The sequence below is a fragment of the Stenotrophomonas sp. GW821-FHT09E08 genome (assembly GCF_059416125.1).
This window is the reverse complement of the sequence record NZ_JBWKOO010000002.1, coordinates 297,585-353,758: the sequence shown is the minus strand read 5'-3', so window position 1 is coordinate 353,758 and position 56,174 is coordinate 297,585. Positions and strand designations below refer to the sequence as shown.

Genomic DNA, 56,174 nt, shown 5'->3' with positions numbered 1-56,174 from the left:
TTTCAAGCCGGGGCACAAGCAACGGCAACAGCGCCGTTCATGGCTCTGGGTTGTACTGGGGACTGGCGGGGGACTGTGGGTTTGCGGGGACGCCGTAAACCCGTCCTTGGGGGCTTGGCCGCGGCATCCATGCCGCGGACACCCCGCAAACCCACAGTCCCCCGCCTTCGACAGTTTCCCGGTGACGGAATGCAAAGGCAGAGCAGATGCGGTTGGTGTAACGGAGAAAGTGGAAGGGGTCGGATCCGTTTTCCTGCGGAAAACGGATCCGACCCCGCAGCGAGTGCGCGCAGCGCGCGACCCGCTTTTGATGTTTGATTTTCTTCTTGCCTGCGGCCCGCGCGATGTATGGCGGGCTGGGAGGGTGGGGCGTGCAGGACCGTTGGCGCCATGGATGGCGCCATCGAGCCCCCATGGATGGGTTTACGGCGTGTCCTGCACGCCCCACCCACCCGGCCCATCACCCACATCCATCAGTGCGCGCGCGCCGCAGAGGGGGCAGCGCCCGATGGAATGGAATACCTCAGTACCGCTTGATCCCCGGCACGGTGCAGCCTTCAATCTGCGCATGCGCGGACACCGCGTTTTCCTTCTCACCGCGCGCCAGACGCGATTGCTCGATCGTCGCCCAGTGGCGGCGGCACAGCGGCCCCGTCTTCGAGCCCAGATCAACAGCCTTGCGCGCGAACGTCTCCGCCTGTGCCCACTGGCCCTGCAGCAGCGCCAGTTCGGCTCGTTCCTGCAGCACCGCCGGATCGGCGGCCACGATTTCCAGCGCATGATCCAAGCTGCTGGCGGCACCGGCCAGGTCGTTGGCCTGGCGTTGCGCCTGCGCGGTCACCCGCAGGTCTTCCACCTGCGAATCACGCAGCGGCTGCACCGACAGTTCCTTGTCGTCCGGGCCTGCGGCGGCGTCGACTGCGGCCAGGCGCTGCGCCGGCGTCGTGGTATCCACCGGCTTGGCCGCCGGTGGCGGGCTGCTCACGCAGGCGGCCAGGGCCAGGCTGAGGCCGGTCAGGGCCAGGGGCTGCAGCAGGGATCGGATGTTCATCGGCATCATCGGCTCGGAGGAGGTGTGGCTGCGGCGGATGCCGCGGCAGGTTCAGCAGGCGGCTCGGGCTTTCGGTCCAGGCCGAACCAGCTGCGCCAGCCGCCGCCCTCACCTTCGGCCCCACCCTGCCCATCCGGCGACACCGCCGGCGCACACGGCGCATAGGCCGGTGCATAACCCACCACGAACGGGAAGCGACGCGCGCCCGGGCATCCATCGTCGGTGGTGTTCATGCCGGTGGCGGCCACCGACTGCCAATCCAGGCCCTTGTTGCTGACCTTCAGCGGTGCGCTTGGCAGGCGCTGGAAGATGCCCGACCAAACCCGCATCGCGCCGGTGGCACCGTACAGGCCGGCCTGTTCGTTCTGGTCGTTGCCCATCCAGATCACCGCCAGGTGGTCGCCGGTGTAACCGGCATACCAGCTGTCGCGGCCATCATTGGTGGTACCGGTCTTGCCCGCCGGCTGCAGGCGGCCCAGGCCATCGGCATTCAGTCGCTGCGCGGTACCGCTGGCAACCACCTGCTGCAGACCAATGCTGATCAGGTTGGCGGCAATGGAATCACCTTCCTGCGCTGGCGCTGGGGTCTTGTCATAGCGCTTGAGCAGCTTGCCCTGCGGATCGAGCACACCACGCACCGCATGCAACGGCTGGATCTCGCCACCCGAAGCCAGGAACTGGTACAGCTGCGCCATCGCGTAGGGGCTCTGGTCGGTCGAACCGAGGATCACCGCCGGGTTCGCCTCGGCCTTGATGCCGGCCAGCACGTGAATCAGCTGGGTCACGCGCTCGGGGCCGACCTGCATGCCAACGCGCACCGTGGCCTGGTTGTACGAATGGGCCAGCGCATCGATCAGGCGCACAGTGCCATGGCTGCGGTTGTCCGCGTTGCCGGGGTTCCAGTTGCGGCCGCGGCCGAGCTGCACGGTCACCGGCGAATCGTCGACCCAGCTGGCCAGCGAGTAGCGGTCCGGCTGTGCCAGCGCCAGCAGGTACACGAACGGCTTGAGCAGCGAGCCGACCGGGCGCTGTGCCTCGATGGCGCGGTTGAAGCCGACTTCGGAGACCTCGCGGCTGCCGATCACCGCCAGCACGTCGCCGTTGTGCACATCGGTCAGCACCATGCCGGCCTGCAGCTCGGGCCGGCGCTTGCTCTCCAGCGACTTGATGGTGCGGGTCACCGCGCCTTCGGCATAGGCCTGGGCGGACGGCGACATGCCGCTCATCACGCTCAGGCCGGCGCCCTGCAGTGCCGATTCCGGATAGTCATGGCCAAGCTGGCGACGGACCAGATCGACGTAGGCCGGGAAGCGGTTGGCAGCGACCAGGCCCGGAGTCTTGGGTACGCCGAGCGGCGCCTTGAGGGCGCGCTGGTACTCGGCATCGTCGATCAGAGTTGCCTCGTGCAGCTTGCCCAGCACGAAGTTGCGGCGATCCAGCGCGCGTTCCGGGTTGCGACGCGGATCGTAGAAGGAGGGGCCCTTGACCAGGCCGATCAGCAACGCGATCTGCTCGGTTTCCAGCGACGACAGGTCGCGGCCGAACCAGAATTCGGCGCCGGAGGACATGCCGTGGATGGCCTGGCTGCCGCGTTGGCCCAGGTACACCTGGTTGAGATAGGCCTCGAAGATGGTGCGCTTGTCGTAGCGCGCTTCCATGATCAGCGCGTACAGCACTTCGTTGAACTTGCGGGTGACCGTCTGTTCCTTGCCGATGCCGAGCAGGCCGCTGCGGGCCAGCTGCTGGGTCAGCGTGGACGCGCCCTGTCGGCTCTGGCCACCGGAGCGGATGGTTACCCACACCGCGCGCGCGATGCCGGACAGGTCGATGCCGTGGTGGCGGTTGAAGTCCTTGTCCTCAACCGCCTGCAGTCCGGTCACCAGCAGGTCCGGCGCTTCGTTCATGCGGATCAGGCGGCGCTCTTCCTGCTTCTGCCCGTACAACGTGGCGATGCGCGCCGGATCCAGGCGGGCGGCCTTCAGTGCCTTGCGCGAATCGGGATCACGCAGCGACGCGATGCTGCCACCGGACAGCGACAGTTCCACCCGCTTGGCAGCGACGTGGCCATCGACATCGTTGTAACCGCGGCTGGAGATGGTGAAACGCCCGCCCTGCACCGCATAGGTCGCCGGCTCCTTGCCCTGCCCGTCATCGCGGTAGGCGGAGGCGGCCAGCTCGGTCTTCAGGGTGGACGCGTCCATCGCCTTGCCCGGCGTGAGCACCAGCGGGCGGGCGTAGACCCGTGTCGGGATCTGCCAGCGCAGTTCGCCGAAGCGCTGGGTCACCTGCTGGTTCAGGTACAGCGTATAGGGAATCAGGAAACCCAATCCCAACGCGACCGCGGCCATGCTCCAGGTGATCAGGCGGCGCCGCCACAGGGGACCGTTGTCCTGCTGGTCGTCGTCGTCGAAATCGTCGATGTCGTCGGAATCGTAGCGTCGGGGCACGGGAATGCGAGAATGTAAGGTCTGGCGAGTCTACCCCAGCCACCGTGGCTGGCGGATTCTCCCGGGTTCCCCTGCTTAAGCTGGAGTTGCAACCGGATGGCGATGTCCCTGGCCGAGATCCGATACCTGATCAACCGCCTGTCGGGCTTGGCCCGGCGCAGCCTGGCCAGCCTGCGCACCCGCGGCTGGAGGGCCACCTGGCAGCGGATCCGGGTCCATGCCCAGCGTGCCGTCCCCGCCCCGCGTACTCCCTTGTACCTGCCACCCGCGGAGGCATTTGCCCCGTTCGCGGTGCCGTACAGCCCGGCGCCGGAGGTGAGCATCATCATCCCGGTCTACAACCACGTCGAGCACACCCTGGCCTGCCTTCGCGCCCTCGCCGCGCATCCACCGGCCGCCGCGTGCGAGATCCTGGTGGTGGACGACGGCAGCAGCGATGCGACCGCGCAATGGATGCCACAGGTGGCCGGCCTGCGCTACGAGGTCCGGGAGCGCAATGGCGGCTTCATCGAGGCCTGCAACGACGGCGTTTCGCGCGCGCGCGGCCGTTACGTCGTACTGCTCAACAACGATACCGTGCCGCAGCCGGGCTGGCTGGATGCACTGCGGGACACCTTCAGCAGTGTGCCCGACGCCGGCCTGGTCGGCAGCCAGCTGCTGTACCCGGACGGTCGCCTGCAGGAGTCCGGCGGGGTGATCTTCGCCGACGGCAGTGGCTGGAGCTATGGCCGCTTCGAGGCAGCCGACGACCCGCGTTTCGCCAGCCTGCGCGACGTGGACTACTGTTCAGGCGCCGCGCTGATGCTGGCGCGCACCGTGTGGCAGCAGCTCGGCGGCTTCGACACGCGCTACAAGCCGGCGTACTACGAAGATACCGACCTGGCCTTCCGCGTACGTGGGCAGGGCCTGCGCGTGCTGGTGCAGCCTGCCAGCCGGGTGATCCACGACGAGGGCACCAGCAATGGCACCGACACCGGCAGCGGGGTCAAGGCCTACCAGGTGCGCAACCAGGCGGTCTTCGCGGCGAAATGGGCGGCCAAGCTGGCAGGCCACCCCGCCGTGGGCACGGTGCCATCGCCGGCGCTGCTGCTGCGCGGTCGCCGCCAGGTACTGATCCTGGACGAGGAAGTACCGCAGCCGGATCGCGATTCCGCGTCACTGCGCCAGGTCAACCTGATCCGCCTGCTGCAGCAGGGCGGCGCCCACGTGGTGTTCGTGCCGACCCGGCGCGAGCACGGCGGCTCGGCCACCGAAGCGCTGCAGCGGATGGGCGTGGAGGTCTGGTACGCCCCCTTCCTGGAAGGCGTGGCCGGCTGGTTGCGCATGCATGGTGCACGTTTCGACGTGGCACTACTGGTCCGCCACCATGTCGCCCATGAATGCCTGCCGCTGCTGAAGCGCTATGCACCCCAGGCGCGCACCGTGTTCGATACGGTGGACCTGCATTACCTGCGCGAGCGCCGCGGCGCCGAAGTGGCCGGAGATGCCGGCTTACTGCGTGCCGCCGAACGCACCCGTGCGAGCGAGCTGGCCGTGATGCAGCAGTGCGATATCACCGTGCTGGTCAGTGCCGCCGAACGCGAGCAGCTGCAGGCCGATGCGCCAGCGGTACGGGTGGAATTGATTTCCAACCTGCACGATGTCGCCGGTGCCGGCAAACCGTTCGAACAGCGCCATGACCTGGTGTTTGTCGGCGGCTTCCGCCATCCGCCGAACCTGGATGCAATGGAGTGGTTCATCGGCGAAGTATTCGCCAGCATCCGCGCCCGCCTGCCCGAGGTACGGCTGCACTGCATCGGTGCCGCAACACCAGAGTCACTGCTGGCACTGGCCGCCCGCCAGCCTGGCGTGCAGATGCATGGCTTCGTCGAGGACATCACGCCCTACATGGACGGTGCACGCATCTCCGTCGCGCCACTGCGCTTCGGTGCCGGCGTGAAGGGCAAGATCAACCTCAGCATGGCCCATGGCCAGCCGGTGGTTGGCACCACGTGCGCGGTGGAGGGCATGCACCTGCGCGCCGGCCAGGATGTGCTGGTCGCTGACGATGCGGCCAGCTTTGCCGATGCAGTGGTCCGCCTCTACCAGGACCCGCGGTTGTGGCAACAGCTGTCCAATGCCGGCCTGGCCAACATTGCCGAGCACTTCTCGCTCGACGCCGCCCGCGCAACCGTACAGCGGGTGTTCTTCGCCTAGTCCACGTGCCCACCGGCACGGCGCAGGCGGTCTTCGAAGGCTGGCAGTTCGGCCAGATCCGGTTGCAGCAGCCGCGCCTGCTCTGCCGCATGCGCGGCAAACGACACATCACCACTGCCCAGCCGCTCGCTGCCGATCGCCAGCCAGCGCTGGGCCAGTCGCAGTCGTGCTGCAGGCAGGCTCGCCGCGGTTGGCGACAGTGTCTGCCAGGCCTGCAGGCAGGCGCCCGCGGCCTGCACGCGGTTCTGTCGCAGGTTGTCATCGAAGCAACGTCGGCTGGCCGGCAGCAGCCGCGCGGCAGCCGCTTTCACCCGGGCATCGCGCGGTGCCAGTGATTGCGCCTCACGCAGCGCATCGAACGCGCTGTGGCCCGGCGGGCTGATCCACTGACCAGCACGCTCGGCGCGTTCAACCCTGCGCAGGTGCTCGCGCAGTTGCCGCTCACGCTGCGCATTGCTGACGCTTGGCTGCTGCATTGCCTGCTGCGCCTGTTGCGCACGCTGCAGGCGCTGCGCCAGTTGCTGCCGCGCCGCCGGCGACGCCCCCAGTTCCTGCGCCAGCATGGCATCACGCTGTGCAGCTTCGAACTGGAAGTCGTCAGCCTGTTTCTGGCTGCGTGCCAGCACAGCCTGCAGCGACTGCTCACGGCCACGTTGAGCGTTGGGATCGTCGGGTGCGACGGCCAGCACGGCCAGGAACCCTTTCCCTGCAGCGTCCAGCTGCTGCCGCTGCAAGGCACGCTGGGCCTGCCGCAAGCGCTGGTCAACCGCCTGTGCCAACGCTTCCTGGCTGGCGGGCAGATCGGCATGGCCGGCATCGAACTGGCGTGCGCGCTGCACGATGCCAGCGGCCGCGGCCAGTTCACCGCGCCCGGCCAGTGTGCGCGCATGCTGCAATAGATCGCTCAGGGCATCCTCGCGCCCTTCCAGCGCCGGCAGGTTATCCGGCTGCACTGCCAGGATGCGTTGGAACAGAGGCAGTGCACTGCTGTCCCCGTCATCCAGGCGGCCGGCGGCAAAGGCATTGCGGGCCTGCGCCAGCAGCGCGCCGATACCTGCTCCGGCGCTGCGACGTGCCTGCAGCTGGCGCGCCACGGCATCGCCATCAGCCTGCGGCACCTGCAGCTCACGGGCCAGCGCCAGCGCCTGCACGCTGCCGTCCAGGTCATTGGCCTGCAGTTTGTCGCGGGCCTGCTGCAGCGCGGCGGCACCCGTACGGGCCAGGCCCTGGCGCGCCTGCGGACGGTCGCCATCCAGTGCCAGCACGGCCTGGTAGCGTTCGCGCGCACCACTGCCGTCGGTCGCGCTCAGTCGACCGGCCGCCAATGCGCGATCACCTTCGGCCAGCAGCTGCTCGATCTGCGGCTCGTCCCAGAACCAGTCGGCCAATGGCTTGCGCAGCAACACCAGCAGCACGAACACCGCCAGCGCGGCGACCAGTGCCCACCGCCAGACCCGGCGTGCATGGCGCGCCTGCAGCCACCACCAACGGCCTTCGCGGCGGACGCGGTCCAGCGCAGGATGTTCAGCGCCATGCGGGCGATGCGGAGGCTCGCGTTCCATGCGTGCAGGGTAGCCGGGGCAGCGTGAAGCCTAGCCGAGGCGACGCGCCTCGCTCACGCCCGGCAGCGCGTCCAGCTTGCCCAGCAGGTTGGACAGCTGGCCGTAGTCGCTGACCTTCAGCCGCAACCGCAGATGGGCACGGCCGCTGTTGCGCACGTTGTCACTGTGGATGTCGAGCACGTAGGCGTCTTCCTGGGCGATCAGGTTGGTGATGTCCTTCAGCAGCCAGCGGCGATCGACCGCATCGACCACCACGTCCACTTCGTAGCCGCCCCCGGCCTGCCCCCACTCCACCGGCAGGATGCGCTGCGGGCTGGTGGCGGCCAGCCGAGCCAGCGCGACACAGTCTGCACGATGCACGGTGACACCACGGCTACGGGTCAGGTAGCCGACAATCGGTTCGCCGGCCACCGGCTGGCAGCAGCGTGCCAGCTGCACCAGCAGGTTGCCCACGCCCTGCACGGTGAACTTGGATTTACCCAGGTTCTCGCGGCGCGCGGTCGGCCGCGGCAGGGTCGGCGCGGGCGCCGGCTGGCTGGCCGCACGCTCTGCTTCCAGCAGCGCACGGCTGACCTGGTTCGGGCCGGTATCACCCAGCGCCACCTGGATGTACAGGTCATCGACGCTGTCAGCATGGAATTTCTTCGCCGCTGCCGCCAGGTCCGAGTGCTGCAGGCCCAGCCGCTTCAATTCGCGCTCCAGCAGCTCGCGACCGGCCTGCACGTTGCGCGCGCGGTCAAGCTTGTGGAACCAGCTGCGCACCTTCTCGCGCGAACGGTTGCTGGCCAGGAAACCCAGGGCCGGCATCAGCCAGTCGCGGCGCGGATCGGCCTCCTTGCCGGTCAGGATTTCGACACGGTCGCCGCTGCGCAGGCGGTAGGTCAGCGGCACGATGCGGCCGTTGACCTTGGCGCCACGGCAACGGTGCCCCACCATCGTGTGCACCTGATAGGCGAAATCGAGCGGCGTGGCGCCCTGCGGCAGGTCCAGTACCTCGTCCTTCGGGCTCAGAGCATAGACACGGTCTTCGGTCAGCTCGGCATCAAGCGCACCGGCCAGCTCATTGCCCTGCCCCTCCTGCGCCTGTTCCAGCAGCTGGCGCATCCAGGTGATCTTGCGGTCGAAGGACTTTTCCGCGCCTTTGCCGCCTTCCTTGTACTTCCAGTGCGCGGCTACGCCCAGCTCGGCCTGCGAGTGCATTTCATGGGTACGGATCTGCACTTCGATGGTGCGGCCCTCCGGCCCGACCACGGCGGTATGCAGCGAACGGTAGTCGTTGGCCTTGGGCCGGGCGATGTAATCGTCGAACTCACTGGGCACCGGCGCCCACAGCGCATGCACCACGCCCAGCGCGGCATAGCAGGCAGCAACATCGTCGACCATCACCCGCACCGCGCGGATGTCATATAGCTGGTCGAATGCCAGACGCTTCTTCTGCATCTTCCGCCAGATGCTGTAGATGTGCTTCGGGCGACCGCTGACCTCGGCCCTGATGCCCTGCGCGACCAGCTCGCGCGACAGCACCTTCTTGACGTTCTCGACGTAGCGCTCGCGCGCGATGCGGGTTTCGTCCACCTCACGGGCGATGCGCCGGTAAGTCTCCGGCTCCAGGTGGCGGAACGCCAGATCCTCCAGCTCCCACTTCAGCTGCCAGATGCCCAACCGGTTGGCCAATGGCGCGTGGATGTCGCGTGTCAGCTGCGCCAGCGCGCGGCGCTGCTCGTCGTCCAGCTTGTCGGCGGCACGCATCCGCGCCAGCTGCCGGGCCAGCAGGATCGGTACAACGCGCAGGTCGCGGATGATCGCCAGCAGCAGCCGGCGCAGGCCTTCGCTGTTGCGCCCGGCCTCGCGGCCGGCGTGCAGCGCCCATACCGGGTCGGCGGCGTCCTGGCCGTCAAGCAGGCCGATCACCGCGGCCTTGTGGCTGCCCAGCGGCAACTGTTCCAGGCTCGCCCGCAGGCCAGGCAGGTCGAACAGCAGGGCCGCGACCACCGCGCCTTCATCGGCAGACAGCATTGCCAATGCGTCGAGGGTGTCACCCAGCACCGACCAGCTGGCGCGCATCTGGTGGTCGCACTCCGGCGCTTCCCAGCGCTCGCGCAGGGCCTGGCGCAGCGGAGCGGGCAGCACCGCTGCCGAGGGACGGTTCAACAAGGCATCCAGGCCGGGGACGGAAGCGCGGTTCACAGCATCGAGCAGGCAAGACAGAGGCCTCTACACTAGCGCCGGTGCCGTTCAGGGACAATCGCTGCGGCTGCATCGCCCGGCATGAGCACATGCCGCTACACTCGCGGGCAAACCCAGGAGAGTCCCGCCATGCCCTCGATCCTCCCGCATTTCCGCCCACGGCTGCTGGTCTGCGCCGCACTGCTGCTGTCCCTGTCGGCGCCTGCACTGGCCCAGCGCGTGGTCGAGGGCGACCTGCAGCAGCAGATGTCGCCGGCCGAGTTCAAGGCTGCCGGTCTGGACAAGCTCAACGCCACCGAGCTGGCTGCGCTCAACCGCTGGTTGCAGGGCAAGGTCGAAGCGGCCACCACCCAGGCGGTCGCCGCGGTGCGCGAGGAAGCGCGCGAAGAGGGCCGCCAGGAGGTAATCAAGAAGAATCGTGGCTTCTTCGATTTCGGCAGCGCCGAGCCGATCGAAAGCAACCTGCAGGGTGAGTTCCGTGGATTCGGCCAGGGCCGCCACTATGTGCTGCAGAACGGACAGGAATGGGAGCAGGTCGATTCCACCCACTACTCCGGCGGACGCAGGGATGCACCCAAAGTCAGCATGCGTCCTGGCGTGATGGGCGTGTGGTACATGAAAGTTGACGGCGTGAACGTACAGCCGAAGGTTCGTCGTACCAAATAAGGCCGTGGCCTTCCTGTAGCGCCAGGCCCACGCTTGGCTGCCTTTCCATGGACCGCCATCGTCCATCGCCAGAAGCAGCCGAGCATCGGCTCGGCTCTACAGGACCGGGTTCACGCCTGGCGCAGTGCGGTCACCCGCTGCGCCAGCTTCTTGGCCGAGATGCCGGTGCGTGCGCCCAGCTCCTGCGCGAACAGCGACACCCGCAGCTCTTCCAGATCCCAGCGCAGCGCCTGCCATTGCGGGCGCTCGCGCAGGCCCTGCTGCTCACCCACCTGCAGCGCCTCCAGGAACGGATGCAGTTCCAGCATGCGTGCCTGGTCACGTGGCGGATCGCGCTTGGCACGCTCGGTGCGCAGGATCATCGCCTTCAGGTAGCGCGGGTACTGCGCCAGCGCGTCGGCCGGCGTATCGCGCAGGAAGCCGGGGTGGATCAGCCCGACCAGCTGCGCCTCCATGTCATCCAGATTGCCACGCGCCCAGCCCATCAGCGGTGCTTCCAGCATCGGCTTCAGTTCCGCTACCAGCGCCAGGATGGCCTCGGCCAGTTTCAGCCGCTGCATGGCTTCGCCGAACAACGCCTTGGCCGCATGCTCGCGACGCTGCTCGAATGCCTGCGCATCGCGGATCTCGCCCAGGCCATCGGCCAACACCGCGTTCAATGCGGCGTCGACCAGATCCCCCCGCAGGCGCTCCTGCGTTTCGATCGAGGCGTACAGCAGGCCGGTCTTGGCCGCTACCGGCAACTGCTTGCGCGCCTGCTTGATTTTCTCGCCGAGACCGATCTCCAGCAGTCGGCGCACGCCAAGCGGATGTGCTTCTTCGGCCTGCTGGCGGTCTGCGAAGATGCGCAGGGCCACGCTGTCGCCCTCGTCCAGCAGCGCCGGGTAGGCAGGAACACCCGCCTCGCCCGGTACCTGCAGCGGAATCGGTGTGGCCGGGAACGTGCGCAGGCCATCGGCGGCCATCTCGCGCCCCGCGCGTGCGGCGAAGGCATCACCGGCGCGGCCACCGAACGTCGCACGCAACGCCTCCAGATCGCGCGACGTTGCCAGTACCTTGCCGTTCTCGTCGCGCAGGCGAAGGTTCATGTGCAGGTGCGCTTCGATTGAATCCGGTTCGAAGTCAGTGGCTGCCACCTTGGCGCCGGTCGCGCGTGACAGGAAGCGCGCCAGCTCGCCGGTGATGGCGTCGGCACTGGGCTGCGGGAATGCCTCGAAGAATGCACGCGCGAAGTCCGGCGCGGGCACATAGTTGCGGCGCATCGCCTTGGGCAGGCTGCGGATCAACGCGGCCGCCTTGTCGGCAACGAAGCCCGGTGCCAGCCAGCCCAGCTGCACGGCATCCAGCGCGTTGAGCAGGTGCAGCGGCACGTCCAGAGTCACGCCGTCATCGTCGGCGCCCGGCTCGAAGCGGTAATGCAGCGGCAAGCGCGCCTGGCCCAGCGCCAGGTACTTCGGATAACGCTCCTGTTCGCTGCCCTCACCCGGCAACAGATCGACCAGCGACCAGTGCAGGGTCTTCCGCTGTTCCGGTGCCAGCCCCTTCCACCAGGTATCCAGCCCCGCCGCCGAATGGATCTGCGGCGGCACCCGGTCCAGGTACCAGCGGGCCTGCCAATCCTCGTCGGCAACAATGCCGGCGCGGCGCAGCTTGGCTTCTTCCTCGCGCGCGACCTCCAGCACCTTCTGGTTGTCGGCCACGAAGCTGGCGCGGGTGTTGATCTCGCCGGTCACCAGCGCCTGGCGCACGAAGATGTCGTGCGCTTCGCCCGGGTTGATGCGGCCGTAGTGCACTGGCTTTTTCGGCGCCAATACCAGCCCGAACAGAGTGATCTGCTCGGAGGCCAGCACCTGGCCCTGCGCGCGTGACCAGTGTGGATCGAAATGCTTGCGCAGCAGCAGGTGCGGCAGTTCGGCGATCACCCAGTCCGGCTCGATCGCGGCCAGGGTCATGCCCCATACCTTCTGCGTGTCCAGCAGGTTGGCCGCCAGCAGCCACGGCGGTGGCCGCTTGGACAGCGTCGAGCCCGGGAACGGCAGGAAGCGACGCTGGCGCGGCGCCTGGAAGTCGCCCTTGTCGGTGCGGTGACCGATCTGCGTCGGCAGGCCGGCGACCAGGGCGCGGTGCAGGGTCTGGTAGGCAGCGGCGCGCGCACGCTCACTGTAGCCACCACCGTCGGGGGCCTGATCCTTCTGCGCGCGTGCGGCAACCGGCGCAGGTGCAGTTTCAGCCTTGCCTTCACGGGCCAGGCGCGCGGCACGGTGCAGCTGGCCACGGGCGGCCTTCACTGCACTGGCATCATCGCGGGCTGCAGGCGGTGCACTGCTGCCGGCCAGCAACGGCGCCATCGACGCCTCGTTGGCTTCTTCCTTCCAGCCCAGTTCCTCGCACAGCAGGCGCAGCTGCCGATGCAGCTCGCGCCACTCGCGCATGCGCAGGAAGCCGAGGAAATGACGGCCGCACCAGTCGCGCAGCTTGGACTGGGTCAGGTCTTCGTGGGCCTGCCGGTAGGCATCCCACAGGCGCAGCACACCGACAAACTCGGAGCGCCCATCGGCAAACTGCGCATGCGCGCTGTCAGCCGCGCCGCGCGCTTCGGGCGGGCGTTCGCGCGGATCCTGGATGCCCAGGAAGGAGGCGATCACCAGCATCGGCCGCAGGCAGCCGGCGGCCTGCGCGGCTACCAGCATGCGCGCCAGCTTCACGTCCACCGGCAGGCGCGACATCTGCTTGCCGATCGCGGTCAGGTGACGCTCGCTGTCGATGGCGCCCAGTTCGGTCAGATGCTGCCAGCCGTCGGCCACCGCACGTTCGTCGGGTGCCTCCAGGAACGGGAAGTCCTCGATGCGGCCCAGGCCAAGCTGCAGCATGCGCAGGATCACCCCGGCCAGGCTGGAGCGCCGGATTTCCGGATCGGTGAATTCCGACCGTGCCTGGAAATCGGCTTCGGCGTACAGGCGGTAGCAGATACCCTCGGCTACACGGCCGCAGCGACCCTTGCGCTGGTTGGCGCTGGCCTGCGAGATCGGCTCGATGTGCAGGCGGTCGAGCTTGTTGCGCGGGCTGTAGCGCTTTACACGGGCGAAACCGGGATCGACCACGTAGCGGATGCGCGGCACTGTCAGCGAGGTTTCCGCCACATTCGTGGCCAGCACGATGCGGCGGTTCGAGCCGGGGTTGAACACGCGGTCCTGGTCCTGGTTGGACAACCGCGCGTACAGCGGCAGCACCTCGGTATTGCGGTACTTGCGGCGCTCCAGCGACTGGTGCGCATCGCGGATCTCACGCTCGCCCGGCAGGAAGATCAGCACGTCGCCGCGCGCATCCAGACGGGTGATCTCGTCGATGGCCGAGACGATGGCGTCGTTGACCGTGCGCTCGCCCTGGTCTTCGCCTTCGCCTTCCAGCGCGCGGTAGCGCACTTCCACCGGGTAGGTACGGCCTTCGACGCTGATCACCGGCGCATTGTCGAAATGCTGGGCGAAGCGCTCGGTGTCGATGGTGGCCGAGGTCACGATCAGTTTCAGGTCCGGGCGCTTGCGCAGCAGCTGCTTCAGGTAGCCCAGCAGGAAGTCGATGTTGAGGCTGCGTTCGTGCGCCTCGTCGACGATGATCGTGTCGTAGTTCGACAGCCAGCGGTCGCTGGCGATCTCCGCCAGCAGGATGCCGTCGGTCATGAACTTGATGCGGCTGTCTTCGCTGACCTTGTCATTGAAGCGCACCTGGTAGCCGACCAGCTGGCCCAGTTCGCTCTGCAGTTCCTGCGCCACGCGGCTGGCCACCGCGCGTGCGGCGATCCGGCGCGGCTGGGTGCAGCCGATCATGCCGGCCTGGCCACGGCCGGCGGCCAGGCACAGCTTGGGCAGCTGGGTGGTCTTGCCCGAACCGGTTTCGCCAGCGATCACCACCACCTGATGGTCGCGGATCAGCTGGGTGATCGTCTCGGCTTCACGCGCAATCGGCAGCTGCGGGTCCAGAGTAATGGACGGCTGCTGTTGCGCCCGCGCCTGCCGGCGCTGCACCGACACCTGCAAGGCCTGCTCGAAGGTGGCGGCCAACGCCGCATCCTGCGGCTTGGCCTGGCAACGCGAGAGCATTCCCAGCAATCGTCCACGGTCGCGGCTCATGGCACCGTCAATGGCGGCACGCTGTTGGCGCTGGCGGGACTGCGGCATTTTGTCGATAGCGTTCATCAATCGGTTCGTTTAAAACTTTGAATGCGACCAGTCATCACGACTGATTTATTGTGAAGGCCAACGATTCCACAAGGAGGAACCCCATGGCGAAGACCAAGAGCACGACCAAGCCCAAGACCGGCAAGCAGAAGCTTGCGGCATCGGCACCGTCGGCCCCCAACATCGATATCGGGATCACCCAGGGCGATCGCAAGAAGATTGCCGACGGTCTGGCACGGTTCCAGGCCGATGCGTTCACGCTCTACCTGAAGACCCACAACTTCCACTGGAATGTGACCGGGTCGATGTTCAACTCGCTGCACACCATGTTCGAAACGCAGTACACCGAGCAGTGGGCGGCACTGGACGATGTGGCCGAGCGCATCCGCGCACTGGGCTTCAATGCCCCGGGCTCCTACCGGGAATTTGCTGCGCTGACCTCGATCGTCGAGGAGCCGGGCCTGACCGACAGTGCGGACTGGCGTGAAATGGTACGCCAGTTGGTGGTCGCCAACGAAGCGGTATGCCGTACGGCACGTGAAGTGCTGGATGTGGCCGACGACGCTGACGACGCCCCGACCGAGGATCTGATGACCCAGCGCCTGCAGACCCACGAGAAGTACGCCTGGATGCTGCGCTCGCTGCTCCAGTAAGGGTTTTGGGTGGTTCGGCAGGGCTGCGCCCTGCACCCGCAGAGGCAACTGCCACGGCAACAGCAACAGCCGGAGCAAAAGCTGGTTTCCTGGGGGTTGGCGGGGTGGGTCCGGTTACGGGAGACGCCGTGAACCCGTCCTTGGGGGCTTGGCAGCCGCATCCATGCGGCTGACACTCCCGCAACCGGACCCACCCCGCCTTCGACAGGTTTCCGCGATCTGTCAGGACATGCCTTGGGGTCAGATCCGTTTTCCTGCGGAAAACGGATCTGACCCCATTTTGTTTGTCGATATCTGACAGACTCCATCCACGCATGGCGTGGATGGCCCCACCGCCACCGGGAAACTGTCGAAGGCGGGGCGGTGTGGGCTTGCAGGACCGTTGGCGCCATGGATGGCGCCATCGAGCCCCCATGGACGGGTTTACGGCGTGTCCTGCAAGCCCACACCGCCCCACCCAGCCAGCAGACAAGCCAGAGCCGGCTGTTGCCTTTGACGTTGCACCGGCTTGTAGCGGGTGCAGGGCGCAGCCCTGCCGAACCCCCGCCGGGGTAAACTAGCCGGATGGCTTCCCGTCCCGCGCACGACCTGCTTCAACGCGTCTTTGGTTACGACGATTTCCGTGGTCCGCAGCAGGACATCGTGGAGCATGTGGCTGCCGGTCACGATGCCCTGGTCCTCATGCCCACCGGCGGCGGCAAGTCGCTGTGCTACCAGGTGCCGGCCCTGCTGCGTGACGGATGTGGCATCGTCATCTCGCCGTTGATCGCCTTGATGCAGGACCAGGTCGAAGCCCTGCGCCAGCTCGGCGTGCGCGCCGAGTACCTGAACTCGACTCTGGACGCAGAGACCGCCGGGCGCGTCGAACGCGAGCTGCTCGCCGGCGAGCTGGACATGCTCTATGTCGCTCCCGAGCGCCTGCTGACCGGCCGTTTCCTGTCACTGCTGTCGCGCAGCCACATCGCCCTGTTCGCCATCGACGAAGCGCATTGCGTATCGCAGTGGGGCCATGACTTCCGCCCGGAATACCGCCAGCTGACCGTACTGCATGAGCGCTGGCCGGAGATTCCGCGGATCGCGCTGACTGCCACCGCAGACCCGCCAACCCAGCGTGAGATCGCCGAGCGGCTGGACCTGCAGGAAGCACGCCACTTCGTCAGCTCGTTCGACCGCCCCAACATCCGCTACACCGTGGTGCAGAAGGACAACGCCCGCAAGCAGCTGGGTGACTTCCTGCGCAGCCATCGCAGCGAAGCCGGCATCGTCTACTGCATGTCGCGTCGCAAAGTGGAAGAAACCGCCGAGTTCCTCTGCACACAGGGCTTCAACGCCCTGCCCTACCATGCCGGCCTGCCGTCGGAGGTGCGCGCCAACAACCAGCGCCGCTTCCTGCGCGAGGACGGCATCGTGATGTGCGCCACCATCGCCTTCGGCATGGGCATCGACAAGCCGGACGTGCGCTTCGTGGCGCATACCGACCTGCCCAAGTCGATGGAAGGCTACTACCAGGAAACCGGCCGCGCCGGCCGTGATGGCGAAGCCGCCGAGGCCTGGCTGTGCTACGGGTTGGGCGATGTGGTGCTGCTCAAGCAGATGATCGAGCAGTCCGAGGCCGGCGAAGAACGCAAGCAGCTGGAACGGGGCAAGCTCGACCACCTGCTGGGCTACTGCGAATCCATGCAATGCCGCCGCCAGGTGCTGCTGGCCGGCTTCGGCGAAACCTACCCCGAGCCCTGCGGCAACTGTGACAACTGCCTGACCCCGCCAGCGTCGTGGGACGCGACCATTCCTGCCCAGAAGGCGCTCAGCTGCGTGTACCGCAGTGGCCAGCGTTTCGGCGTCGGCCACCTGATCGACGTTCTGCGCGGCAGCGAGAACGAGAAAGTGAGGCAGCAGGGCCACGACAAACTGAGCACCTACGCGATCGGCCGCGACCTCGACGCGCGCACCTGGCGCAGCGTATTCCGCCAACTGGTGGCCGCCAGCCTGCTGGAAGTGGACAGCGAGGGCCACGGCGGACTGCGCCTGACCGATGCCAGCCGCGATGTACTGACCGGACGTCGGCAGATCAGCATGCGTCGCGACGCCGTCAGCACCAGCACCAGCACCGGCCGCGAGCGCAGTGCCCAGCGCACCGGCCTGTCGGTGCTGCCGCAGGACCTGGCGTTGTTCAATGCCCTGCGCGGCCTGCGTGCCGAACTGGCACGCGAACAGAACGTGCCCGCCTTCGTGATCTTCCACGACAGCACCCTGCGTAACATCGCCGAGCAGCGCCCGACCAGCCTGGACGAACTGGCCCGGGTCGGCGGCATCGGCGGCACCAAGCTGAGCCGCTACGGCCCGCGCCTGGTCGAGATCGTGCGCGAAGAGGGATGAACGCGCTCCAGCCCCAGCCTGGTGCCGCTCAAACCTTGAACCACCCGTTCAGCCGGATGTGCATGTCCGCCCACTTGCCGCTAGATTAGCGCCATGTCCCTCGCCTCGACCCTGCTCCGTGTCGTGCTCATGCTCAGCCTGTTGCTCAACGGGCTGAACGCGGCCATGGCCAGCGGACACGAGGACATGGGCCGCATGGCCCATGCGATGGCCTCGGCGATGACCGATGAAGGCGACGCGGACTGCCACCACCACGCCAGCATGACTGCCGACGAGGCGCCGCAGGCCAAGGCCCCCGCCCATGACGCACACTGCCAGATCAAGGACTGCGTGCGCAGCTGCGCCCAGCATCCGCTGCTGGCGGTGCAGGCACTGCCGTTCCTGACGGGTCCCGGTCTTTCCCTGACCCCGCAGCCGATGCCTGCCAATGGCCGCCCGGCACCGCCGCTGCCGCCGATCTCACGCCCTCCTATCGGCTGATCCAACACGCCTTGTGCGCGCTGCGCACTGAAGCCGGCCCTGCGCTGGCGTCTTTCCGTGTTTGGAGTCACCACCATGAGTACCCGTATTCCTCCCGGCCCAGGCGCTGTGCCCATGCCGTCGCGCCGTCTGTTCGTGCAGGGCATCGCTGCTGGCGGCGTGGTTGCCGGCATCGCCGCGGCCGGCATCCCGCAGCGCGCGCTCGCCGCCGCTTCTGCTGCACCCCGCCTGGCCAGCGCACCGGCGGTCATCAGCGATACCCGCCTTGAACTGGCCATCGGCGAATCGCTGGCCAACTTCACCGGCCGCACCCGCCCGGCGATCACCGTCAACGGCTCGCTGCCGGCACCGATCCTGCGCTGGCGCGAAGGCCAGTCCGTGGACCTGTTCGTGCGCAATACGCTGGAACGCCACCCGACCTCGATCCACTGGCACGGCATCCTGCTGCCGGCCAACATGGATGGCGTACCCGGCCTGAGCTTCAACGGCATCGGCCCCGGCGAGACCTACCACTACCACTTCGACCTCAAGCAGTCCGGCACCTACTGGTACCACAGCCATTCACTGTTTCAGGAACAGGCAGGGCTGTACGGTGCACTGATCATCGACCCGGCCGAGCCGGCGCCGTACCGGCATGACCGCGAACACGTGATCATGCTGTCGGACTGGACCGACATGGATCCCGGCGCGCTGTTCCGGCGCATGAAGAAGCTCGCCGAGCACGACAACTACTACAAGCGCACCCTGCCCGACTTCCTGCGCGACGCCCGCCGAGATGGCTGGTCGGCCGCGCTGTCCGACCGGGGCATGTGGGGCCGGATGCGGATGACGCCAAGCGACATCTCCGACATCAACGCCCATACCTACACCTACCTGATGAACGGCACTGCCCCGGCTGGCAACTGGACCGGGCTGTTCCGCAGCGGTGAGAAGGTGCTGCTGCGCTTCATCAACGGCGCCTCGATGACCTACTTCGATGTGCGCATCCCCGGCCTGAAGATGACCGTGGTGGCCGCCGATGGCCAGTACATCCATCCGGTCAGCATCGACGAGTTCCGCATCGCCCCAGCCGAGACCTACGACGTGCTGGTGGAACCGAGTGGGCAGGATGCCTTCACCATCTTCTGCCAGGACATGGGCCGCACCGGCTACGCCGCCGGCACGCTGGCGGTGCGCCATGGCCTGCAGGCACCGATTCCCGCGCGCGACCCGCGCCCGTTGCTGACGATGAGCGACATGGGACACGACATGGGCAGCGGTGGCCACGACATGGCGGCGATGAAGGGCATGGAAGGCGGCTGCGGCGCCAGCATGGGCCACGGCGCGCATGGCGGCGGCGATACCTCCAGCAAAGCGCCAAAGCATCCGGCCAGCGAGCGCAACAATCCACTGGTGGACATGCAGAGTTCGGCCACCGAGCCGAAACTGGACGACCCCGGCATCGGCCTGCGCGACAACGGTCGCCAGGTGCTGACCTATGGTGCGATGCGCAGCCTGTTCGAAGACCCCGACGGCCGCGAGCCCGGCCGCGAGATCGAGCTGCACCTGACCGGCCACATGGAAAAGTTCTCCTGGTCGTTCGACGGCATTCCCTTCGCCGGGGCCGAACCGCTGCGGCTGAACTACGGCGAGCGCATGCGCATCGTGCTGGTCAACGACACCATGATGCAGCACCCGATCCACCTGCATGGCGTGTGGAGCGACCTGGAAAACGCACAGGGTGAATTCCAGCTGCGCAAGCACACCATCGACATGCCGCCCGGTACACGCCGCACCTATCGCGTACGCGCCGACGCACTCGGCCGCTGGGCCTACCACTGCCATCTGCTGTACCACATGGAAGCGGGCATGATGCGCGAAGTGAGGATCGAAGAATGAGCCGCTCCCTCCTTTCCCCCAGCCTGCTGGCCTTGGGCCTGGCTGCTACGCTGCCGGTGTTCGCGCAGTCCCATGCCGGCCATGACATCGCCGCGATGGACGCGCCCGCGAAAACCGCGAAGGCGCCGGTCGAACCGGTCGATCATTCGAAGATGGATCATTCGAAGATGGACATGGGTGCGGCAGATCACGCCGGCATGGACCACTCGGCCATGGACCACTCGAAGATGGATCATGGCGCGATGCAGCCAGCGGCGATGGACCATTCCAAGATGGATCACGCGGCGATGGGGCACGGCACACCCGCACCGACCGAACCGCGCGAACCGATCCCGGTGCCCACCGATGCCGACCGTGCCGCCGCGTTCCCGCCCATCGCCCATGGTGCGATGGAGCATGCGCCGGAGATCAACAGCCTGCTGCTGATCGACCGCCTCGAACACTGGGATGGCAAGAGCAGTAATGGCCAGGCCTGGGAGGCGACCGGCTGGATCGGCGGCAACATCAATCGCCTGTGGCTGCGCACCGATGGCGAACGCAGTCGTGGCCGCACCGAATCGTCGTCACTGGAAGCGCTGTACGGCCGCAGCGTGTCGCCGTGGTGGGACGTGCTGGTCGGCGTGCGCCAGGACTTCCGCCCGGCCGACTCGCGCACGTGGGCAGCGATCGGCATCCAGGGCCTGGCGCCGTACAAGTTCGAAAGCTCGGCCACGCTGTACATGGGCTCCGGTGGCCAGGTGCTGGCCAAGGCCGAGGTCGAGTACGACGTGCTGCTGACCAACCGCCTGATCCTGCAGCCGTTGCTGGAAGCCACCGTCGCGGCCAAGGACGAGCAGGAGTACGGCATCGGCCGTGGCCTGAACAAGGTCGAAGCCGGGCTGCGACTGCGCTATGAATTCAGCCGCCGCTTCGCGCCCTACATCGGCATCAGCCACGAACGCACGTTTGGCGACACCGCCGACTACGCCGGTGACCACGCGCGCGACACGCGCTGGGTGGCCGGCGTGCGCATGTGGTTCTGAGCAACGGATTGTGAGCAATGGCCAGCCCCGGCAGCCGCCGGGGCCGGCTACACTGCGCCACGTTCCAATGCAGGCACCGCCATGTCGTTGCAGATCCGCCGCGCCACCCTTGCCGACGTCGACGCTCTGTCGGCGATCGCCATCGCCACCTACACCGAGACCTGGGGCGACTCGTACCCACCGCAGGATCTGCACGATTTCCTGCAGGCGCACTACGGCATCGCACCGCAGCGGACCGAACTGTCCGATCCGCGCAGTGCGGTCTGGTTGCTGATGGACGGTGACTCGGTAGTCGGCTATCTCGCCGCCGGCGCCAATACCCTGCCGCATGCGGATGCGCGCGAGGGCGACATTGAGCTGAAGCGGTTCTACATCCTGGCCGCACACCAGAACGGCGGCCATGGTGCACGCATGATGGATGCGTTCATGGCCTGGCTGGACCAGCCGCAGCGCCGCACCCTGTGGGTGGGCGTGTGGGAAGAGAACTTCGGCGCGCAGCGCTTCTATGCGCGTTACGGCTGCAGCAAGGTCGGCGAGTACGATTTCATCGTCGGCGACAGCCGCGACCGCGAATTCATCCTGCGCCGGCCCTGAGCAGCGTCAGAAATCGAACAGTTCGGAGAGGAAGCTCTCCTTCTTCTTTTTCTTGTAGCCCTGGCTGTACTGGCCACGGTTGTCATCATGCCGCTGGCCGAGATGACGGGTATCGCGATGCATCACCGGCGGCGGAGCGGCCTGCGGTTGCACAGGCGCTGGCGGCGGCATGGCGGCACCTGCACCGTCAGTGGCGCGCTCGATGATCTTGTCGAGTTCGCCACGATCCAGCCATACACCACGGCAGCTCGGGCAGTAGTCGATCTCGATGCCATGGCGTTCGGCCATCTGCAGGGTCTGGGTCTTGCACACGGGGCACAGCATCGGCATTGCTCCTGTCGGTCTGGCATCGACTGTACCTGCGCGGTGATGACTGTGCGGCAACGCATGACCGAAGGCACAGGGACTTCCGGCGCGTGCCGGTAACGCCGAAGGGCCCGACACTGCGGACTTGTCCCGCAGGGAGTGCGTACATGACAGTGTTGTCCCGCTTGCCCACCGCCACACGTCTGTTGCTGGTCCTGCTGGGCGTTGGCCTGGGCCTGAACCTGCGCGATATCGCCGCAGCCGCAGGAACTCCCATTCCCGCCCTGCCCATGCCCTATGGCGGCAGCCTGCTGGACAACGCACTGGCAGTGCTGGTTGCGCTGCTGCTGGCTACGCTGCTGCGCCCCCGCGGCATTGACCTGCTGGTCAGCCTCGGCCTGCGTGGAAACGGCTGGCGCGGTCCGATGTGGGTGCTGCTGGCCAGCCTCCCCTGCTGGCTGGGACTGGCGCTGCTCGGCACCCCGAACACGGCGTTGACCGCGCTGGACGCCACGATGCTGGCCGTGCTGTTCCCGCTGGCCGAGGAAGTGCTGTTCCGCGGCCTCGGCTTCGTGCTGCTGGTGAAGATCGTGCGCGGCCCGTGGCCGCTGCTCGCGCTGCCGCAGGCGGTGCTGTTCGGCATGGTGCACTGGCTCGGCTTCGGTGGGTTCGACGGTGGCGGCATCGCGTTGTTCATTGGCGCGGTCATCGCGTTCGGCGGCTTCATCTTCGCTTGGCTTGATCACCTGGACGGCGACACCCTGTGGTGCGGCCTGGTCCTGCACGTTTCGATGAACCTGGCCTGGAATGTGTTCAGCCTCGATGATGCCGTTGCACTGGGCTGGCAGGCTACCGGCCTGCGCATCGGCACGGCCCTGCTCGCGCTCACGATCCTGGCCTGGCACGTGCGTCGCCGGCGCCAGTCGCGGTTGTAACGCCCACTTAGCTTGCCGTGCACGCCGGGATCACTACCGGCTTGCGCATACTTGCGCGCCTTTCGCTCCCCCTGTTGTCCGGAGTTGCCGCGTCATGTTGCTGTCCAAGCGCTTTGTGGAACCGCGCGTCCTGCTGATCGAGGACGCCGAGGAAACCCAGGAACTCAGTCGTCTCGCCCTGGAAAGCCAGGCCTGCCAGGTCACCGCTGTCAGCAGCGCCGAGGCCGCACTGGGCCTGCTCAACGCCGGCGAACCGTTCGACCTGCTGTTCACCGACGTCTGCCTGGGCGGCATCAGCGGCATCGAAACCGCCAACCGCGTGCGCGAGCACCTGCCGCAGCTGCCGATCCTGGTAACCTCCGGCATGGACCAGCACCGCGTGCTGCCGCAGTTGCGGGAGGGCATCCACTTCCTGCCCAAGCCGTACAGCATGAGCGAGCTGCTCGATGCCATCCGCCTGTGTTTCCGCCATGCGGCGGATGCAACGTTGATGCCGCCGCCGCAGGCCAGCGCGGCCTGAGGCAATCATCCACGCATGGCGTGGATGCGACCGGCCATCAACCGCCGGTGTACGGCCCTTCGCCCGGCATCACCTCCAGCAGTGCACGAGTGATCACCCGTGGGTAGACCGTGAGGTGGTCCTCGCCGTCAATCACCACGTTGTCCACCTGCAGCTTGCGGCCACTGCGCTGCAGCTGGGTGGTGAAGTCCGCGGTCTGCCGCAGCATGTCGTTGCCTGTAGAATAGCGCGGCCCTGGCTTGTCCGTCTCGTAGCTGCCCACCGACAGCAGCACGCGCGTGGGCTGCACCGGAATCACGGCAGCATCCTGCATGCGCGGCAGCAGAAGCTGGTCGAACCACAACGAAGGACTCGACAGGATGTAGGTGCTGAACATGTCGGGTTGCGTGGTCAGCACGTAGGCGCCGAACAGCGCACCATAGGAATGGCCGGCGAACACGCGCCGGGCGGGGTCGGTGCGATAACGCGCATCGACCATCGGCAGCACCTGTGCCGCCAGGAAATCACGATAGTGCGCGGCACCGCCGTAGGTGACGTCATCGCTATAGTAGCCCTCAGCAGTACGCGCCGGATTACTGGGCGTATAGTCGCGCGAGCGACTCTGCTTCGAGGTCAGGCCTTCCTGCGGTGGCAGCCCAACCAGGATGAAATTCTCGATGTTGATACCCCGCTGCCCCACCAGATTGCGCACGCTGCGCACCAGCGGGAAGCTGTAAAGCGCATCGGTCACGTACAGCACCGGATAGTGCTTCTCAGGGTGTGCGGCATAGTCGGCCGGCAACGCCACCCAGATCGGGTAATCGCGGCCCACAGGATCGTGCATGCGCAATGCTTCGGTATCCGGCAGCACTACGCCCGGCACGGCGGCTGCCGCGCTTTCCTTCGCGTCACTTTGCGTTGCCGGTGGCGCCACCGACATCGCGCAGCCACTCACGGCCAGGCAGGCCGCCACACTCCATCCATGCACACGCTGCATCCACGCTCTCCCGTTGCGGGCGGCGCACCCGGGTGGCGCCGCTACCGCATCCTCACACCTCGTGCGATGCAGTGCCACGCCAGGTCAGGGCGAGGCCGGCGGCGCCGCCGGGAACAGCGTGCGCAGCGCCTGCAGGGCGGCCGGGTGATAGATCGTGGCGTGGGTTTCCTCCGGCAACGGCAGGTACTTCACCAGCGGTGACGGCGAGGCCTGCTGCAGCAACGCGGCCAGTCGTGCAGTGGATGCGGCCAGTTCCGGCTGTCCGCTGCTGGCCAGGAACACACGGGGCTGCGCGCGCGTCACAGCCGGCAGCTGCTTGGCCGCAGCGGCCAGCATCGTGCCCCGGTTCCACCACAGGCTGGGGTCCAGCGCGATGTAGCTGTTGAACAGTGTCGGTTCCTGCAGCAGCGTCTCGATCACGAACAGGCCGGCCAGCGATTCACCGATCAGCGCGCGCTCGTCGGTGGTCGGGTAGCGCTGGCGTACCTGCGGCATCAACTCATCGCGCAGGAAGCGGCGGTAGGCCGCTGAGCCGCCGATGCGCGGCGCGATCTTCTGGTCCTGCGGGTCGCTGCTGGGGCCGGTCATGTCGCGGCGACGCTCGGTGTTTTCGATGCCGACCAGCAGGAACGGGCGCATGCTGCCGTTGCCGGCAAGTACCTGCACCAGCCCGGCCACGTGCAGGAAGTCCTCGGCGATTCCGCCATCGGCCATGTACAGCACTGGCAACGGTGCCTTCGGGTCCAGGCCCCAGGGTTGCGGGCGATAGACGTTGATGCGGCGGGTTTCGCCCAGCGCCTTCGATTCGATGGTGAAGGTCTCGCCGATGACCAGTGGCGAGGCGGCAGCGGGCGACGCGGATTCGGCGGCCATCAGCGGCGCGGCGGAGACGACGGACAACAACAGCGACAGCACGATCAGACGCATGGGGCGGTCCATTCTGGGAAAGCGCTGAGCATAGACCGCCGGAGACACTGTCGTTCGCGGCACTTTGCCGATCTACCGGAACTGGAGCACCATGAAGTCGGTGATGGTCATGCAAGGCGCACCTTGGCTCACGGACTGGTCACCGCCACGCTCATATCCACAAGGAGGTTCCATGTTGAGTGTATTGATCGCCACCACCCTTGCTGCCGGCTCACCGCAGGCCAGCAGCATTCCCTCAGCATCCGCCGCGTATGCGGACTGCCTGCTCGCCCACCTTCAACCGGGATTGTCCGACCACGCTATCCCGCTGCTGCAGCAGGCCTGCGTCGCGAAGTATCCGGAGAGCTACGTCGCATATTCAGAACTGGAACGCCGGATCAGCGCGCAGCGCCGGGCCGATTTCGAGGCGGCTCAAGCGGAGGCGGCGCGTTCCGCGAATGCGGCAGCGACGGCCGCACAGGAAGCTGCCGACGCGGCGGCCGCAACGGCAAAAGGAGCGCGGTCGAAGTAGGAGCCCGGCACCGGGAGCAACAAAAAAGGCACCGCTGGGCGGTGCCCTCCTGAATGATCTGGATCATTGAGTGCAATGGTGGCCGTGAAGGATTCGAACCTTCGACCAAAAGAATGAAAGCCCACAACTTTCTGTAAACGGAGCCCCAAGCGCCGAGGAGATGTACGCCATCGTTACGGCGTGCAAGACCAGCATGAAGTGAGTGCAGGCTTCCGACGCAGCGATTAAGGCCGCGCTACATCCATGTGTCAAAGCAATGCTAATCGACCTGAATTACGTGGTGATTCAACCAGCGGTATCAGCACTGAGGATGCGAGAGCACGAACTGTTCACTGAGCTTCAGGCCACACCTACCTCTGATCCAGAAGCACGTCAGGATAGGCTCAAGGCATGGCAAGAAATGGGGATTGCGACCACTACAATTCTTGATTTCAGTGATTTTGAAGAGGGCTCGTGCCCTTGGAAAATGATAGATGCCCTTCGATCACACCCCGCCGGTTCCGTTACGGAGGCGGTATCGGCAGCGCAGATATTGACCACCTTTGCTGCTGATATTCAGAACCTCCAGAGAAGGGGCTCAATCGATGATCCCGCTGCGTGGTTCACCATCACGCAAAAGGCGACCTGAGCGCCGGCCTCTTCTCGGATCTACCTTGTCAGCGGTCAGGCCGGAGGCGTTGAAGCCCCGCCCTCACCCACGCCTTGCGTGCGTCCCTCGCAGGGACTTCGTCTCTGCCGGCGGCTTGCGCGGCTCCAGCGCTACCTTGATCCGCTCGACCTCCTTCGCTCCGGTCTCGGCCAAGCGCCGGGCCTGTTGCTGCTGCTCCCGCGTCGGCGGCAGGCCAAGTGATGGCGATGCCAACTGGATCGACGTGTTATCGCCCAGCCTAGCAACGGCCTCACGTAGAGGCAGGCTGGGATACAGCCTGCCCGCGCACCAGCGCTCGCCGTAACGCTTTGCCTGCCGGACATTGGCGGCGCGTCTTCCTTCACTTCCCAGAATTTCTGGCCTTCCATCCACAGGCGCCCCCCAGGACCACCATCTGGAGTGACGCTGGCCGTCTCCCTGCCGTCGTACCAAAGCGCCCAGCGCTCACCTGTTTGAAGCCACCCAGATGGGGTGGGGGCGGCGCGGAAGTCACGGTACCCATGTGAATGATGCATGGGCGGAGCATAGCTACCGGCCGTCGCAGATCCCGCGCCTGTCACACCCCGCGACAACATGAACAAAAAATGAATTCGCGCAAAGCCAGTATAGGGGGGACGCCCTCTTTCCTCGTTAATCGTTAATCGTTAATCGTAGAGATAAGGAATCGAGGCATCCCTTGACGTCCCAGCTCCGCGCCTAACCGTGCCACTTGGAGATCCGAATGCAGATTGAGCATCAAACCGCCAGATCACCTCATCTGCGCCGTCTGTCTTCTTTGCCACTTCTCTTCGCAGCAACTCTAACAGTCTCTTGTTCAAAGCCGGAACCAGCACCAGCTCAACCTGACACTGAGACAACACTCCGATCAGAACTTCCTTCCAGCCCCCCACATTTACCGAACACCAGAGTAGGTTCGGCTCCATTGGTAGGTGGGATAGTCGCCGCACAACAGCTCCCGGAAGCTCCGCTCGCGGATATCTATCCGTCACTTCTTGCAAGAGCGGAAGCTGGTGACACGGAAGCGAAGCGCCAATTGTTCTTGATCCTAAATGAGTGCCGTACGAGCGTGCAGCTCCACGAACTTTCTTACGGCGCAGAAACAATCGTTGATCCGGAACTACTCAAATCTACAGGGATGACGCGCGAGCAATTCTTGGCAGATCAGCAACGTCGCTCCCTCCTCAACACAGACCGAACTCTCGAGCAGTGCGAGGCATTGCCGACAGGTGCAATCGGGGATGCAGCCAAGTGGTTGGTAGAGGCGGCTGAGGGAGGAGACGCCTACGCGCAACTGACTTTCTTCAACTATGTCGATTTGGTTGTTGGCCCACCTAAAGAACAACTCAAATCGCCGGACCTGGTCGAAAAATTCAATGCCAGCTCAATGAAGTATCTGAAAGGACTGGCTGACCAGCGAGTCCCAGAGGCGTTCGACTCTCTGAGCTCGGCTTATGAACTAGGAATTATCACGCCCAAAGACCCCGTTCGAGCCTATGCGTACAAGAAAGCTGCCGGAGACATAGCACCGACCCCGGGCAATGAAAGAGTGCTGCAAATAATGGCTAAGAGCATGACGAATGAACAGATTTCGAAAGCGAAAGAGCTAGCACCACAACTGACCCAAAGGAGTTCGAGATGAAAGGAAAGCTAATCGCAGCCTGCATCTTGGCACTACTGGCAGCTACCTCCATCTATGTCGTTGCACAGTCGAGCCCCGGGTCTCGGAAAATTGGGTCTTATGGCTGTAGTACGTGCAACCTTGGATATCCGCGACCTGACTCACAAACGAAGAACACGCTAATCAACATTCGCGATTCATTCAATCTTGGAAAAACTTCAAACCAATGGATTGCTGTGGGCGACGTGATTACCGTATGCAATGGGTCGGCCTGCGTCGACTATCAGGTTACCGTTGGCGGGGATGGCTATCTCGGCGTAAAGAATGAACCTCAGACCACCACTCCTCCTCCGCGAACTGGCGGTGGTGGTGGCAGTGCCACTGGTGGCGGGCGCACGGGTGGAGCCAATCCTGGCGCCGGTTGCTACGGTAACTGTGGGGGTGGCGGATCTGGTAGCGTCACTGTAGGGAAGCCGAAGCCATTTGTGCTCAAACCCGCCTAACGATGCGGAGTGATCAAGACTGAGAATGGCAACCTTGACGGGGCCACGGCCAATGCCAGGTGCTGACACCACCTCTGTTGCGGCGCCGGGCACTCACTTGCAGCTGCCTACCCGGCGCCCCGTCTTCACTTACTTCATCGACTCAAGGGCTGCCAAGCGCTGCTCGATGCTGGCCAGGCGCCACTCGACCACCTCACGATCGCGGCGATTACGGCGGGCAGTGGCCGCCAGAATCCAAGCATGCAACTCTGATACGCGGAAGCTGTAGCGGTCTCCGGCGGCAACAGCAGGCTGGACTAGTTCGCGCCCTGCCTCGATTGCTTCCTTCAGCACGACTCGCCCGGCTGGCGCAACCGCATGGATCAGTTCACGCCGTGCGGGAACGATGGCCTCGCCGGCATCATCGACTTCTGCAGGGATGTCCGTCCAGAGCTCTGGCACCGCCGGCCATTCGATGACTTCGGTCTCTTCAGCGGGCCACTCCCTCCACACCTCGTCCTGGGCCGGCCATGAGTCGTAGCAGAATGCACTGTAGATGAAGGCCTCCAGACAGTGCTTCTCCATGATCGCGATTGCCGCTTGGACGGAGGGACGGGCGTGCCAGCGCGCAGCATCACCCTCTTCTGCAACACGCGCGAGCTACCGCCACTTCATTTGCAGCTCGCTGATCTCCAAGAAGGCGGCATCCTCCGCGTCCGTCATGGGCACGAGAGGCGCCTTCAAGCGCTCGTCCGACCTACTGATCGTGCCGTTGGTCGCGCACACCTGGGTCCAGAGATTGGATGGCGTACCGCACAGCCGACAACCGTGGCGAACGTCAGGATGCACTGGGCGTCACCGATGCGATGATGAAGGTCTACGACAAGATCGTTCCGCGCGCGAAGCCCTCCACGATGAAAGATCGCTGAGGCAAAAATGCGGGGTGATTTACGGAGCGAATTACGGAAGTGATGAAAAAAGCGCCACTAGGGCGCTTTAAGTCATTGATCGCAATGGTGGGCCGTGAAGGATTCGAACCTTCGACCAAAAGATTAAAAGTCACGCGACAACATCATGCATTCCAATCACTTACGCGTCTATTCGTTCCGCACCGATGTTCAAAACCGACAGTTGAAAGCCTTGAGCCACAAGGGACTCGCGAATTTTGCGGAACGGATTTCCGGCGCCAGTCAGCAGCCTCTCCAAGGCTCACCCCATCCATCCGAATGGCGGATCCTGGTCGGCCTTGGCCAGCCGGTTCCCCCGCACCTTCTCCTGCCACGCCAGGATCATACCCACGTCCTCCCGCAGCCTAGCCTCGTGCCTGGCCACCCACAGCTCGGCCCCTGCCCGGCCCTGCTCGTAGCTGGTGCACCAGCGGAACGGGCCGCCAGGGCCATGCCGATGCCGGTCAAGAGAGGCAATCCAGATCCCGTCGCCCACGCGTTTGGCCATGGCCACCACCCACACCCCGTGGCAGGCGATCACGGTCAGGGGGTCATCCGGGTGGCTGGCTGACCTGGTCGTCCAGTAGAAGTCGGCAGGGATCGGCATGGCCGGGAGAGTACGACCGGCAGTCGCAGATCCTGCGAACACGGCGGCCACCTGCCTGAACCGTTCGGGGAAGGATTGTTAGGCGCCGCATCGGCGATTTGACGAAATCGACAATTTGCCCGAATCGTCTTGCGGGGTGCCGGCGCGGCGCTGCTCAAGCGCCCCCGGGTTGAGCTTCCTGCGGCCCCGGATCCCGCAACGCTCCCTCCCCGCCTGCCATCCCGAGCACATCACCTGATCAATAAGGACGGATGCTTCGACATCAGCCCATACCGTCGAAGTCCCTTGCAAAATGAACAAAAAGTGAATTGAAATCGCCATTGACGTAGGGTGACCGACTCTGAACACCGTTTCGAATTAATGCATGGCGCAGAGGTATGTGGAATTTTTTTCGAAGCAAGACCACGAATGTGATCAGTCTCTTGGCTCGTCCGCCACCCACATCAGAGGGCCAAGAAAAATTACCACTGCGAAATTGGCTTAGGATGAATCTGCATTCGGAATGACGGCACGCCGACTAAACAGACTTAAGGATGACGGCATGAAAAGAAACACCACCTTTGCATTCCTCGCCATTGGGTTGCTGGCGGCTTTCGGAATAGCGATCTTTTCGAAGCGGCCAACAAGCGGACCTGCGCTGCAAACTCCGTCTCCACTCGAACAGCCAGAAGCTTCAAAAACTCCAGCCCCCGAGGAAAACGTTGATTCACTAGTTTCACACGGAAAGCTTGACCCTACAGTCGTGATTCCCACTAGGGGCCGAGCTTACTCAATATCACGAACGCAATCACTTCCGGAGGGCGACGCACTGGAGTATGTGCAATCACTCCTACAAAAATCTGGCGCAGGGGATGCCACAGCGACATACGCCATATATTTGGCAGTTAGCCAGTGCAAGTCGACATTAAACGCACCATCACTCTCCCTTGCCCAGATTTACCGGGAACAGGGAATTGAAGAGCAGTACAAGAATTCTATCGAGAATGATCTAATCAAATGCGAGGCATTGATCAGCGATCCGGCGCTCTCAGACGAGCCCTGGCTAAAGAGAGCAGCAGACCAAGGCTCCATTGAAGCAAAAATAATGTTTGCCATAGACTCCGGATCCGTACTAGGGCAGCGCTCGAATTACCTCGCGAATCCAGAGCGTTTAATCGAATACCGAGCCGAAGCAATTCATAATCTGCAATCCGCCGCATCGACAGGAAGCGTGGACGCCCTAATGGCACTAGGGAATGCATATGAAAAAGGAATTCTTACTGAAAAGTCAACGCCAACATCACTGGCATATTACAAAGCGGTCTATTCAATTTCGCCCAATTCGGCGCTACAGGAATTAATAGCTCGCGAATCAAAAAACCTATCTAACAGGGAGAACGACGCAGCAGAAAAGCTATCAATTCAAATTGTCGACAATTGCTGTCGATAATTGAGAAATTAACCACAAAAAGGATTTCAATGTGGAAACATCAAATGACATAAGCAGCCCCAAATCCAATGGAAAGGTCAATCCACTTAGCCCATTGGCAGCCGCCCTCTCAATCACAGCTTTAACAGCGGGGCTTCTCTTAAGTTTCGGATCATTCAGCGCAGCATCCGCAAACTACTCGATACTTTGCAACGGCTGTGATCTGGGCTCCCCCTTTCCAACAGAAAGGACATTAAGCGAGATCAAGAATTACGTTAAAGTAAGTGCACCTGTACCGGCACAATCCGGCGACACAGTAACCGTCTGCAATGGCACGGCATGCGTCCAATACACACTGGATGATTCTGGAAATTACATAGGCGCTCCGCCTATCAAACAGACGACAAGCCCGCCTGGCGGTGGTGGAGGTGGAGGTGGGGGCGGCAGTGGTGGCGTCGGTGGTGTCAACCCCGGTGGCGGCTGCTATGGAAACTGCGGCGGCGGGGTCGTCACAATCAAGCCGATTTTCCCAATCCGCCCCCAGTGATGTTGGAAGCCGCTTTAACTTGCTATCAGGTGCTCACGGCCCTTCGGGGCCGTCATTTCTCAAGCTGTGGGTTCGATCGCGCTCCTGAAGATAGATGAATCGCCACCCAACTCGACCATCTTTCATACCGAGACCAATACTTACTTGTGGAAATTTCCATCTTCTGCGTTGTCATCGCGTTGACAACCGCAATCATTGGCGCAAGCCCGCGAAAGGCATTTTTGATGGGTAGTCTGGTCGCATTCGTCGCAGGCTTTGTCGCCTTCGCTGTCGAGAATGGCCCTCCAGACTTGTACGGCCTCTATCGAGTTTCGATCTTCGCGATGCTTTTCGCCCTACCCGCTGCGCTCATGTCATTCATTGCCGCTAAGCTGAAGCGATAAGCTCGAGCCCTTCCAGGGGCCCGGCTTCGCCTGTCATGAAGGCCAGCTTCTGATATGCAGCGGTGATCTGGGCGGAGTAGCACATGGGCGCCATCTGGCCGCACCAGCCGTCTCCGCGATGTGATGGCGAGCTGTGCTGTCAGTGCCCAGTTACGTCAGCCACCGCGGTCATGCCGAGCTGATTGAAGACGGCCGCGTTGTCGCTCGAAGGAATCAGCGCGGTGCTGCCCGCCGTGTAGAACTGCTGCGGTCCGATCCCATTTCGGTTCGGGCCGCTGATCCGATAGCCGACTGGCACCTGGGTCTGCACCCACGCCCGGCAGGTGATCGCGGCGTACTGCTTCCCTGCTGGTACAACCACCATCTGAGATCCGGCCGAAGATCCGTTCACGATGGGGAAAACCCGAATGATCTTGAGCGGCTTGCCTGCCGTAGAGAACGACAAGCTGCCATCGTCTCGGAACAGCTCAAACCCGTAGTTCGCCCGCAGGTAGACGCCCAGGTCATAGATCCAGATCGTGCCGGCCACCCTCGTCGGCTGCGACCCAGCGTAGATCCGCAGGAGCCAGTTGCCGCCGCCCTCGTTAACCAGCACAGGCACGATCGGCTTGTCGACGTCACCTGCGATCGCCGCGATGATCGGTGTGCTCGCTTGGAACCTCCGCTCGATCATCCGCGTGAACGCGGGTTGCCCCGCAATCTCGTAAACCACCACGCCTGGCTCGGCAAAGTCGATCCTGTGCCGAAGGTGGAAATTTGGGTAATCCGGCGAAATCTGCACGTGGGCACCGTCGTCGGTCCACGCCTCCATTCCTGCTGGCATATCAGCTCCATCCTATGAATGCGGTGCACGGCACCAGCTGGTAGGCCGGCGCACCGCCGCCGGTCACATCCGCATACCAGTAGACGCGACCATCCCGGTACACCAGCGACGGCTGCCGGCCCTCCCAACCCGGAGGCGGCACGATGCAGTAGAAAAAGTCTCCGGTTGGGACATAGGGAATCGCCACCGACCCGCCGTGGTTCGAGTCCGTTCCAATGGACGTCACGAACCCAGCAAGTCGCGTGGTGATATCGATGTCGATGCTTCCGTCATCGTTGAACGTTTGAAAGCCGGCCGGCATAACTCGCCTCACATCAAGTAGGAAGGCCGACCACTTCCAGATGATCCATGGCGGTGCGTACAGCGCGCGCGGACATGCAGCAGCGCTTGCCGATGGTGGCAATGGCAGGCCAGCACACACCCTCGTCGTTGGCCTGGTCAGCCAGCGAGATCAGCACAGCCTTCTGCGTGACGCTCAGGCCCTGCAGCGGCCAGCACTGCGACATGATGATCGTCGACATGTCAGAGCCCCAGCGTCATGTTCTGGCCCGGGGCCACCGGCCACCAGGTGCAGGCCGGCTTGCCGGTGGTGGCGCACGGCGCAGTCGGGCCGCGCCAGATGCGGCCCTCTCGGGCCAGCTCAGGAAGGCGGCGACCCAGCATGTGGCGGTCTAGGCCGGTCAACGTCGAGAGGTGCAGACTGCTGTGGCCGGGATAACGGATCACCGCCGCCTCAGTCTTGGCATGCTGGACGCGCAGCGCACCGCTGGCGACAAGATCAGCAGCGGCTACATGGCTGCCACGGGGATCGGTGGAACGGGCCAGATGGCTCATCGGGCGGTCTCCAGTCCCATGGCGCGAATCACCGCCTTGCGGAACGTCAGTGCGCTGATGACCAGGTCGTCGGTTTCGTTGATGATCTTCTGACCGTGGGGGCGGTCCTTCTCGTCAATCACACCGTCGGCGACCGCGGGGCTGACCGCCGCGCAGAGGTCGCCAAAATCCTTCATCAACTGCCCAACGCCTACGGTGTCGGCGGAGGTTTCGATGGCGTCCATGCGGATCGGCAGGATGCCGCGGCGGCGCCCCAGCGCGCGCTCACAGTTGCTGCGGTACGGCTCGGGCAGGCTCATCACCCAGGCATCTTCGAGATCGGCCGGCAGCGTCTTGACCACGCCGTCGAGGTAACGGCCCAGGATCTGGCCGTTGTGCTTCTTGTCGGCGTCGCCATCCCCCTCCCCACCCAACGTGATGCGGAATGGAACTTCGCGGTCGTCCTGCGCGTACATCGACAGGTACTGATCGGCCACCACCATGGCGAAGCTGCGGCGGTTGGTGCCGGTGTCGCGCAGCATCTGCTCGGTGAATCCGTAGATCACCGTCTGGCGCTTGGGCAGGAAATGGGGCTTGGGCTTCATGACACGCTCTCAGGGGCGGCGCACGATGGGCGCCATGGAGATCAACAATTCAGGGATGACGGCCAGTGGCCACCTGTTCGAAAAGCGAGGGCCGCAAGGTCCGGGCGGCGGCCAGCCCCGCGTTGAAGATCAGTGCGATATCCTCGCCAGCGAGGTCGTGCTGCACCGCGTATTCGCGGATGCGCGACAGGTGGTGCTCCCGCGCCTGCTCGGGGGTCTGGTCAGACATTGGGGTTCTCCATGGAGACGGAACAAATCGAAACTCGCGGCGCGGACGGCCGCAGGGTGTGGGTCATCAAGCACTTCACCCGTATCGACACTTCGGACCTGGACGGGCCAAGTTGGGTCGAGGGGATGGCAAGGCACACGCTCGGAGACGGCAGCGCAGTCAATGCCGACGCAGACGGATTTGAAGTGGTTGCCACTGGCGAGCGCCTGGTTCGGCTGTAGCCCATCACGCCACCTCAATCGGGGCTATGCGGCCTGCATCGGGGTCGTCGTTTGCCGGCCTGGCCGGCTCCTGTTGCTCGGTGTGCCCAAGCAGCTTCATCACCTGTGGCAGGGCCGGGACCATGTCCTCATCCGCCCAGTCGCTCACCTGCTCTACCGGCAGCTGCAGAACCTTGGCCAACTGCTTGTCGGTGCTCAGGCCCAGCTTTGCGCGCAGCGCGCGCTTACTCATGCGGCTGTCAACCAGCTGGCGGACGGCCGAAATGCTGGACCCCACGAAGACTTCCGGCCGCAGCAACTCGAGGAACTGCCTGCGCGCCGGGGGAATTCCACTGACACGCCACTCACTGACGGACGGCGGCTTGATGCGGCAGATGCGGGCCACCTCGGTGGTGCCACCCAAGCGGTCGATGATCTCGGAAGCAGTAAGGTCGTCCATGTCGCCAAGGTTAGGACTAGCTAATGAGCCAGTCAATAGCCAGTCCTAATCCAATTGTAGTTAGCCTTTCCTAATGACTACTCTTGCCGAACGTTTGACGCTCGCAATCGAGCACGCCCAGCTGACCAAGGCGGAACTTGCCCGCCGCGTCGGAATCTCCGCACCCAGTGTCAATGGCTGGTTCAGCGGCAAAGCAAAATTCCTCCGCGGCGAGAACCTGCTGGCCGCCGCCAAGGCACTGGGCGTGAACGAGACGTGGCTGGCCACTGGCAAGGGGCAGATGCAGTCCAGCACGGATCCGACTGAATGGATCTCGCCAGTCCGAGAGATTGAGACGCCGCCCGGCTATGTTCGCTTCGACTTGTTCGAAGGGGGTGCGGGAATGGGCGCAGGGATGGTCAACCAGGACTACCCAGAGGTGGTGAAGACCATCGAGGTTGCAGAATGGGAAGTCCGCAGGAAGCTCGGTTACCTACCCAAGCCAGGCAGGATCCAGATCATCACCGGCCGCGGGCCGTCGATGCGGCCCAAGCTCGAAGACGGCGACATTGTCTGGATCGACACCAGTTGCAACTATTTCGACGGCGACGACTACTACCTGATCAACATCGGCGGCGAGACCCAGATCAAGATGCTGCAGAAGCGTGGCGACGGTCTCTACGTCGTAAGCGTCAACACTGACTTCCCGGCCTATCGGCCAGATCCTGGCGATGTGAGCATCTTGGGTAAGGCGCTCATCCACGCAGGTTTGCGGAAGTTCTAAGTAGCGAAGAAATTCCTACTACTGTCCCAAATTGGGACGAACGAAAAAGCCCCGCCGAAGCGGGGCTTTTATGGTGCTCGGTCAATCTCATTGTGGGTTGCCACGCGCCTGAGCCAAGCGGTCGTGCCGTTGATCTCAAACGAGATCTTGTAGTTGCCGGTGACATGCAAGGTGTAGATGTCAGGGTTCTTGAACCCTTGCAACTTCTCGAACCCCAATCCTGGTGGCCTTGGGTTCTTCTGCAGATCGTCAAGCTTCCCATCTACACGCGTCTGCATGTCGATCGTAAGCTTCTTGTACTCTTTGGTGTAACGACGTGATGGAGTCCAGTCCGCGATGACGACTCCTCCTGAGCCTATGGACGTCATTAATGAAGAATGCCTCGCCTCAGCTCTTCAACCGTCGAGTAGCGGACTCCGTCACGGGGCTCCGCAGCAAGATCATGCGAGATGATTGCCGCCTGCAGGTCCTTCGTGACCTCGATCACAGCAGCCAACGCAACCAGCATGTCGTCATACGACGTGTGCAACATGTCGCAGTGGCTTTCGTTCAAGCGGCCATCGGTATCAATGCAGCTCTTCTTCGCGGTAAGTACGGCTAGCCCAGACTCAAAACGCGGGACGAGCTCACCCAGCCCGTCAACCAACTTGTCGTCGGGGTCCATGTACTCGCCAATACGAACGGTAGCAGTGCGGGTCACCTGGACCACGGCGCGGCCAACGTTTGCAATTCCGTAATACGTCTTCACGTGCGCGGCGATAGCGTCGACAGTCTCGTCAACTGCGCGGTGGAGGCCAAGGTCTGCTAGTCCTTCAACAGTATCGGTGAAAGACACGACCGCATCGGCGATCGTCATGTCCTTCTTTAGGGACGCGGCCATCATGGTCACTGTCCTCCTTCTCCTAATCATTGGCACTTAGGGGTGCCCATCCCGCCGTTGGAGCGGTCAACGGCCAGCGAATAGTAATAGTGAAACCCCCATACCACAACTGTCGTTAGCATCAATGGTTGACTTTCTATGCTGAACGAAGTTGCGGAAGGGCTACCGCATTTCCACTATCGGCATCTACCAATCAAAGTTAAGTGAAACCTTGTGCCATAAGGGTTTCACCGAGGCACGAGGCCGTCTACGAGTGCTTGGACCGACGATCGAGCCGAAAGTTTTAACGTTAAAGACGCTCGTTCATAGGCCGTTGCCGTCTCAGCTTTCGGTGTCCCTGCCTAGTCTCCCAGCCTGGCTCGGCCGTATCACTTGCGCGGGTGACCTGCGCCGCTTCCTAGGTAAGCCCAGCCTCCATTAGGAACTCCGTTCAGAAAAATATTAGCCACTCCTATTGACCGGATGATTAGCCACTCCTAATCTAACCCGGTCGCCCAACACCACCCCATCCCGGGGCCGGGCGCAGGAGATCACGCATGGCCACCCTGTCTCTCGGCGTCAGCAAGGCGCCACCTACCGTCGTAGCGATTCCCTCCCTCGGCGTGGTCGCCATCAAGGTGGGCGCTGCCAGCCTCTACGTTGAACTCGCAGAGGCCGACCGTCTCTCGGTGGAAATCCAGCACGCCGCGCATCAGCTGCGCGGCGAAAGCCAGGACGCAGCCGCATGAGCGCCGCCCTCGCCCACCACTCCAACGCTCAGCGCGCCGCTGCAGCCGCTGGCATCGTCGCCCGCGCCGGGCGCCGCTGGGGACTCCTGCCCAACCAGGTCATCGCAGCCGCGAGCTTTGCCGCCAACGCTGTCCTGCGGCAGGGCAAGAGCGCTGCAGGTGCTGTCGCCGCCGCTCGCCGTGCAGCGCGCGCGCAGGCAGGTGCTGCATGAGCGCACCCACCGCACCGAGCTTCGCCATCATCGAAGTGCCAGGCTGCGGCATGCGCCTGCGCGCCATGAAGGATGAGGGCGGCTGGAGCATTTCCGGTTGGCGCCGCGCCCAAGGCGCAAAGGCCATGGTCATGTTCGCGGCTGCGGATACCACACCGACCTTCAGCGAGACCGCCGGCCAGCATCACGTCATTGCAGGCCGCACGTACATCGCACTGCCAGCTACAAGCCAGGAGAAGCTGCAGGCATTCATTGCCTCCACCGAGGGCGCGAGCGTCCAAGGCGGTGCTGCATGAGCCGTCAGTATCGCGACGATCACCCGGCTCTGGACGCTCGTCTCTCGGCTCTGGAAGGCGCGGCAATGGACGCGTTTGAAGCCGGCTGGGACGCATACCCGCCAGGTGCGCGCTGCATCGTTCGCTCGCAACGCTATGGCCACCGGTTCGCCGATTACGGATTGGTGCGGGAGGAAGAGTAATGCGCCACCTGGCCCTGCCCTTCTTCTGCGCCGTCGTCGTCGGCCTGCTCCTCGCCACGCTCTCTTGGGCGCTGCGCAACCAGGTCGAACCCGTCGCCCTCGCCTGCGCCATCGGCGCCGTGTTCTTCGCATGGCGCTGCTGGGAAGACCTCCAGACCAGCTGGCCAGCCTTCAAGGCCGAGATGCAGCGACGCAGCGCCGAGCGGCTGCGCGCACCGCTGGCCGCTGACGACACCCACTGAGTACCGATCAGCTCCCCAGCCCGGTTGTCCGGGTGTCCCCCACCGGCTGTGCCTTCACCACCAGCACAGACGTGGCCACGTTCTTCGACAAGCGCCACAGCCATGTGCTGCGGGCCATAGAGAGCCTGTTGAGCGACTTGAGGGAGCACATCCAGTGGCAAGACCGGGCGGACATGGATGAACAATCGGATGCTGACGACCATCAGCCCAAGATTGGGCTGATGGTTCCCGAGGATCTCTTCGAGGCGGCAGAGGTGGAGGTCAGCATCGGAAGTGGTGCCGTCCGGCACGATCCGATCTACAACCTGAGCCGTGATGGGTTTGCCCTGTTGGCCATGGGCTTCACAGGCAAACAGGCCCTCGCCTTCAAGTTAGCCTACATCTCGGCGTTCAACGCAATGGAAGCCAGACTGCGCCAGCCCTACGTGGTCCCCTTGGCGGAGGATCTGGAGTTCGCACGGAGCTTGCGCGTCAAAGACAACTCATGCTCCACGAGCAGGCCTACAAGGCCTCCCGTGCGTTGAGCATCGCCACTAACGAAGACGAACGCCACCAGGCCTATTGGCAGCTGTATCAGGTCAACACCACCCTTGGTATTCCAATGCCCAGCATGGAAGCATTGGGAGTGACACCATTGGCCGCAAGCAACAGTTTGCCACGCGGCCAAGACCGGAACGTTGGCTGAAGTCCGGATACAAGAAAGCCGCCTGTAGGCGGCTTGTGGTGGGCTGTGTTGTGGGGCGACGCACGTCGGATTTGAGAAGTGTTTTCTTCGCCTGTCATCGTCAGGCAGCTGCAGCGTGGCCGCCGCGATCCATTTACACGTTCACAATTGTATTCCTCATGTTCCGCCGAGACACATAGTGAACCAACTCAGATTTCCCATGCGCACCGCATTGCTGATAAGTTCGGGCTAGGGGAATCCATTTGCATAGGAGGTGCGTGATGTTAACTCGGACTAAGGTAACCACCGCTGTAACCGCAGGACTGCTTCTAGCTATGGCATTTGCAACAAATGCCGATGCCCAACCAGCGCAACCGCAAAACAAGCAGCCATTACCTACAGTGGCTCAGAGCACGACAATCTTTCATCAGCTTGAGCCCGAACTGCAGCGATTTGTTGATAAGCAAGAGCGCCTGCCAGGCCAAGAAGCTCGCGTCATCGTTAGAGTCACACCCGAACCCAGCACCGGAATCATCTGGATTGACTTGGACGCAGGCTATCTCCCCAAGGGAACAACCGAATTCGGCGAAGACCTAGGTGCGAAGATCAGAGAGGTCAGCATGGAGCTGGGCGACTACCTCACTGGAGTTGTTGATTACAAGTTCGTCCGTGCTCGGGTGGGTGGCAAGACGATGGAAGAGCTCTTTCCATCACAGTCCAGAAAGCAGACTAGCCCCAAGCTCAGTCAACGGGCGGCAGCCGCTGCCCCTGTACAGGGCCTCGTTGTGTTGAACCCTGGCCATGGGAAGTACTTCCACCACGGCAAGAATACATGGGAGTACCAGCGCCCAGAGCCCTACGCCGGCACTACCAACATCCACGAAGACTTCATTACCCCCAACTATGCTGCCCAGGTCGGCAGCTTTCTTGGTGCTAGAAGCCGCGCCTACGCCACTGATATCCGCTATACAAGGGCAATAAATGAGGCGGGCATAGACACCACGAGCAACCTACAGTGGTCGGAACTTGCAGCCCGCTACTACCTAAAGCGGATTCTTCCGGATCAGGGCGCTAACATCTGGAATCGTTTCCCGAACGGCAATCCGTCAGGCCCCGCCCTGCGTGATTACGACGAAGATCTGGTCGCTCGTCCCGAGTACGCCAACCACATCAATGCCGAGACGTTCATTTCCTTTCATACCAATGGAGCTGGCCCGACCGCGCGTGGCGCTATCGTGATGACAAAGTTGGCCGATCCACAGTCTGCTCAGCTTGCCAGCAACATCGCCTGCTACATGAAGGAACTGATCAACTCGTCGGATAACTACTCCAGCTACCTTATCCGCCCTGGTCTTGTTGAAGCCAATGATAAAGCCGAAGTTCGCGACGCAGATATGCCGACCGCGCTGATCGAGTTCGGCTTCCATACCAATACCGAAGATGCAGTGGCACTTCAGGACAGCAAGTTCCAATCCTTGGCCGCCCGTGGCGTTGAGAAGGGCTATCGCACATACAAGAAAGGCGAAACGGACTGCCGGCCACTGACGATCAAGAGCGCACCACCCGTCAGTGGGCCACATCTCACCGACATTCCCTACACCGTGCAGATCTCGGGGACCCCAACTTATCCTCTCTATCTGCGCACCAAAATTGTGACCTGCCCCCCAGAATATAGCTGTAACCAGAGGTCCGAGCAGTACGCATCTCCTAGCGCGACCCCAGACACGCTGAATGCAACGGCCAGATGCACCAACGCTTATCCAGTTCCAGGCAGTGTCATCGTCGTCGATCGCTATCTGGAAGATAGCGACGGAGTGAAGAGTCCCTTGGTGCGCAGCTCAATTACTTGCACTTAGCACACTGCCACCTCAACAAACTGAGTTCCCCTGAATTATTCCCGCGGCCTCGCACGAGGCCGCTCTATCTCCGTAGCTGATCCATCACGCTGTTGCTCCCAGCTCAAAGGGGTTGAAGCGGATCACCTCATCGCCCAGCCATTCGTTGAGCGCGGTCAGCCGCGTCTGCAGGGGTGACAGTTCCATCGCAGTCCACACGGTCGCCGCCTCGCGGATCGAGCCAAACCCACCACTGTTCTGCGGCACGATGCCAAGTAGCTGCGGCGGGGTCCGAAGGGACGCGAGCATGTCGTCGCGGGTCACGCTCTTGATGCCGGTGAATTCATCCTTTGCCGCAACTTCACTCACTGGAATCAGCTTCAATCCATCTTTGCTCCCGCCCGGCGAGTGCAGGAACAGGTTGCGGAAATTGCCCGGGCCGCGCGACTCGCGCAGCGCGTTACGGATGCCGTCCACATCGTCTTTCTCGGTCAGGGAGTCGGTCAGGTACAGAATGAAACCCGCGTGCGAACCATTGTTGTAATACTTCCGGCGGAACAGCGTCGCCGATTCGTTCAGCAGGGCCGACTGAACAGCCGGCATCCATTCCGGTAGCCCGTAAATCTCCTGGTCAACATCGGCCTCGCGTAGCTGGAACACATCGCCGCGAGTGAACTCATGCTCGATCTGACCGGCGCGGATCTGGAAGAACTCGCCGGGCTCCACGCCTCGGCGCATGTACTTCGCCAGCGGCACCGCCAGGGAGTGATTGACACCGGACATAGCGCGGCGGCGCTCAACGTAGGCCATGCCGAAGGTGATGTAGTCCAACGCCAGCTGTGCGAACGCCTCGCGGCTGAGCAGCTTGTGCGGGCGGTACGTGCTGACCAGCATGTTCCGCTTGAAGGTCAACCCGCTGTGCAGATAGGGATTGGCGCGAGTGGTGCGAGACAACCCATGCAGATCCACCGGCGGTTCGAAGTAGCGACCGTTACGCCAGCATTCGAGGTAGTCGAGGATGCCGCGCGAGTCCAGCACTGGCGTAGGGTCACCAAAGGTGAACGCCTCGACGCCGGCAGGCGCGGTCGCGGTAGCGCCCTGGTCAGGGTCAGTCATCAGAAAATCTCCATGGAGCCGCGCGCAGCGGCGCCGCCTTCAAGCGGTTCGTTCTGCAGTGCGTGCATGAGTGCCCACGCCAGATCGGCGTGGCCTGTGGCGCGCGAGCGGCCGGCGGTGTAGGTCACCTGGCGCCCGCTCGGGGTAATGGTTTTCTGGATCGCCAGCAGCGACTGCGTGATGTCCGTCCAGCCTGCGTCGTATTCCAGACGCTCGTTCTTGATGACATCGAACGCCTTCAACACCAGCCGGGTCTTCACCTCGGGGGAGTAGTTGAAGATCGTCAAGCCGGGGAAGAACTGGCGCACCAGCTGGGCCACGCCCGTGCCCATGCCGGTTGCGTCGATGCCGATATAGGTCACCCAATACCGCAGGGTGATCTGCTGGATGAAAGCAGCCTGCGCCGCAAAGTCCATGCCCTTGAACTGATGGCGTTCCAGCACGCGGAACTTGCCGCCGGGCACCTGCGGCGGCGCGACCACTACGATGCCGGCGCTGTCGCCTGTCTCGGCCGGGTCATACCCGATCCACACCGCGCGGTCGCCGTAGGGGCGAATGGCCAGAGGCTTGAAGTCGTCGGCCCACTCCACCCAGCTGTCGACCTGGCACGGCTGCAGCATCGTGAGCGGGAAGATGCTGGCGCTGTCGTCCACGAACTCGCACATCAGCAGATTGGCGAATTCCTCGGCGCTGTAGTCGCGGCGTAGTTCCTCAATATCGAACAGGTCGCAGCCTCGGCCTGCCGCATCCAGAACGGTCACGATCTGGCGCCACATGGCGTCTTCACACCGGCGCCCGCCCATCAGCCGCGCGTGGCTCACATCCATCTGGATCTGCTGGGACACCGGGCGCCCCTTGTTGAAGCGGTCGCCGGTCCAGAAGTCGAATGCTTCGTGCGCCATGGTGGATGGCGTGCTGAAGTAGGTCTTTCGCCACTTCTTGTGCATCGCCATGCCGCTGGCAACCTTGTTCAGCTGGTTAAAGCCGTGGGTCCAGAAGAATTCGTCGAAGTAGAAATTGCCGTGGTAGCCCTGTGCGGTGCGGGCGTTCGTCCCGAGGAAGAACAGCTCGGCGCCGTTGGCCAGGGTGATCGGATCCCCGGTCAGATCGCGGTCCAGCACCTCACGCACAAAGCCGCGCATGTAGCCCAAGAAGATATGGGCTTGGCTCTTTGAAGCACTGAGGAAGATTTGATTGCGGCCGGTGGTCAGCGCATCAATGAGCGCCTCGCGCGCGAAGTAGTAGGTGGCGCCGATCTGGCGGGATTTCAGGATCACCCGCGTGCGTTCGTTCCCAGCCCGATACCAATCTCGTTGGTAGTCGAAGCAGCCGTCCACGAACGCCGTCTGCAGGCGCTCGATCTCTTCCTGACTGAACTCGTTCTTGCGCGCCTTCTTCTTCGGTGCGGCGTTGCGGTTGGCCACCGCAGGATTCAGATCACCCTCGTTGCCACCGCCCTGGTATCGCTGGATACGAGCCTGCCGCTCAAGCTGGCGGTGCAGCAGGTCGATTTCCTTGAAGTCGCCGCCGGTCTTCCCTTCCTTGTGGATCAGGATCGCCAACCGCGCTTCCAGAGCGCCACCAATGCGCTCCACAGCGTCGGCGCGGTCCCATTCGTCGCGCGCCTTCCAGCTGTGGATCGTCTTCTCTTTCTCGCCGATCAGGCTGGCGATGTCGCACACGCGCCAGCCCATCCAGTACAGGAACTTGGCTTGGCGTCGTGGATCGACGTGGAGTTTTTCGGCTACGCTGGTCACGTGAACAGGTTGCCCGTCGCCACGCGCGCGCAACACGGAAAACCCTAGTAATACAGGTGCTTACACGCTCCACGCGTTGCTGCAACTTCGCCCTCATTCGACCATGGGTCATCGCATCGAGAACCGATGCGCACTGACACCAGCAGAGGGCGAAATGGCCGGTAAGACCGACAAAAAGAAGCTGCGTTCCAAGTTCTTCCGCGTCGCCGTCGAGGGCGCAACCACTGACGGCCGTGTGATCGAGCGTCAGCACATCACCGATATGGCAGCGTCCTACGATCCGCAGCTGTACGGCGCCCGCATCTGGGTGGAACACATGCGCAGCTTGATGCCGGATGGCCCGTTCAAGGCGTTCGGCGACGTCCTGGCTGTGAAGGCCGAAGAGGTCGAAGTCGGCGGCGTGAAGAAGCTCGCCCTGTTCGCCCAGATCGAGCCGACCGACGCCCTGGTGGCCATGGTCAACAACGACAAGCAAAAGCTCTACACCAGCATCGAGATTGCGCCGAAGTTCGCCGACACCGGCAAGGCGTACCTGCAGGGCCTGGCGGTGACCGACACCCCGGCGAGCCTGGGCACGGAAATGCTGGCCTTCGCGGCACAGCATCCGGAGAGCAGCCCGCTCGCCCATCGCAAGCAGTCCCCGGAAAACCTGTTCACGGCGATGGAAGAGACGGAGATCACCTTCGATGAGGTCGATCAGCCGGCCGCGCGCCCGAGCAAGATGGCCATCCTGCTCTCTGGCCTTGGGCTGCTGCCCAAGCCGGCACCGGAACCGAAGGAAGACACCGCGCCCGACGCCGCCAAGTTTGCCGAACAGCTGCTGGCGACTTTCAACGCGCAGGACGAACGCATCGAGCAGCTGGCCGAAGAGAACCGCAACCTGGTCACCAAGGTCCAGAACCTCACCGCACAGGTGGCCACCGTGCGCAAGACGCTCGATGACACCCCGCAGACGTTCAAACAGCGCCAGCCGATTTCCGGCCCCGGTCGTAGCGTCGGCGACGCCACCGACTGCTGATACCTACCGGCCCCCTATTAACGGAGCAACGCTATGCGTACCGAAACCCGCACACAGTTCAACCAGTTCACCCGCCGCGTGGCGGAACTGAACAACATCGAATCTGCCGCCCTGTCGTTCTCGGTCGAGCCGAGCGTGCAACAGACCATCGAGCAGCGCATTCAGGAGAGCAGCGCATTCCTGTCCGCCATCAACATGCCCGGCGTGATCGACCTCAAGGGCGAGAAGATCGGCGTGGGCGTGAGCGGCACCATCGCCGGCCGCACCGACACCAGCGGCAGCGGCAAGCGCGAGCCGGCGGATGTGACCGCGCTCGACAAGACCGGCTACGAGTGCTCGCAGACCAACTACGACACCGCAATCCCCTACGCTCGCCTCGACGCATGGGCGCGTCAGAAGAACTTCCAGACGGTGCTGCGCGACGCGATCATCCAGCGCCAGGCACTGGACCGCATTATGGTCGGACTCAACGGCACCAGCATTGCCCCAACCACCGACCGCTCCACCAACGGCACCCCGTCGGCCGATCTGTTGAAGACCGTCGAGGCCGCGCTGCTCAACGACAACGTGCGCCCGCTGACCGACTACGTCACCGTGGCTCCGGCCACCGTGAAGCCGTTCGAGATCCGCGCACGGCTGGTCACCTTCAACGGCCCTGACAGCGCCCTGGTGCTGGCCGAGGCGCGTCGCCGCGTGACGCTCTTCCTGCAGCAGACACAGCGCCTGGGCCGCGACGTGCCGCTGTCGGCGCTCTACTCGGCCCTGCACGTCGATGGCGTGCACCGCGTGCAGTTGATGGCGCCCACGGCGGATATGCCGGTGGATGGCGCCATCGGCAGCCCGCGCTACGCTTGGGAGCAGATCGCTGCGTCTACCCGCACGTTCAGCGATACCACCACTGTGCTTACGCAGGCGGTTGTCGATGGCATGGTGCAGCACACCCGCATAGGAGCCGACTCTTCGCTGGACCGGCCCAGCCGCATCGGCCTTGTGCTGACCGCCGATGCTGCAGGCAAGTCCACAGGTGTCGAGCTGTGGCTGCAGCAGCGCGAGTACAACCAAGGCCACGCCGTGCGCGTGGTCAACGCTACCGGAGCGACGTACCACGGCCCTGGCACGTTCGTCACTGCCGAGCCACAGGGGATCGTCTACGCAACCGCTCAGCCCATTGCCTATATGGGCGACCTGCGGCGCCTGGTTGAGGCAACCGAGAATCGCTGGGGCCGTCGTCAGACCTTTGCCCTGGGCCTCTACCTGCCCAGCGATCAAACCGTCGACCTCGGATTCGGCGGTGGCAGCTTGCGTGGAACGGATACTGGCAGTGTTGTGCTCGCCGCAGGGGCGGGGCCGACGGGTGAGTCGGGAGGGTATGTCTACCTGCGCCCCAATGGCTCCGCCAACGCCGCCGGGCAGCTGGCCGTTTACAAGAACGGATTCACGGAGATGGCTGGAGCCCGAATCGGAACCGGCTCGGGCGACGGAAAGGTGCTGTGCGAGCTGTACTCGGAACGCCCTTGGCAGTTCAAGCAAGGCGGGACGGAGGGACAGACCGGGCTGGAGTTGCACGACATTACCGGCGGTAAGGAATTCCGCCTGACGAACGTCGCCAATCCCAACAAGATTGTGTTGAACCCGACCGGAAGCTGGGTCTATGCGGCCGAATTCCGGGGCAAGCTGACGGGCAACGCCGACACAGCCAGCAGGCTCGCGGCACCGCGCACGATCAATGGCACCGCGTTCGATGGCTCTGCCAACATCGTGAGCACGGCATGGGGCGCCTCCCGCAAGGTGACCATCGGGAACACCACCAAGGATGTAAATGGTGGCGTGAACTTCGGGTGGACGCTGAGCGAGATTGGCGCCGGATCGGCCACTGACGTTGCCGCTCGGGTGGCATTCGCGCCCCGCACCCAGGACGGAAGTGCTTGGCTGGCCACCGGCCGCGGATTCAACGTAGCGCCGCTGCGCGGCCTGTATATGCAGGAGACCTATTACGACCGCACCAAGCGCGAGGGCACAGCCACTGTACGCTTCCCGCTGGTCAAGGGCGGCTGGTGGGAGCGGCTGATCGATCGGCCGCACCGCTTTGGTAAACAGAAGGCCCGGTTTGCGCCAGGCGAGAGCTACGCCGGGGTGTGGTGGGGCGCCGCAGCACAGGACAAACTTCGCACCGCCCGCGAGGTGTGGATCGTGGAGGGCATCTTCGACGCCATCGCGCTCCTGCAGCGCGGTATCTGCGCAGTCGCCGCCATGTCTAGCAACGCCTATCCCGAACTGTCCCTCAAGGAACTGAAAGCCGCGCGCCCCGGCGATCTGCCGGTGCTGGTGTGGGGGCTGGACAACGAGCCGGGCGCACGCGCTTACACCGTCAAGCACGCCCGCCGGGCCGAGAAGCTGGGATATCGGTGCTTGGCCGCGCAGATCGAACAGGTGGGCGAGAAGAAGACCGACTGGAACGATCTGCACCTGCGCGCGCAGGCGGCGGAGGACGGCGACGCGCAGTGGCAGGCAGACCTCGACCTGGCACGCCACAACGGTGCCGTGCTGATGGCGCGCACGGCCGTGGATAAGGGACTGGTCATCTACCAGCGCGAGCAGAAGACCGAGTTCTATATCGAGTTCGCCTCGCGTCTGTTCTGGTTCGAGTTCGATGCCGTGCGCTTCGACAAGATGATGCGGGAGAAGAACCCCGACGACGAAGAAGGCACGTTGAGCGATGAGGCTGTCGCCAAGATCCAGCGCGCCTGTGCATCGGTGCAGCAGATGGCCAACTGCTACCCCGAAGCCCTCTATTTCCAGCGCCACGAAGCAACGGACGAAAGCTGGTACTACTTCCGCGTTGACTTCCCGCACGACGCACCGTCGGTCAAGGGCACGTTCACCGGCGCACAGGTGGCCAGCGCTACTGAGTTCAAGAAGCGAATCATCAGCCTTGCGCAGGGCGCAGTGTTCAGCGGCAGCGGCCAGCAGCTGGACCGGATGATGGAAGACCAGCTGTTCAACATCAAAAAGGTCGACACCGTCGATTTCGTCGGCTACAGCCCCGACCACAAGGCGTACATCTTCCCCGACCTGGCCGTGCGTGCCGGCGAGGTGACCCTCGCCAATGCCGAGGACTATTTCGAGTTCAACAAGCTGCGCATCAAAACCACACAGAGGTCAATTCGAATGGACATTCAACGCGATCACGAAAACAACTCCGCCGAATGGCTTGGCTGGCTCTGGACGTGCTTCGGCACGCATGGAATTGTGGCCCTCACGTTCTGGTTCGGCTCGCTGTACGCCAATCAGATCCGCAGCAGTCACAAGTCGTTCCCGTTCTTGGAAGCCACGGGCGAGGCCGGCGCGGGCAAGACCACGCTGCTCAACTTCCTGTGGAAGCTACTGGCCCGCGCCGACCATGAAGGTTTCGACCCGGCCAAGTCCACCAAGGCCGGCCGCGCCCGCGCCATGGGACAGATTTCCGGGATGCCCATCGTGCTGCTGGAAGCCGACCGGAGCGACAGCGGCGATAAGGCACATGCCAAGTCGTTCGAGTGGGACGAACTGAAGGACTACTACGGCGGCGGCACCTTGGCCACGCGCGGCGTGCGCAACGGTGGCAACGAAACCTACGAGCCGCCCTTTCAGGGAACCATCGTCATCAGCCAGAACGCGCCCGTTGACGGCAGCGAGGCCATCTTGACGCGCATCGTCAAGCTGCATTTCAAGAAGCCCAATGCGACCACTGAGAGTCGGCAGGCCGCCGACAACCTCAACGCACTGCCGGTCGAGAAATTGAGTTACTTCCTGCTCGCAGCGCTCAAGGCGGAAACCGCCGTTATGGAGAAGTTCGCCGAGCGCGTGAAGTTCTACGAATCCCGACTGCGCGAGGACAAGGAACTGCGCGTAGAGCGCATCATCAAGAACCACGCACAGATGCTGGCCCTGCTCGATGCGCTGCGGCTGGTGGTCGAACTGCCGGAGCACATGGTGCGCGAAACCCGAGACGCCCTGGTCAAGATGGCCATGCAGCGTCAGGACGCCATCGGCGCCGACCACCGCATCGTGTCCGAGTTCTGGGATGCGTTCGAGTACATCGAGATGCAGGCCAGTGGCGACAAGCGAACCGTGCTGAACCATTCGCGCGATGAAAACCGTATCGCCATCAACCTCAACGAGTTCATTCAGAAGGCCGGCTACTTCGGCCAGCAGGTGCCTGACATTGGCGATCTGCGCAGGCTGCTGGTCGAGTCGAAGCGCCACAAGTTCATCAGCGCCAATACCGCCGTAAACAGCGCGATCCGTTGCACTCAAACGGCCAGCACAACCGTGAAGTGCTGGGTGTTTCAGAAGTAAGACCCGCAGCAACAACAAAGGCCCGGCGGGGAGTGCGCCAACACCGCCCCCAAGGCCATCCACCAACGAAGTTCAGGAGAGAACCATGCAACAGATGACAGGCAAAGCCATGACCACCCTCGCAAAGTCGCTGGATTCCAGCACCGGACCCGGAGCGGAGGCTATCACGGGTGTGCATAACTGTGTGAATGCTACTGACAGCGGAGATTCCGACGCGAGCGCAACGATCACGCTCCACGTCACCCACAACCGGGTGATCGCCACGGCGATGCTGAACATGGGACCGGCCAAGATCGCGCAGTGCGTGTTCGAGCGCCGGAAAGGGAGCAGGAAGGGTTGGGAGCTGGTGAAGGGAACCGACTTCAAAGACGAAACCAGCTGGATTTCGCCCGAGCTTGCCGACCTGGCCAACCGCGTGCCTTTCCCCTACAAAGTGGCCAACATGCTGCCCGGCAAGCGGGCCACGGCCGCTGCCGTAGCGCAGGCCGCGCAGGAGGTGGCCAATGGCTGATTTCGTCGCCCTGCTGGCCATGTGCGTGCTGCTGCCGGTCGCCGGCGCCACCCTGCTCAAGATGTGGCAGACGCGCCCGCCTCGGCGTCGTCATAGCGGTTTGGCCGTGGGCCAGATCCCGCAGCCGCTGCGCCGGCGCGCTGCCATGGCCGTGCGCCGGGGGGTGACCCATGCCTGAACTGATGATCCTCGACCCCGCCAGGCACTGCCCGGACTGCGGCCAAAAGGGTGCCCTCGGCTTCACGAACGTTCCCGCTTCGGTGCGGACGTACACCCGAGAGGACGGCGACTATTCGGACCACAACGGCCCGTCCCGCGACTACGAGTGCCGGAACTGCGGCGCCTCATTCACGCTCACCGGTTGGGAGGAATCCCATGGTTGATATCGACGGCGCCCGCCGGTTCCTCGCCGCTGAGTTCGAGAACGCCGGCCTGCCTCACGTGGCCGGCGACATCCTGGCCGGCACCAGCCCCTTTGGCCAGGGCGCGTACATCGCCGCTGTTGCGGCCGCGCTGACAGCATCTGCTCACGGCACTGCCTGCGCCCTGGAGGGTGATGCGTTCGGGTGGTGGTTGGAAGACGCCGCCGGCATGGGCTACTTCAGTCGAAAGATGCAGCCGGCGGCGCTATACGCGTACCGCACGACACCCGGATACTCGGCGACGGCGGTACCGAAGCGATTCGCGTCGGGGTGATCTGCAAGAGCGAGCGCTTCGCACTGCACGGCCTCAAACACCGGGGCATCACGGACGGCGACAACAAAGCTGCAGGCGGCCACGTTACCGAAACGATGCGGCAGCGCTACGACCATGAACTGCCGGTGGTTCAACCGCCCGGCAGGAGGAACGCACTTGAGCGTGGAACCACGTAATTTTTCCGGCAATTTTTCCGGAGACACGAAAAAGGCGCCGCAAGGGCGCCTAAGTCGTTGATGCAATTGGTGGGCCGTGAAGGATTCGAACCTTCGACCAAAAGATTAAAAGTCACGCGACAACATCATGCATTTCAACTACTTACGCATCTATTCGTTCCGCACCGATGCTCAAAACCGACAGTTGAAATCCTTGAGCCACAAGGGACTCGCGAATTTTGCGGAACGGATTTCCGGCGCCAGTCAGCAGCCTCTCCAAGGCTCACCCCATCCATCCGAATGGCGGATCCTGGTCGGCCTTGGCCAGCCGGTTGCCCCGGACCTTCTCCTGCCACGCCAGTATCATACCCACGTCCTCCCGCAGCCTAGCCTCGTGCCGGGCCACCCACAGCTCGGCCCCTGCCCGGCCCTGCTCGTAGCTGGTGCACCAGCGGAACGGTCCGCCAGGGCCATGCCGATGCCGGTCAAGAGAGGCAATCCAGATCCCGTCGCCTACGCGTTTGGCCATGGCCACCACCCACACCCCGTGGCAGGCGATCACGGTCAGGGGGTCATCCGGGTGGCTGGCTGACCTGGTCGTCCAGTAGAAGTCGGCAGGGAGCGGCATGGCCGGGAGAATACGACCGGCAGTCGCAGATCCTGCGAACGCGGTAGCGACCTGCCTGAATCGTTCGGAATGGTGCCGGCGCGGCGCTGCTCAAGCGCCCCCGGGTTGAGCTGCCTGCGGCCCCGGATCCGGCACAGGCACAATGCCAGTGCCGGCGGCTGGGCACTATCGGGCATTCACCCACTGACGTTCGGGGTTCTCCCTACACCGCCAGCTTCCGGCCGTTACACCAATGCGCCCCCGGCTCGTTGTCGGTTACTCATCACCCAAGAGCCCCATCTCGTCAATGAACTCCGGTCGCCCGATGAACAGGTACTTCGGTCTACCCCCTCCCACCTGGGTCGTGCGCACACGGACTCTGCAGCGCCGGTGACCATTCTCGTGCAGGGTATCAAGTTCCCCTACGGAACGATCCACCTTCCCACGAATGACCTCGCCGCCAGGCAGTCGAACCTCGAATGTGCGCGTGACTGGCAAGACCCCAATAAGCACACCTTCGACAGCATCTTCCTGCTCAACTATGTTGTCGTCCTCCAACCGCTCAACACTTCGAGCAACCTGTTGAAGGTTGCTAAAGCTGAACGTCCTTTGCGTCGTTGCAAGCGTGCAGAGTGCCCCGCTTTGCATGAGTACTTCGGCGAATGCACGCACCTTGGCGATCGCACGACGATCAAGGTCAACAGCAGCCTCCGCCAGTGCGTCGTCTGCTTCAAGGGACGAAGCCTCGAGCAAGAGCTGCGCACGATCTACCGCTTCTTGCACAGTGCCCCCCTCAACTAGCTCGCGGTTACGACCCTCCAACTCGAATCCGAAGGAACCGACGGCAGTGCCCGTGATCAGCATCTCGAAGTCCGGACGATCAGGCAGTGGACCATGATCAGCCAAGATTCCGCGAAGCGATGCTCCCACTGCCGATACAGCATCAGAGAATGCCGACATTGCCTTGGCGCCGAACGACACTGAAATGCCGTAGCTGCCGACAACCGGCGCACCCTTAAAGGTCAGTCGAGATTGGAAGTGACTACCTGGGTCATCTTCGAGCCTCTCATAGAGCTCCCGCAATCGGTACTCTAGTCCCACCCTCGAAAAGACATCGTCCTGACCGACAGATTGCAGAAGCCTATTGACCTCCGCGATCTCGCTTTTTACTGAAGCCCGCTCAAATGCTCTCACGCGGCCACCTCGTTGCCGTTCAGCAGGTTTACGGCGCGCTCATCGAGATCTGGATTTAGCGGGATCTGCAGGAAGCCTTTCCAAGTCCCAACTCGCGTATGACCCCATACGCTAGACCAGTAGGCCGCTAGATTGGCCACCGACTCCGGTTTGCCTCCAAAGTCCACCACATATGCATCGCAGTGAAACTGCGCCTTAGCCAAAGGGCTAAAGAAGAACTGCGGGTTGTTCGCCACCACCGCAGCGCGATCCATATTCGCCGGTGCATGGAGGAATGTGACCACGTCAATATCACCTGGTGGGCGCCCTTCGAGGGTTTCCACGTTCATGCAGAAGCTGCCGTTCACCCATTGGAACCCATCTACGAAACCCAACGCGTGAAGACCTGCCCGGTATCGAAGGAAACCATCAACGATTACTCGCCGCTCTTCAGTCGTAGCAAGACCCGCCACAAAATCCACGACACCAACAAGGTACGGGGATCGCAACCTGGAAACAGGGTCATTCAGGTCGATGGGAGGAAGAAGACCCGCGGCATTCCAACTTGGTACGGCCATCACGACATCCGGTGTCTGAGCATGTGCGCAAGCCCGAACGTTAAGCCAAGTCTCTGAATGCGGCAACCGCTTCACTTAGCAAGAATGCTAACCAAGGGTCTTCGCAGATGTTGAGACAGCCTCGGCAATCTCGTCTACGCTGCGAGGCGGTGCTCGTAGAACGGGTGCCGCTTGTCGTCAAAGATCCGGTACAGCGCAGCCAGGTCGGCCGGATTCGGGTTAAGCCAAGCGTCCACGTGCTCGGGCTTGATGTTGATGATGGTCCGGTCGTGGCCTGCAGCGGCCACCTCGGGCTCCGGGTCGTCGGTGATGGCGGCGAACGACAACAGATCCGGTTCCTTGCCGGCTGGATCCTTCCAGTGCGACCACAGGCAGGCCACCAGCATCGGCTCACCGGTGCGCGGGGTGAACTGCACCACCTGGTTCTTGCCGTCCGGCCCCTCCACGTTCTCGTAGAAGGTATCGACCACCATCAGCCCGTGGGTGTGGCCGAAGGCCGGTGCCCAGAACTTCTCCAGGCTGTCTCGGCGGGCGTTGTAGGTGCCCGGGAAGCGCTGATCGTAGTTGGCCGGCTTCCCGGCGAGCCGGCATTGGTAGCGCATGGGCCTGATCACCAGCTTGCCGCCCTCGGAGACGATCACCGGGGCATACACGCCGGGGAAGATGCGGCTATCGCGGTCCTTCGGCTCGGCGCGCTTCAGGTCGGCCAACTTGGCCAGGGCGCGATCGATCTTGTTGCCGGCGATGCGCACGTCTTCCCGGGCCTTCTTCGTCTCCTTCACCTGCAGCGCGCGCTCGGCGTCGGCCAGGCGCTTCCGGTTGGCGAACAGCTCCTGTTCCAGCACCGCGGCCTCGGCCCGGTTCCACTGCTCGACCTCGGCCCACACTGCCAGCTCCGCCGGACTCGCTCCCGCCCGGAAGGCGTCATCCATCGCCTTTGGGGTCTTGGGCCGCTTCTTCCCCGGATCGTGGGCGTAGAGCGCCGCAAACTCCTGCAGCGACAGCGTGGCGCCGGTCATCCGGACCAGCTTCTGGTAGGCGGCGGTGATCTGGGCGGAGTAGCACATCGGCGCCATCTGGCCGCACCTGCCGTTGGGGCTGCGTGATGGAGGCCTACGGCGTCAACCGAACACGCCGCGGAACAACCAGGAGGGCTTGCTGCTGCAAGTCCAGTGAGGGCGAGCCGAGCTTGACTCGCCCCTGTACCGGCGCGGCGCTGCTCACGCGCCCCGGGTTGAGCTGCCTGCTGCCACAGACATCGCATCACCCAAGGAGGGCGCTGTTGGATCGAGTCTGAAGTACAAGCTGCCAACCGAATTATATCATGAATGAATTGTGAACAATCATAGAGAGGCACTAGGGGGGATTGCCTTTTCAGCCGGTTTACAACACAACCGAAGCATTGTCAGCTGAACTCTGCGCCCGGCTCGAATACAAGACTCTCAAAGCAAGCAATGGACTGATGAGCATATGAAGCAATCGAGGCTGTTTCCCCTAGCAATCGTTACAATCTCCATGATCCTAGCCGCCCTAGCGTGGTGGCACATAAAGAGCCCCGACGCGCCCTCCCTCGTTGCGAGAGACCAGAGCGTCGAGGAAGGCAAAAAAACTGAACCATCTTTTGTCAACGCTACCAAGCTACCGCCGTACGCTCGGCGAGAGGTTGGCAACGCCTTCGTCTTCGTACGCGGATCCGCGCTGAGACCGCCGGGTGATCCGCGCGCGTGGATCGATTCTCTTAAGCCTGCAGCCCAAGCGGGTGATGCCGAGGCTTCCTACAGCATTTATCTGGCACTAATGGATTGCGAAATGTACTTGAAGGCAAGCGCCCCCGAAGAGCTTGCTGAATCCCGATCCATCGGTGCTTCACCTGAATATGAAAAAACGGTCCTTAGAAAGCTCACCGAATGTGAATCACTCGCCCCACTCCAGCACGGAGAAATTGGGCACTGGCTCTCAAAGGCCGCGAGCCAGGGATCAATAGAGGCCCTGGTCGCATACGCCGCCAGTCCAAATGCCATCCTCGGCCCCAATCCAGACAAAGATTCAGATGAGTTCCGCAACTGGCAAAGCAATGTCGCCTCATATCTTAATGAGGCGCTACAGAAGGGAAGCATCGATGCGCTTTCTCAGCTTTCGAACGCGTACATGGCCGACTACGCGCTACCCCGAAATCCGGAGAAAGCGTATGCCACGCAGCTTGCACTAAGTGCAATCAACCCAGATTTCTCCAGTGAGGCCTACCGGAACAGCATCGCCAAAGAGCTAACCCCGGCGCAAATCGCTCGAGCCCGAGAAGAAGGCAGGAAGCTCTTCCAAATCGTTACCCAAGAGAAAAGGACGACTCCATGACATTGCGCAATGCACTCATCACCCTCCTTCTACTGGGCAGCAGCTCAATTGCCCTCGCGCCGTCTGAAGCCGGGCCGCTTACATCTAGATATGGTCCATACACCTGCAAAGGCTGCCTCCTACAGACGCCAATGCCAGATGCAGCCACTCTATCCTTCATTCAGAACAGCCCCGCATTTACGGGCATGGCTCAGGGGAACGTCATTACGATCTGCAGCGCCACCGCTTGTGTTTCATACACAAAAACTGATGGGCGAAACTTTGAGGGTGGCCCGATCCAGACTATTACACAGGGAAATCCAGGCGGTGGTGGTGGCGGTGGGAGCGGCGGCGGTGGGGGCGTTGGCGGCGTCAACCCCGGCGGCGGCTGCTATGGAAATTGCGGCGGCGGTGGCGTCGTAACAGTCGGACCCACAAGCAACCCTGGCGGCGGTGGCGGTAGCGGTGGCGGCGATATCAAGAAGCCCCGCAGTGTCACTAAGAAGCCCCAATAATCTCTGCAATCACATCCAGTGGCACCGCCGCGTAACGCATCAACTCCAGGTCTACTTAGCCAGGACCCGAGGTTCAACTCGTGACCATTGCCATTTACTGCGCCGCAATCGCACTCATAGCTGGATTCTTCGGTGCCTCGCCTGGAAGGGCATTCCTGATGGGAGGCGCCGTCGCCATGGTTTCAGGTTTAATCGCGATCGCTGTTGAAAGAAGATTCAACGAATGGAGCGACATCTACCTAGCTTCCCCCATGGCTCTTATATTTGCCGCGGCTACTGCGGTCATGGCCTTCACCGTGGCAAAGACAAAGCGCTAGATCCCCCCAAGTTCCATCTCTGCTCTC

At 63.5% G+C, this 56,174-nt stretch carries 54 protein-coding genes and 3 pseudogenes; 32 read left to right on the top strand and 25 right to left on the bottom strand.

The features are described 5' to 3' along the window. Positions 1–523: 523 nt before the first annotated feature. Both AC07M7_RS04065 and mrcB read right to left on the bottom strand, forming a co-directional pair. Entirely contained in the window at positions 524–1,060 is a 537-nt protein-coding gene (locus tag AC07M7_RS04065) for a hypothetical protein (protein WP_046987840.1), read from the bottom strand. Next, positions 1,057–3,498 carry a penicillin-binding protein 1B gene (gene mrcB / locus AC07M7_RS04060; protein ID WP_253079768.1) on the bottom strand — a complete coding sequence of 814 codons (2,442 nt, stop codon included), beginning with the start codon at positions 3,496–3,498 and terminating at the stop codon, positions 1,057–1,059. Before mrcB ends, AC07M7_RS04065 begins: the two co-directional genes overlap by 4 nt. Positions 3,499–3,594: 96 nt before the next feature. Between mrcB and AC07M7_RS04055 the strand changes: the two genes are divergently transcribed. Next, complete coding sequence (locus AC07M7_RS04055; protein WP_426355392.1) at positions 3,595–5,694, top strand: glycosyltransferase; 2,100 nt, start codon at positions 3,595–3,597, stop codon at positions 5,692–5,694. On the opposite strand, the gene AC07M7_RS04050 is transcribed toward AC07M7_RS04055, so the two are convergent. Together AC07M7_RS04050 and AC07M7_RS04045 are read right to left on the bottom strand one after the other, a co-directional pair. Next, positions 5,691–7,256, bottom strand: coding sequence for a hypothetical protein (locus AC07M7_RS04050; RefSeq protein ID WP_482998715.1), 1,566 nt, complete (start codon positions 7,254–7,256; stop codon positions 5,691–5,693). The genes AC07M7_RS04055 and AC07M7_RS04050 overlap by 4 nt on opposite strands. Before the next feature lie 30 nt (positions 7,257–7,286). After that, positions 7,287–9,443 (bottom strand): RelA/SpoT family protein, encoded by a 2,157-nt coding sequence (locus AC07M7_RS04045; protein WP_046987844.1) that lies wholly within the window; start codon positions 9,441–9,443, stop codon positions 7,287–7,289. A gap of 129 nt (positions 9,444–9,572) precedes the next feature. On the opposite strand from AC07M7_RS04045, the gene AC07M7_RS04040 reads away from it, so the two are divergent. Continuing rightward, on the top strand, positions 9,573–10,109 hold the full coding sequence (locus AC07M7_RS04040; RefSeq protein WP_046987845.1) for a hypothetical protein: 537 nt from the start codon (positions 9,573–9,575) through the stop codon (positions 10,107–10,109). A gap of 110 nt (positions 10,110–10,219) precedes the next feature. Here the strand turns inward: AC07M7_RS04040 and hrpA are convergent, their stop codons facing one another. Next, positions 10,220–14,302 carry an ATP-dependent RNA helicase HrpA gene (hrpA, locus tag AC07M7_RS04035; protein WP_495206800.1) on the bottom strand — a complete coding sequence of 1,361 codons (4,083 nt, stop codon included), beginning with the start codon at positions 14,300–14,302 and terminating at the stop codon, positions 10,220–10,222. 86 nt (positions 14,303–14,388) lie between these two features. On the opposite strand from hrpA, the gene AC07M7_RS04030 reads away from it, so the two are divergent. From AC07M7_RS04030 to AC07M7_RS04005, 6 genes are all read left to right on the top strand, one after another. After that, complete coding sequence (locus tag AC07M7_RS04030; RefSeq protein WP_025879374.1) at positions 14,389–14,937, top strand: Dps family protein; 549 nt, start codon at positions 14,389–14,391, stop codon at positions 14,935–14,937. A gap of 564 nt (positions 14,938–15,501) precedes the next feature. Then, positions 15,502–17,313 carry a DNA helicase RecQ gene (gene recQ, locus AC07M7_RS04025; protein WP_495206799.1) on the top strand — a complete coding sequence of 604 codons (1,812 nt, stop codon included), beginning with the start codon at positions 15,502–15,504 and terminating at the stop codon, positions 17,311–17,313. Between the two features lie 93 nt (positions 17,314–17,406). Further along, on the top strand, positions 17,407–17,793 hold the full coding sequence (locus tag AC07M7_RS04020) for a CopL family metal-binding regulatory protein (protein WP_428710521.1): 387 nt from the start codon (positions 17,407–17,409) through the stop codon (positions 17,791–17,793). A 75-nt stretch (positions 17,794–17,868) separates the two neighbouring features. Then, on the top strand, positions 17,869–19,671 hold the full coding sequence (locus tag AC07M7_RS04015; protein WP_495206798.1) for a copper resistance system multicopper oxidase: 1,803 nt from the start codon (positions 17,869–17,871) through the stop codon (positions 19,669–19,671). Next, positions 19,668–20,693, top strand: coding sequence for a copper resistance protein B (locus AC07M7_RS04010; RefSeq protein WP_495206797.1), 1,026 nt, complete (start codon positions 19,668–19,670; stop codon positions 20,691–20,693). The genes AC07M7_RS04015 and AC07M7_RS04010 overlap by 4 nt, the downstream gene beginning before the upstream one ends. Before the next feature lie 81 nt (positions 20,694–20,774). Continuing rightward, positions 20,775–21,287, top strand: a complete 513-nt coding sequence (locus AC07M7_RS04005) for a GNAT family N-acetyltransferase (protein ID WP_253078816.1) — start codon at positions 20,775–20,777, stop codon at positions 21,285–21,287. A 6-nt stretch (positions 21,288–21,293) separates the two neighbouring features. On the opposite strand, the gene AC07M7_RS04000 is transcribed toward AC07M7_RS04005, so the two are convergent. Beyond that, the gene (locus AC07M7_RS04000; protein WP_136639868.1) at positions 21,294–21,611 is read right to left on the bottom strand and encodes a TFIIB-type zinc ribbon-containing protein; all 318 of its coding nucleotides are present in this window, start codon (positions 21,609–21,611) and stop codon (positions 21,294–21,296) included. A 149-nt stretch (positions 21,612–21,760) separates the two neighbouring features. On the opposite strand from AC07M7_RS04000, the gene AC07M7_RS03995 reads away from it, so the two are divergent. Both AC07M7_RS03995 and AC07M7_RS03990 read left to right on the top strand, forming a co-directional pair. Beyond that, the gene (locus tag AC07M7_RS03995) at positions 21,761–22,528 is read left to right on the top strand and encodes a CPBP family glutamic-type intramembrane protease (RefSeq protein WP_495206796.1); all 768 of its coding nucleotides are present in this window, start codon (positions 21,761–21,763) and stop codon (positions 22,526–22,528) included. 94 nt (positions 22,529–22,622) lie between these two features. Beyond that, positions 22,623–23,048, top strand: coding sequence for a response regulator (locus AC07M7_RS03990; protein ID WP_046983224.1), 426 nt, complete (start codon positions 22,623–22,625; stop codon positions 23,046–23,048). A 37-nt stretch (positions 23,049–23,085) separates the two neighbouring features. On the opposite strand, the gene AC07M7_RS03985 is transcribed toward AC07M7_RS03990, so the two are convergent. Both AC07M7_RS03985 and AC07M7_RS03980 read right to left on the bottom strand, forming a co-directional pair. Beyond that, positions 23,086–24,024 carry an alpha/beta hydrolase gene (locus tag AC07M7_RS03985; RefSeq protein ID WP_495206795.1) on the bottom strand — a complete coding sequence of 313 codons (939 nt, stop codon included), beginning with the start codon at positions 24,022–24,024 and terminating at the stop codon, positions 23,086–23,088. Between the two features lie 84 nt (positions 24,025–24,108). Then, entirely contained in the window at positions 24,109–24,951 is an 843-nt protein-coding gene (locus AC07M7_RS03980; RefSeq protein WP_495206794.1) for an alpha/beta hydrolase, read from the bottom strand. Positions 24,952–25,123: 172 nt separating this feature from the next. On the opposite strand from AC07M7_RS03980, the gene AC07M7_RS03975 reads away from it, so the two are divergent. Both AC07M7_RS03975 and AC07M7_RS03970 read left to right on the top strand, forming a co-directional pair. Beyond that, positions 25,124–25,462 (top strand): hypothetical protein, encoded by a 339-nt coding sequence (locus AC07M7_RS03975; protein ID WP_253078811.1) that lies wholly within the window; start codon positions 25,124–25,126, stop codon positions 25,460–25,462. 256 nt (positions 25,463–25,718) lie between these two features. Next, entirely contained in the window at positions 25,719–26,090 is a 372-nt protein-coding gene (locus tag AC07M7_RS03970; RefSeq protein ID WP_428710533.1) for a hypothetical protein, read from the top strand. Positions 26,091–26,118: 28 nt separating this feature from the next. Here AC07M7_RS03970 and AC07M7_RS03965 read toward each other — a convergent pair. Next, positions 26,119–26,626: pseudogene (locus tag AC07M7_RS03965) on the bottom strand (hypothetical protein). Between the two features lie 551 nt (positions 26,627–27,177). Between AC07M7_RS03965 and AC07M7_RS03960 the strand changes: the two are divergent. Continuing rightward, entirely contained in the window at positions 27,178–27,750 is a 573-nt protein-coding gene (locus tag AC07M7_RS03960; protein ID WP_428710532.1) for an SEL1-like repeat protein, read from the top strand. 611 nt (positions 27,751–28,361) lie between these two features. Here the strand turns inward: AC07M7_RS03960 and AC07M7_RS03955 are convergent. Beyond that, positions 28,362–28,796, bottom strand: coding sequence for a hypothetical protein (locus AC07M7_RS03955; RefSeq protein ID WP_253078809.1), 435 nt, complete (start codon positions 28,794–28,796; stop codon positions 28,362–28,364). A gap of 218 nt (positions 28,797–29,014) precedes the next feature. On the opposite strand from AC07M7_RS03955, the gene AC07M7_RS03950 reads away from it, so the two are divergent. Next, the gene (locus tag AC07M7_RS03950; protein ID WP_495206793.1) at positions 29,015–29,140 is read left to right on the top strand and encodes a hypothetical protein; all 126 of its coding nucleotides are present in this window, start codon (positions 29,015–29,017) and stop codon (positions 29,138–29,140) included. 280 nt (positions 29,141–29,420) lie between these two features. Here the strand turns inward: AC07M7_RS03950 and AC07M7_RS03945 are convergent, their stop codons facing one another. Then, positions 29,421–29,765: a hypothetical protein gene (locus AC07M7_RS03945; protein WP_495206792.1), complete on the bottom strand. Its 345-nt coding sequence runs from the start codon at positions 29,763–29,765 to the stop codon at positions 29,421–29,423. A gap of 541 nt (positions 29,766–30,306) precedes the next feature. Between AC07M7_RS03945 and AC07M7_RS03940 the strand changes: the two genes are divergently transcribed. Next, positions 30,307–31,194 (top strand): hypothetical protein, encoded by an 888-nt coding sequence (locus AC07M7_RS03940; RefSeq protein ID WP_495206791.1) that lies wholly within the window; start codon positions 30,307–30,309, stop codon positions 31,192–31,194. 1,048 nt (positions 31,195–32,242) lie between these two features. Here AC07M7_RS03940 and AC07M7_RS03935 read toward each other — a convergent pair. The 7 genes from AC07M7_RS03935 to AC07M7_RS03905 form a co-directional block, all read right to left on the bottom strand. After that, positions 32,243–32,926: a hypothetical protein gene (locus AC07M7_RS03935; protein ID WP_046983621.1), complete on the bottom strand. Its 684-nt coding sequence runs from the start codon at positions 32,924–32,926 to the stop codon at positions 32,243–32,245. A gap of 1 nt (position 32,927) precedes the next feature. Beyond that, the gene (locus tag AC07M7_RS03930; protein ID WP_495206790.1) at positions 32,928–33,227 is read right to left on the bottom strand and encodes a hypothetical protein; all 300 of its coding nucleotides are present in this window, start codon (positions 33,225–33,227) and stop codon (positions 32,928–32,930) included. 13 nt (positions 33,228–33,240) lie between these two features. After that, on the bottom strand, positions 33,241–33,447 hold the full coding sequence (locus AC07M7_RS03925) for a helix-turn-helix domain-containing protein (protein ID WP_495206789.1): 207 nt from the start codon (positions 33,445–33,447) through the stop codon (positions 33,241–33,243). Position 33,448: 1 nt separating this feature from the next. Continuing rightward, entirely contained in the window at positions 33,449–33,760 is a 312-nt protein-coding gene (locus tag AC07M7_RS03920; RefSeq protein WP_495206788.1) for a winged helix-turn-helix domain-containing protein, read from the bottom strand. Continuing rightward, the gene (locus AC07M7_RS03915) at positions 33,757–34,344 is read right to left on the bottom strand and encodes a DUF8585 domain-containing protein (RefSeq protein ID WP_107432088.1); all 588 of its coding nucleotides are present in this window, start codon (positions 34,342–34,344) and stop codon (positions 33,757–33,759) included. The genes AC07M7_RS03920 and AC07M7_RS03915 overlap by 4 nt, the downstream gene beginning before the upstream one ends. 49 nt (positions 34,345–34,393) lie before the next feature. Then, positions 34,394–34,573, bottom strand: a complete 180-nt coding sequence (locus AC07M7_RS03910; RefSeq protein WP_481479744.1) for a hypothetical protein — start codon at positions 34,571–34,573, stop codon at positions 34,394–34,396. Positions 34,574–34,798: 225 nt separating this feature from the next. Beyond that, positions 34,799–35,233: a hypothetical protein gene (locus AC07M7_RS03905; RefSeq protein WP_495206787.1), complete on the bottom strand. Its 435-nt coding sequence runs from the start codon at positions 35,231–35,233 to the stop codon at positions 34,799–34,801. Between the two features lie 73 nt (positions 35,234–35,306). On the opposite strand from AC07M7_RS03905, the gene AC07M7_RS03900 reads away from it, so the two are divergent. Beyond that, the gene (locus AC07M7_RS03900) at positions 35,307–35,996 is read left to right on the top strand and encodes a LexA family transcriptional regulator (RefSeq protein WP_495206786.1); all 690 of its coding nucleotides are present in this window, start codon (positions 35,307–35,309) and stop codon (positions 35,994–35,996) included. 68 nt (positions 35,997–36,064) lie between these two features. Here the strand turns inward: AC07M7_RS03900 and AC07M7_RS03895 are convergent, their stop codons facing one another. Both AC07M7_RS03895 and AC07M7_RS03890 read right to left on the bottom strand, forming a co-directional pair. Then, positions 36,065–36,274, bottom strand: a complete 210-nt coding sequence (locus AC07M7_RS03895) for a hypothetical protein (protein ID WP_478468346.1) — start codon at positions 36,272–36,274, stop codon at positions 36,065–36,067. Positions 36,275–36,363: 89 nt separating this feature from the next. Continuing rightward, on the bottom strand, positions 36,364–36,879 hold the full coding sequence (locus AC07M7_RS03890) for a hypothetical protein (protein ID WP_495206785.1): 516 nt from the start codon (positions 36,877–36,879) through the stop codon (positions 36,364–36,366). Positions 36,880–37,412: 533 nt separating this feature from the next. Between AC07M7_RS03890 and AC07M7_RS03885 the strand changes: the two genes are divergently transcribed. The 7 genes from AC07M7_RS03885 to AC07M7_RS03855 all read left to right on the top strand — a co-directional run bounded on the left by AC07M7_RS03885 (position 37,413) and on the right by AC07M7_RS03855 (position 41,056). Further along, a complete protein-coding gene (locus AC07M7_RS03885) occupies positions 37,413–37,604 on the top strand; it encodes a hypothetical protein (protein ID WP_495206784.1) in 192 nt (63 codons plus the stop codon). Then, complete coding sequence (locus AC07M7_RS03880; RefSeq protein WP_154352230.1) at positions 37,601–37,816, top strand: hypothetical protein; 216 nt, start codon at positions 37,601–37,603, stop codon at positions 37,814–37,816. The genes AC07M7_RS03885 and AC07M7_RS03880 overlap by 4 nt, the downstream gene beginning before the upstream one ends. Continuing rightward, on the top strand, positions 37,813–38,112 hold the full coding sequence (locus AC07M7_RS03875; RefSeq protein ID WP_495206783.1) for a hypothetical protein: 300 nt from the start codon (positions 37,813–37,815) through the stop codon (positions 38,110–38,112). The genes AC07M7_RS03880 and AC07M7_RS03875 overlap by 4 nt, the downstream gene beginning before the upstream one ends. Beyond that, the gene (locus tag AC07M7_RS03870; RefSeq protein WP_495206782.1) at positions 38,109–38,294 is read left to right on the top strand and encodes a hypothetical protein; all 186 of its coding nucleotides are present in this window, start codon (positions 38,109–38,111) and stop codon (positions 38,292–38,294) included. The genes AC07M7_RS03875 and AC07M7_RS03870 overlap by 4 nt, the downstream gene beginning before the upstream one ends. Next, entirely contained in the window at positions 38,294–38,536 is a 243-nt protein-coding gene (locus tag AC07M7_RS03865; RefSeq protein ID WP_495206781.1) for a hypothetical protein, read from the top strand. The genes AC07M7_RS03870 and AC07M7_RS03865 overlap by 1 nt, the downstream gene beginning before the upstream one ends. A gap of 32 nt (positions 38,537–38,568) precedes the next feature. Then, complete coding sequence (locus AC07M7_RS03860; RefSeq protein ID WP_495206780.1) at positions 38,569–39,060, top strand: Rha family transcriptional regulator; 492 nt, start codon at positions 38,569–38,571, stop codon at positions 39,058–39,060. A 475-nt stretch (positions 39,061–39,535) separates the two neighbouring features. After that, on the top strand, positions 39,536–41,056 hold the full coding sequence (locus tag AC07M7_RS03855; protein WP_495206779.1) for an N-acetylmuramoyl-L-alanine amidase: 1,521 nt from the start codon (positions 39,536–39,538) through the stop codon (positions 41,054–41,056). Positions 41,057–41,140: 84 nt separating this feature from the next. On the opposite strand, the gene AC07M7_RS03850 is transcribed toward AC07M7_RS03855, so the two are convergent. Next, complete coding sequence (locus AC07M7_RS03850) at positions 41,141–42,151, bottom strand: phage portal protein (RefSeq protein WP_495206778.1); 1,011 nt, start codon at positions 42,149–42,151, stop codon at positions 41,141–41,143. Then, a complete protein-coding gene (locus tag AC07M7_RS03845; RefSeq protein WP_495206777.1) occupies positions 42,151–43,908 on the bottom strand; it encodes a terminase ATPase subunit family protein in 1,758 nt (585 codons plus the stop codon). The genes AC07M7_RS03850 and AC07M7_RS03845 overlap by 1 nt, the downstream gene beginning before the upstream one ends. Before the next feature lie 154 nt (positions 43,909–44,062). Here AC07M7_RS03845 and AC07M7_RS03840 point away from each other — a divergent pair, with 154 nt between their 5' ends. The 7 genes and pseudogenes from AC07M7_RS03840 to AC07M7_RS03810 form a co-directional block, all read left to right on the top strand. Then, positions 44,063–44,926: a GPO family capsid scaffolding protein gene (locus AC07M7_RS03840; RefSeq protein WP_495206776.1), complete on the top strand. Its 864-nt coding sequence runs from the start codon at positions 44,063–44,065 to the stop codon at positions 44,924–44,926. Positions 44,927–44,959: 33 nt separating this feature from the next. Next, positions 44,960–45,751 (top strand): annotated as a pseudogene (locus AC07M7_RS03835) (P2 family phage major capsid protein); the annotation flags it as partial. A gap of 1,065 nt (positions 45,752–46,816) precedes the next feature. Then, positions 46,817–49,264 carry a toprim domain-containing protein gene (locus tag AC07M7_RS03830; RefSeq protein ID WP_495206838.1) on the top strand — a complete coding sequence of 816 codons (2,448 nt, stop codon included), beginning with the start codon at positions 46,817–46,819 and terminating at the stop codon, positions 49,262–49,264. 85 nt (positions 49,265–49,349) lie between these two features. Next, positions 49,350–49,775: a hypothetical protein gene (locus AC07M7_RS03825; protein ID WP_495206775.1), complete on the top strand. Its 426-nt coding sequence runs from the start codon at positions 49,350–49,352 to the stop codon at positions 49,773–49,775. Then, positions 49,768–49,953: a hypothetical protein gene (locus AC07M7_RS03820; protein WP_495206774.1), complete on the top strand. Its 186-nt coding sequence runs from the start codon at positions 49,768–49,770 to the stop codon at positions 49,951–49,953. The genes AC07M7_RS03825 and AC07M7_RS03820 overlap by 8 nt, the downstream gene beginning before the upstream one ends. A gap of 197 nt (positions 49,954–50,150) precedes the next feature. Continuing rightward, on the top strand, positions 50,151–50,471 hold the full coding sequence (locus AC07M7_RS03815; protein WP_495206839.1) for a hypothetical protein: 321 nt from the start codon (positions 50,151–50,153) through the stop codon (positions 50,469–50,471). Then, positions 50,453–50,647: pseudogene (locus AC07M7_RS03810) on the top strand (integrase); the annotation flags it as partial. The gene AC07M7_RS03815 and the pseudogene AC07M7_RS03810, both read left to right, overlap by 19 nt. Before the next feature lie 862 nt (positions 50,648–51,509). Here the strand turns inward: AC07M7_RS03810 and AC07M7_RS03805 are convergent. The 3 genes from AC07M7_RS03805 to AC07M7_RS03795 all read right to left on the bottom strand — a co-directional run bounded on the left by AC07M7_RS03805 (position 51,510) and on the right by AC07M7_RS03795 (position 54,051). Next, positions 51,510–52,427 (bottom strand): hypothetical protein, encoded by a 918-nt coding sequence (locus AC07M7_RS03805; protein WP_495206773.1) that lies wholly within the window; start codon positions 52,425–52,427, stop codon positions 51,510–51,512. Then, positions 52,424–52,984 carry a DUF6932 family protein gene (locus AC07M7_RS03800; protein ID WP_495206772.1) on the bottom strand — a complete coding sequence of 187 codons (561 nt, stop codon included), beginning with the start codon at positions 52,982–52,984 and terminating at the stop codon, positions 52,424–52,426. The genes AC07M7_RS03805 and AC07M7_RS03800 overlap by 4 nt, the downstream gene beginning before the upstream one ends. Positions 52,985–53,118: 134 nt before the next feature. Beyond that, on the bottom strand, positions 53,119–54,051 hold the full coding sequence (locus AC07M7_RS03795; RefSeq protein ID WP_495206771.1) for an SOS response-associated peptidase family protein: 933 nt from the start codon (positions 54,049–54,051) through the stop codon (positions 53,119–53,121). Between the two features lie 403 nt (positions 54,052–54,454). Here AC07M7_RS03795 and AC07M7_RS03790 point away from each other — a divergent pair, with 403 nt between their 5' ends. Beyond that, complete coding sequence (locus AC07M7_RS03790) at positions 54,455–55,336, top strand: hypothetical protein (protein ID WP_428709305.1); 882 nt, start codon at positions 54,455–54,457, stop codon at positions 55,334–55,336. Positions 55,337–55,910: 574 nt separating this feature from the next. Then, positions 55,911–56,147, top strand: coding sequence for a hypothetical protein (locus AC07M7_RS03785; RefSeq protein WP_495206770.1), 237 nt, complete (start codon positions 55,911–55,913; stop codon positions 56,145–56,147). The last annotated feature ends 27 nt before the right edge of the window (positions 56,148–56,174 follow it).

Coding starts and splice junctions, on each gene's coding strand:
- recQ (WP_495206799.1), top strand. CDS start 15,502: ATGGCTTCCCGTCCCGCGCACGACCTGCTTCAACGCGTCTTTGGTTAC.
- AC07M7_RS03935 (WP_046983621.1), bottom strand. CDS start 32,926: ATGCCAGCAGGAATGGAGGCGTGGACCGACGACGGTGCCCACGTGCAG.
- AC07M7_RS03995 (WP_495206796.1), top strand. CDS start 21,761: ATGACAGTGTTGTCCCGCTTGCCCACCGCCACACGTCTGTTGCTGGTC.
- AC07M7_RS03895 (WP_478468346.1), bottom strand. CDS start 36,274: ATGCAGACGCGTGTAGATGGGAAGCTTGACGATCTGCAGAAGAACCCA.
- AC07M7_RS03915 (WP_107432088.1), bottom strand. CDS start 34,344: ATGAAGCCCAAGCCCCATTTCCTGCCCAAGCGCCAGACGGTGATCTAC.
- AC07M7_RS04015 (WP_495206798.1), top strand. CDS start 17,869: ATGAGTACCCGTATTCCTCCCGGCCCAGGCGCTGTGCCCATGCCGTCG.
- AC07M7_RS03850 (WP_495206778.1), bottom strand. CDS start 42,151: ATGACTGACCCTGACCAGGGCGCTACCGCGACCGCGCCTGCCGGCGTC.
- AC07M7_RS04040 (WP_046987845.1), top strand. CDS start 9,573: ATGCCCTCGATCCTCCCGCATTTCCGCCCACGGCTGCTGGTCTGCGCC.
- AC07M7_RS03975 (WP_253078811.1), top strand. CDS start 25,124: ATGTTGAGTGTATTGATCGCCACCACCCTTGCTGCCGGCTCACCGCAG.
- AC07M7_RS03990 (WP_046983224.1), top strand. CDS start 22,623: ATGTTGCTGTCCAAGCGCTTTGTGGAACCGCGCGTCCTGCTGATCGAG.
- AC07M7_RS03880 (WP_154352230.1), top strand. CDS start 37,601: ATGAGCGCCGCCCTCGCCCACCACTCCAACGCTCAGCGCGCCGCTGCA.
- AC07M7_RS03900 (WP_495206786.1), top strand. CDS start 35,307: ATGACTACTCTTGCCGAACGTTTGACGCTCGCAATCGAGCACGCCCAG.
- AC07M7_RS03910 (WP_481479744.1), bottom strand. CDS start 34,573: ATGTCTGACCAGACCCCCGAGCAGGCGCGGGAGCACCACCTGTCGCGC.
- AC07M7_RS03970 (WP_428710533.1), top strand. CDS start 25,719: ATGCTAATCGACCTGAATTACGTGGTGATTCAACCAGCGGTATCAGCA.
- AC07M7_RS03840 (WP_495206776.1), top strand. CDS start 44,063: ATGGCCGGTAAGACCGACAAAAAGAAGCTGCGTTCCAAGTTCTTCCGC.
- AC07M7_RS04030 (WP_025879374.1), top strand. CDS start 14,389: ATGGCGAAGACCAAGAGCACGACCAAGCCCAAGACCGGCAAGCAGAAG.
- AC07M7_RS04010 (WP_495206797.1), top strand. CDS start 19,668: ATGAGCCGCTCCCTCCTTTCCCCCAGCCTGCTGGCCTTGGGCCTGGCT.
- AC07M7_RS03825 (WP_495206775.1), top strand. CDS start 49,350: ATGCAACAGATGACAGGCAAAGCCATGACCACCCTCGCAAAGTCGCTG.
- AC07M7_RS03980 (WP_495206794.1), bottom strand. CDS start 24,951: ATGCGTCTGATCGTGCTGTCGCTGTTGTTGTCCGTCGTCTCCGCCGCG.
- AC07M7_RS03800 (WP_495206772.1), bottom strand. CDS start 52,984: ATGGCCGTACCAAGTTGGAATGCCGCGGGTCTTCTTCCTCCCATCGAC.
- AC07M7_RS03985 (WP_495206795.1), bottom strand. CDS start 24,024: ATGCAGCGTGTGCATGGATGGAGTGTGGCGGCCTGCCTGGCCGTGAGT.
- AC07M7_RS04055 (WP_426355392.1), top strand. CDS start 3,595: ATGGCGATGTCCCTGGCCGAGATCCGATACCTGATCAACCGCCTGTCG.
- AC07M7_RS03820 (WP_495206774.1), top strand. CDS start 49,768: ATGGCTGATTTCGTCGCCCTGCTGGCCATGTGCGTGCTGCTGCCGGTC.
- AC07M7_RS03885 (WP_495206784.1), top strand. CDS start 37,413: ATGGCCACCCTGTCTCTCGGCGTCAGCAAGGCGCCACCTACCGTCGTA.
- AC07M7_RS04065 (WP_046987840.1), bottom strand. CDS start 1,060: ATGATGCCGATGAACATCCGATCCCTGCTGCAGCCCCTGGCCCTGACC.
- AC07M7_RS03890 (WP_495206785.1), bottom strand. CDS start 36,879: ATGATGGCCGCGTCCCTAAAGAAGGACATGACGATCGCCGATGCGGTC.
- AC07M7_RS03795 (WP_495206771.1), bottom strand. CDS start 54,051: ATGTGCTACTCCGCCCAGATCACCGCCGCCTACCAGAAGCTGGTCCGG.
- hrpA (WP_495206800.1), bottom strand. CDS start 14,302: ATGAACGCTATCGACAAAATGCCGCAGTCCCGCCAGCGCCAACAGCGT.
- AC07M7_RS03920 (WP_495206788.1), bottom strand. CDS start 33,760: ATGAGCCATCTGGCCCGTTCCACCGATCCCCGTGGCAGCCATGTAGCC.
- AC07M7_RS03815 (WP_495206839.1), top strand. CDS start 50,151: ATGGTTGATATCGACGGCGCCCGCCGGTTCCTCGCCGCTGAGTTCGAG.
- AC07M7_RS03855 (WP_495206779.1), top strand. CDS start 39,536: ATGGCATTTGCAACAAATGCCGATGCCCAACCAGCGCAACCGCAAAAC.
- AC07M7_RS03940 (WP_495206791.1), top strand. CDS start 30,307: ATGAAAAGAAACACCACCTTTGCATTCCTCGCCATTGGGTTGCTGGCG.
- AC07M7_RS03875 (WP_495206783.1), top strand. CDS start 37,813: ATGAGCGCACCCACCGCACCGAGCTTCGCCATCATCGAAGTGCCAGGC.
- AC07M7_RS03945 (WP_495206792.1), bottom strand. CDS start 29,765: ATGCCGATCCCTGCCGACTTCTACTGGACGACCAGGTCAGCCAGCCAC.
- AC07M7_RS03870 (WP_495206782.1), top strand. CDS start 38,109: ATGAGCCGTCAGTATCGCGACGATCACCCGGCTCTGGACGCTCGTCTC.
- AC07M7_RS03865 (WP_495206781.1), top strand. CDS start 38,294: ATGCGCCACCTGGCCCTGCCCTTCTTCTGCGCCGTCGTCGTCGGCCTG.
- AC07M7_RS03905 (WP_495206787.1), bottom strand. CDS start 35,233: ATGGACGACCTTACTGCTTCCGAGATCATCGACCGCTTGGGTGGCACC.
- AC07M7_RS03925 (WP_495206789.1), bottom strand. CDS start 33,447: ATGTCGACGATCATCATGTCGCAGTGCTGGCCGCTGCAGGGCCTGAGC.
- AC07M7_RS03790 (WP_428709305.1), top strand. CDS start 54,455: ATGAAGCAATCGAGGCTGTTTCCCCTAGCAATCGTTACAATCTCCATG.
- AC07M7_RS04000 (WP_136639868.1), bottom strand. CDS start 21,611: ATGCTGTGCCCCGTGTGCAAGACCCAGACCCTGCAGATGGCCGAACGC.
- AC07M7_RS03950 (WP_495206793.1), top strand. CDS start 29,015: ATGGCGTACCGCACAGCCGACAACCGTGGCGAACGTCAGGATGCACTG.
- AC07M7_RS03930 (WP_495206790.1), bottom strand. CDS start 33,227: ATGCCGGCCGGCTTTCAAACGTTCAACGATGACGGAAGCATCGACATC.
- AC07M7_RS03955 (WP_253078809.1), bottom strand. CDS start 28,796: ATGGAGAAGCACTGTCTGGAGGCCTTCATCTACAGTGCATTCTGCTAC.
- AC07M7_RS04005 (WP_253078816.1), top strand. CDS start 20,775: ATGTCGTTGCAGATCCGCCGCGCCACCCTTGCCGACGTCGACGCTCTG.
- AC07M7_RS04020 (WP_428710521.1), top strand. CDS start 17,407: ATGTCCCTCGCCTCGACCCTGCTCCGTGTCGTGCTCATGCTCAGCCTG.
- AC07M7_RS04050 (WP_482998715.1), bottom strand. CDS start 7,256: ATGGAACGCGAGCCTCCGCATCGCCCGCATGGCGCTGAACATCCTGCG.